This is a genomic window from Lysinibacillus alkalisoli (assembly GCF_014643595.1).
GTDB lineage: Bacteria > Bacillota > Bacilli > Bacillales_A > Planococcaceae > Metalysinibacillus > Metalysinibacillus alkalisoli.
The window spans coordinates 1-57,340 of record NZ_BMJT01000006.1; the positions used below are offsets into that span (position 1 = coordinate 1).

At 36.5% G+C, this 57,340-nt stretch carries 65 protein-coding genes and 8 tRNA genes (1 of these 73 cut by a window edge); 14 read left to right on the forward strand and 59 right to left on the reverse strand.

The window, feature by feature from the left end:
* Nucleotides 1-67: 67 nt before the first annotated feature.
* The 22 genes from IEW44_RS09605 to acpS form a co-directional block, all read right to left on the reverse strand.
* Nucleotides 68-138: transfer RNA gene (locus IEW44_RS09605), tRNA-Gly, on the reverse strand.
* A 23-nt stretch (nt 139-161) separates the two neighbouring features.
* Nucleotides 162-238, reverse strand: a tRNA-Arg gene (locus IEW44_RS09610).
* A gap of 31 nt (nt 239-269) precedes the next feature.
* Nucleotides 270-352, reverse strand: a tRNA-Leu gene (locus IEW44_RS09615).
* A 28-nt stretch (nt 353-380) separates the two neighbouring features.
* Nucleotides 381-456 (reverse strand) — tRNA-Lys (locus tag IEW44_RS09620).
* A gap of 10 nt (nt 457-466) precedes the next feature.
* Nucleotides 467-539, reverse strand: a tRNA-Gln gene (locus tag IEW44_RS09625).
* A gap of 4 nt (nt 540-543) precedes the next feature.
* Nucleotides 544-619, reverse strand: a tRNA-Asp gene (locus IEW44_RS09630).
* A gap of 20 nt (nt 620-639) precedes the next feature.
* Nucleotides 640-714: transfer RNA gene (locus IEW44_RS09635), tRNA-Glu, on the reverse strand.
* Nucleotides 715-789: transfer RNA gene (locus tag IEW44_RS09640), tRNA-Asn, on the reverse strand.
* A 69-nt stretch (nt 790-858) separates the two neighbouring features.
* On the reverse strand, nt 859-1,299 hold the full coding sequence (locus IEW44_RS09645) for a SprT family protein (RefSeq protein WP_188614841.1): 441 nt from the start codon (nt 1,297-1,299) through the stop codon (nt 859-861).
* Nucleotides 1,300-1,361: 62 nt separating this feature from the next.
* Nucleotides 1,362-3,506 (reverse strand): Tex family protein, encoded by a 2,145-nt coding sequence (locus IEW44_RS09650; protein WP_188614842.1) that lies wholly within the window; start codon nt 3,504-3,506, stop codon nt 1,362-1,364.
* Nucleotides 3,507-3,565: 59 nt separating this feature from the next.
* Entirely contained in the window at nt 3,566-4,147 is a 582-nt protein-coding gene (locus IEW44_RS09655) for a PP2C family serine/threonine-protein phosphatase (protein ID WP_188614843.1), read from the reverse strand.
* Nucleotides 4,144-4,932, reverse strand: a complete 789-nt coding sequence (sigB, locus tag IEW44_RS09660; RefSeq protein ID WP_188614844.1) for an RNA polymerase sigma factor SigB — start codon at nt 4,930-4,932, stop codon at nt 4,144-4,146. Before sigB ends, IEW44_RS09655 begins: the two co-directional genes overlap by 4 nt.
* Nucleotides 4,907-5,380, reverse strand: coding sequence for an anti-sigma B factor RsbW (rsbW, locus tag IEW44_RS09665; protein ID WP_188614845.1), 474 nt, complete (start codon nt 5,378-5,380; stop codon nt 4,907-4,909). The genes sigB and rsbW overlap by 26 nt, the downstream gene beginning before the upstream one ends.
* On the reverse strand, nt 5,380-5,712 hold the full coding sequence (locus IEW44_RS09670) for an STAS domain-containing protein (RefSeq protein WP_188614846.1): 333 nt from the start codon (nt 5,710-5,712) through the stop codon (nt 5,380-5,382). The genes rsbW and IEW44_RS09670 overlap by 1 nt, the downstream gene beginning before the upstream one ends.
* A gap of 65 nt (nt 5,713-5,777) precedes the next feature.
* Nucleotides 5,778-6,773, reverse strand: a complete 996-nt coding sequence (locus IEW44_RS09675) for a PP2C family protein-serine/threonine phosphatase (protein ID WP_188614847.1) — start codon at nt 6,771-6,773, stop codon at nt 5,778-5,780.
* Nucleotides 6,774-6,785: 12 nt separating this feature from the next.
* Nucleotides 6,786-7,187 carry an anti-sigma regulatory factor gene (locus IEW44_RS09680; RefSeq protein WP_188614848.1) on the reverse strand — a complete coding sequence of 134 codons (402 nt, stop codon included), beginning with the start codon at nt 7,185-7,187 and terminating at the stop codon, nt 6,786-6,788.
* A gap of 3 nt (nt 7,188-7,190) precedes the next feature.
* A complete protein-coding gene (locus IEW44_RS09685; RefSeq protein WP_188614849.1) occupies nt 7,191-7,553 on the reverse strand; it encodes an STAS domain-containing protein in 363 nt (120 codons plus the stop codon).
* The gene (locus IEW44_RS09690; RefSeq protein ID WP_229704215.1) at nt 7,550-8,368 is read right to left on the reverse strand and encodes an STAS domain-containing protein; all 819 of its coding nucleotides are present in this window, start codon (nt 8,366-8,368) and stop codon (nt 7,550-7,552) included. Before IEW44_RS09690 ends, IEW44_RS09685 begins: the two co-directional genes overlap by 4 nt.
* Nucleotides 8,369-8,501: 133 nt before the next feature.
* Nucleotides 8,502-8,852, reverse strand: coding sequence for a type II toxin-antitoxin system PemK/MazF family toxin (locus tag IEW44_RS09695; protein WP_188614850.1), 351 nt, complete (start codon nt 8,850-8,852; stop codon nt 8,502-8,504).
* A gap of 4 nt (nt 8,853-8,856) precedes the next feature.
* Nucleotides 8,857-9,072: a hypothetical protein gene (locus tag IEW44_RS09700; RefSeq protein WP_188614851.1), complete on the reverse strand. Its 216-nt coding sequence runs from the start codon at nt 9,070-9,072 to the stop codon at nt 8,857-8,859.
* 141 nt (nt 9,073-9,213) lie between these two features.
* Complete coding sequence (gene alr / locus IEW44_RS09705; RefSeq protein ID WP_188614852.1) at nt 9,214-10,323, reverse strand: alanine racemase; 1,110 nt, start codon at nt 10,321-10,323, stop codon at nt 9,214-9,216.
* A gap of 143 nt (nt 10,324-10,466) precedes the next feature.
* Nucleotides 10,467-10,820: a holo-ACP synthase gene (gene acpS / locus IEW44_RS09710; RefSeq protein WP_188614853.1), complete on the reverse strand. Its 354-nt coding sequence runs from the start codon at nt 10,818-10,820 to the stop codon at nt 10,467-10,469.
* A gap of 65 nt (nt 10,821-10,885) precedes the next feature.
* On the opposite strand from acpS, the gene IEW44_RS09715 reads away from it, so the two are divergent.
* Nucleotides 10,886-11,494 (forward strand): rhomboid family intramembrane serine protease, encoded by a 609-nt coding sequence (locus IEW44_RS09715; RefSeq protein WP_188614854.1) that lies wholly within the window; start codon nt 10,886-10,888, stop codon nt 11,492-11,494.
* Between the two features lie 83 nt (nt 11,495-11,577).
* Here IEW44_RS09715 and IEW44_RS09720 read toward each other — a convergent pair whose 3' ends face one another.
* The 8 genes from IEW44_RS09720 to IEW44_RS09755 form a co-directional block, all read right to left on the reverse strand.
* Nucleotides 11,578-13,080 (reverse strand): PH domain-containing protein, encoded by a 1,503-nt coding sequence (locus IEW44_RS09720; RefSeq protein ID WP_188614855.1) that lies wholly within the window; start codon nt 13,078-13,080, stop codon nt 11,578-11,580.
* Nucleotides 13,073-13,552, reverse strand: coding sequence for a PH domain-containing protein (locus IEW44_RS09725; protein ID WP_188614856.1), 480 nt, complete (start codon nt 13,550-13,552; stop codon nt 13,073-13,075). Before IEW44_RS09725 ends, IEW44_RS09720 begins: the two co-directional genes overlap by 8 nt.
* 161 nt (nt 13,553-13,713) lie before the next feature.
* On the reverse strand, nt 13,714-15,243 hold the full coding sequence (cshA, locus tag IEW44_RS09730; protein WP_188614857.1) for a degradosome RNA helicase CshA: 1,530 nt from the start codon (nt 15,241-15,243) through the stop codon (nt 13,714-13,716).
* Nucleotides 15,244-15,573: 330 nt separating this feature from the next.
* Nucleotides 15,574-16,266 carry an alpha/beta hydrolase gene (locus tag IEW44_RS09735; RefSeq protein WP_188614858.1) on the reverse strand — a complete coding sequence of 231 codons (693 nt, stop codon included), beginning with the start codon at nt 16,264-16,266 and terminating at the stop codon, nt 15,574-15,576.
* A 49-nt stretch (nt 16,267-16,315) separates the two neighbouring features.
* Nucleotides 16,316-17,665: a UDP-N-acetylmuramoyl-tripeptide--D-alanyl-D-alanine ligase gene (locus IEW44_RS09740; RefSeq protein ID WP_188614859.1), complete on the reverse strand. Its 1,350-nt coding sequence runs from the start codon at nt 17,663-17,665 to the stop codon at nt 16,316-16,318.
* Nucleotides 17,666-17,674: 9 nt separating this feature from the next.
* Nucleotides 17,675-18,748: a D-alanine--D-alanine ligase gene (locus IEW44_RS09745; protein ID WP_188614860.1), complete on the reverse strand. Its 1,074-nt coding sequence runs from the start codon at nt 18,746-18,748 to the stop codon at nt 17,675-17,677.
* Between the two features lie 133 nt (nt 18,749-18,881).
* Nucleotides 18,882-19,622, reverse strand: coding sequence for a hypothetical protein (locus tag IEW44_RS09750; RefSeq protein WP_188614861.1), 741 nt, complete (start codon nt 19,620-19,622; stop codon nt 18,882-18,884).
* 137 nt (nt 19,623-19,759) lie between these two features.
* Complete coding sequence (locus IEW44_RS09755; RefSeq protein WP_268236371.1) at nt 19,760-19,897, reverse strand: Lmo0850 family protein; 138 nt, start codon at nt 19,895-19,897, stop codon at nt 19,760-19,762.
* Nucleotides 19,898-20,144: 247 nt separating this feature from the next.
* On the opposite strand from IEW44_RS09755, the gene IEW44_RS09760 reads away from it, so the two are divergent.
* From IEW44_RS09760 to cls, 3 genes are all read left to right on the forward strand, one after another.
* Nucleotides 20,145-20,447, forward strand: a complete 303-nt coding sequence (locus IEW44_RS09760) for a metal-sensitive transcriptional regulator (protein ID WP_188614862.1) — start codon at nt 20,145-20,147, stop codon at nt 20,445-20,447.
* 61 nt (nt 20,448-20,508) lie between these two features.
* Nucleotides 20,509-21,678, forward strand: coding sequence for an MFS transporter (locus tag IEW44_RS09765; protein WP_188614863.1), 1,170 nt, complete (start codon nt 20,509-20,511; stop codon nt 21,676-21,678).
* A 101-nt stretch (nt 21,679-21,779) separates the two neighbouring features.
* Nucleotides 21,780-23,234, forward strand: coding sequence for a cardiolipin synthase (gene cls / locus IEW44_RS09770; protein WP_188614864.1), 1,455 nt, complete (start codon nt 21,780-21,782; stop codon nt 23,232-23,234).
* Nucleotides 23,235-23,280: 46 nt separating this feature from the next.
* Here cls and IEW44_RS09775 read toward each other — a convergent pair whose 3' ends face one another.
* From IEW44_RS09775 to IEW44_RS09790, 4 genes are all read right to left on the reverse strand, one after another.
* On the reverse strand, nt 23,281-24,072 hold the full coding sequence (locus IEW44_RS09775) for a M15 family metallopeptidase (protein ID WP_188614865.1): 792 nt from the start codon (nt 24,070-24,072) through the stop codon (nt 23,281-23,283).
* A gap of 6 nt (nt 24,073-24,078) precedes the next feature.
* On the reverse strand, nt 24,079-24,327 hold the full coding sequence (locus IEW44_RS09780; protein ID WP_188614866.1) for a hypothetical protein: 249 nt from the start codon (nt 24,325-24,327) through the stop codon (nt 24,079-24,081).
* Between the two features lie 44 nt (nt 24,328-24,371).
* On the reverse strand, nt 24,372-25,127 hold the full coding sequence (gene yidC / locus IEW44_RS09785) for a membrane protein insertase YidC (RefSeq protein WP_188614867.1): 756 nt from the start codon (nt 25,125-25,127) through the stop codon (nt 24,372-24,374).
* A 109-nt stretch (nt 25,128-25,236) separates the two neighbouring features.
* Nucleotides 25,237-26,031, reverse strand: a complete 795-nt coding sequence (locus IEW44_RS09790) for a helix-turn-helix transcriptional regulator (RefSeq protein ID WP_188614868.1) — start codon at nt 26,029-26,031, stop codon at nt 25,237-25,239.
* Nucleotides 26,032-26,526: 495 nt separating this feature from the next.
* Between IEW44_RS09790 and IEW44_RS09795 the strand changes: the two genes are divergently transcribed.
* The 3 genes from IEW44_RS09795 to IEW44_RS09805 all read left to right on the forward strand — a co-directional run bounded on the left by IEW44_RS09795 (nt 26,527) and on the right by IEW44_RS09805 (nt 30,260).
* Nucleotides 26,527-27,177, forward strand: a complete 651-nt coding sequence (locus IEW44_RS09795; RefSeq protein WP_188614869.1) for a LytTR family DNA-binding domain-containing protein — start codon at nt 26,527-26,529, stop codon at nt 27,175-27,177.
* A 305-nt stretch (nt 27,178-27,482) separates the two neighbouring features.
* On the forward strand, nt 27,483-28,991 hold the full coding sequence (gene scpC / locus IEW44_RS09800; protein WP_188614870.1) for a succinyl-CoA:acetate CoA-transferase ScpC: 1,509 nt from the start codon (nt 27,483-27,485) through the stop codon (nt 28,989-28,991).
* A gap of 126 nt (nt 28,992-29,117) precedes the next feature.
* Nucleotides 29,118-30,260 carry an MFS transporter gene (locus IEW44_RS09805; protein ID WP_188615060.1) on the forward strand — a complete coding sequence of 381 codons (1,143 nt, stop codon included), beginning with the start codon at nt 29,118-29,120 and terminating at the stop codon, nt 30,258-30,260.
* Between the two features lie 26 nt (nt 30,261-30,286).
* On the opposite strand, the gene IEW44_RS09810 is transcribed toward IEW44_RS09805, so the two are convergent.
* The 10 genes from IEW44_RS09810 to murB form a co-directional block, all read right to left on the reverse strand.
* Nucleotides 30,287-31,153, reverse strand: coding sequence for a YbyB family protein (locus IEW44_RS09810; RefSeq protein WP_188614871.1), 867 nt, complete (start codon nt 31,151-31,153; stop codon nt 30,287-30,289).
* A gap of 101 nt (nt 31,154-31,254) precedes the next feature.
* Nucleotides 31,255-31,533, reverse strand: coding sequence for a GNAT family N-acetyltransferase (locus IEW44_RS09815; protein ID WP_188614872.1), 279 nt, complete (start codon nt 31,531-31,533; stop codon nt 31,255-31,257).
* A gap of 38 nt (nt 31,534-31,571) precedes the next feature.
* Nucleotides 31,572-32,465: a DUF1002 domain-containing protein gene (locus IEW44_RS09820; RefSeq protein WP_188614873.1), complete on the reverse strand. Its 894-nt coding sequence runs from the start codon at nt 32,463-32,465 to the stop codon at nt 31,572-31,574.
* Between the two features lie 79 nt (nt 32,466-32,544).
* A complete protein-coding gene (locus IEW44_RS09825) occupies nt 32,545-33,399 on the reverse strand; it encodes a CvfB family protein (RefSeq protein ID WP_188614874.1) in 855 nt (284 codons plus the stop codon).
* 10 nt (nt 33,400-33,409) lie between these two features.
* Nucleotides 33,410-33,826, reverse strand: a complete 417-nt coding sequence (mntR, locus tag IEW44_RS09830; protein ID WP_188614875.1) for a transcriptional regulator MntR — start codon at nt 33,824-33,826, stop codon at nt 33,410-33,412.
* A gap of 179 nt (nt 33,827-34,005) precedes the next feature.
* Entirely contained in the window at nt 34,006-34,287 is a 282-nt protein-coding gene (locus IEW44_RS09835; protein WP_188614876.1) for a late competence development ComFB family protein, read from the reverse strand.
* 118 nt (nt 34,288-34,405) lie between these two features.
* Complete coding sequence (locus IEW44_RS09840) at nt 34,406-36,523, reverse strand: heavy metal translocating P-type ATPase (protein ID WP_308421641.1); 2,118 nt, start codon at nt 36,521-36,523, stop codon at nt 34,406-34,408.
* On the reverse strand, nt 36,513-36,875 hold the full coding sequence (locus IEW44_RS09845; RefSeq protein WP_188614878.1) for an ArsR/SmtB family transcription factor: 363 nt from the start codon (nt 36,873-36,875) through the stop codon (nt 36,513-36,515). Before IEW44_RS09845 ends, IEW44_RS09840 begins: the two co-directional genes overlap by 11 nt.
* 114 nt (nt 36,876-36,989) lie before the next feature.
* On the reverse strand, nt 36,990-37,757 hold the full coding sequence (locus IEW44_RS09850; RefSeq protein ID WP_188614879.1) for an exodeoxyribonuclease III: 768 nt from the start codon (nt 37,755-37,757) through the stop codon (nt 36,990-36,992).
* A 62-nt stretch (nt 37,758-37,819) separates the two neighbouring features.
* Nucleotides 37,820-38,734, reverse strand: a complete 915-nt coding sequence (murB, locus tag IEW44_RS09855) for a UDP-N-acetylmuramate dehydrogenase (RefSeq protein WP_188614880.1) — start codon at nt 38,732-38,734, stop codon at nt 37,820-37,822.
* Nucleotides 38,735-38,905: 171 nt separating this feature from the next.
* Here murB and IEW44_RS09860 point away from each other — a divergent pair, with 171 nt between their 5' ends.
* On the forward strand, nt 38,906-39,358 hold the full coding sequence (locus tag IEW44_RS09860) for a GNAT family N-acetyltransferase (protein WP_188614881.1): 453 nt from the start codon (nt 38,906-38,908) through the stop codon (nt 39,356-39,358).
* Nucleotides 39,359-39,429: 71 nt separating this feature from the next.
* Here IEW44_RS09860 and IEW44_RS09865 read toward each other — a convergent pair whose 3' ends face one another.
* The 10 genes from IEW44_RS09865 to IEW44_RS09910 all read right to left on the reverse strand — a co-directional run bounded on the left by IEW44_RS09865 (nt 39,430) and on the right by IEW44_RS09910 (nt 48,308).
* Nucleotides 39,430-40,596, reverse strand: a complete 1,167-nt coding sequence (locus IEW44_RS09865) for a C40 family peptidase (protein WP_229704216.1) — start codon at nt 40,594-40,596, stop codon at nt 39,430-39,432.
* 286 nt (nt 40,597-40,882) lie between these two features.
* Nucleotides 40,883-42,877, reverse strand: coding sequence for an ABC1 kinase family protein (locus IEW44_RS09870; protein WP_188614883.1), 1,995 nt, complete (start codon nt 42,875-42,877; stop codon nt 40,883-40,885).
* A 175-nt stretch (nt 42,878-43,052) separates the two neighbouring features.
* A complete protein-coding gene (locus IEW44_RS09875) occupies nt 43,053-43,985 on the reverse strand; it encodes a c-type cytochrome (RefSeq protein ID WP_188614884.1) in 933 nt (310 codons plus the stop codon).
* A 78-nt stretch (nt 43,986-44,063) separates the two neighbouring features.
* Nucleotides 44,064-44,711: a peroxiredoxin family protein gene (locus tag IEW44_RS09880; RefSeq protein WP_188614885.1), complete on the reverse strand. Its 648-nt coding sequence runs from the start codon at nt 44,709-44,711 to the stop codon at nt 44,064-44,066.
* Nucleotides 44,712-44,799: 88 nt separating this feature from the next.
* Nucleotides 44,800-45,501, reverse strand: a complete 702-nt coding sequence (locus IEW44_RS09885) for a DsbA family oxidoreductase (RefSeq protein ID WP_188614886.1) — start codon at nt 45,499-45,501, stop codon at nt 44,800-44,802.
* 58 nt (nt 45,502-45,559) lie between these two features.
* Nucleotides 45,560-45,862 carry a rhodanese-like domain-containing protein gene (locus IEW44_RS09890; protein WP_188614887.1) on the reverse strand — a complete coding sequence of 101 codons (303 nt, stop codon included), beginning with the start codon at nt 45,860-45,862 and terminating at the stop codon, nt 45,560-45,562.
* Nucleotides 45,863-45,937: 75 nt separating this feature from the next.
* Nucleotides 45,938-46,198 (reverse strand): metal-sensitive transcriptional regulator, encoded by a 261-nt coding sequence (locus IEW44_RS09895; protein ID WP_188614888.1) that lies wholly within the window; start codon nt 46,196-46,198, stop codon nt 45,938-45,940.
* Nucleotides 46,199-46,271: 73 nt separating this feature from the next.
* Nucleotides 46,272-47,291: a beta-carotene 15,15'-monooxygenase gene (locus tag IEW44_RS09900; protein ID WP_188614889.1), complete on the reverse strand. Its 1,020-nt coding sequence runs from the start codon at nt 47,289-47,291 to the stop codon at nt 46,272-46,274.
* 4 nt (nt 47,292-47,295) lie between these two features.
* Nucleotides 47,296-47,844, reverse strand: coding sequence for a hypothetical protein (locus IEW44_RS09905; protein WP_188614890.1), 549 nt, complete (start codon nt 47,842-47,844; stop codon nt 47,296-47,298).
* The gene (locus IEW44_RS09910; protein ID WP_188614891.1) at nt 47,832-48,308 is read right to left on the reverse strand and encodes a hypothetical protein; all 477 of its coding nucleotides are present in this window, start codon (nt 48,306-48,308) and stop codon (nt 47,832-47,834) included. The genes IEW44_RS09905 and IEW44_RS09910 overlap by 13 nt, the downstream gene beginning before the upstream one ends.
* A gap of 224 nt (nt 48,309-48,532) precedes the next feature.
* Between IEW44_RS09910 and IEW44_RS09915 the strand changes: the two genes are divergently transcribed.
* The 4 genes from IEW44_RS09915 (at nt 48,533) to IEW44_RS09930 (ending at nt 51,488) form a co-directional block, all read left to right on the forward strand.
* A complete protein-coding gene (locus IEW44_RS09915) occupies nt 48,533-48,868 on the forward strand; it encodes a DUF3969 family protein (RefSeq protein WP_188614892.1) in 336 nt (111 codons plus the stop codon).
* A gap of 18 nt (nt 48,869-48,886) precedes the next feature.
* Nucleotides 48,887-49,810, forward strand: a complete 924-nt coding sequence (locus IEW44_RS09920) for a LytTR family transcriptional regulator DNA-binding domain-containing protein (protein ID WP_188614893.1) — start codon at nt 48,887-48,889, stop codon at nt 49,808-49,810.
* Nucleotides 49,811-49,938: 128 nt separating this feature from the next.
* The gene (locus IEW44_RS09925; protein ID WP_188614894.1) at nt 49,939-50,787 is read left to right on the forward strand and encodes an ABC transporter ATP-binding protein; all 849 of its coding nucleotides are present in this window, start codon (nt 49,939-49,941) and stop codon (nt 50,785-50,787) included.
* Nucleotides 50,784-51,488, forward strand: coding sequence for an ABC transporter permease (locus tag IEW44_RS09930; protein WP_188614895.1), 705 nt, complete (start codon nt 50,784-50,786; stop codon nt 51,486-51,488). The genes IEW44_RS09925 and IEW44_RS09930 overlap by 4 nt, the downstream gene beginning before the upstream one ends.
* A 53-nt stretch (nt 51,489-51,541) precedes the next feature.
* Here IEW44_RS09930 and IEW44_RS09935 read toward each other — a convergent pair whose 3' ends face one another.
* The 4 genes from IEW44_RS09935 to IEW44_RS09950 form a co-directional block, all read right to left on the reverse strand.
* The gene (locus IEW44_RS09935) at nt 51,542-52,795 is read right to left on the reverse strand and encodes a carbon-nitrogen hydrolase family protein (RefSeq protein WP_188614896.1); all 1,254 of its coding nucleotides are present in this window, start codon (nt 52,793-52,795) and stop codon (nt 51,542-51,544) included.
* 109 nt (nt 52,796-52,904) lie between these two features.
* Nucleotides 52,905-55,118 carry a sensor histidine kinase gene (locus tag IEW44_RS09940; RefSeq protein ID WP_188614897.1) on the reverse strand — a complete coding sequence of 738 codons (2,214 nt, stop codon included), beginning with the start codon at nt 55,116-55,118 and terminating at the stop codon, nt 52,905-52,907.
* Nucleotides 55,119-55,127: 9 nt separating this feature from the next.
* Nucleotides 55,128-55,283, reverse strand: a complete 156-nt coding sequence (locus tag IEW44_RS09945) for a hypothetical protein (RefSeq protein ID WP_188614898.1) — start codon at nt 55,281-55,283, stop codon at nt 55,128-55,130.
* Complete coding sequence (locus IEW44_RS09950) at nt 55,261-55,953, reverse strand: response regulator transcription factor (RefSeq protein ID WP_188614899.1); 693 nt, start codon at nt 55,951-55,953, stop codon at nt 55,261-55,263. The genes IEW44_RS09945 and IEW44_RS09950 overlap by 23 nt, the downstream gene beginning before the upstream one ends.
* Before the next feature lie 119 nt (nt 55,954-56,072).
* Between IEW44_RS09950 and IEW44_RS09955 the strand changes: the two genes are divergently transcribed.
* Together IEW44_RS09955 and IEW44_RS09960 are read left to right on the forward strand one after the other, a co-directional pair.
* The gene (locus IEW44_RS09955; RefSeq protein WP_188614900.1) at nt 56,073-56,303 is read left to right on the forward strand and encodes a MerR family transcriptional regulator; all 231 of its coding nucleotides are present in this window, start codon (nt 56,073-56,075) and stop codon (nt 56,301-56,303) included.
* Between the two features lie 48 nt (nt 56,304-56,351).
* Nucleotides 56,352-56,966 carry a hypothetical protein gene (locus IEW44_RS09960; protein ID WP_188614901.1) on the forward strand — a complete coding sequence of 205 codons (615 nt, stop codon included), beginning with the start codon at nt 56,352-56,354 and terminating at the stop codon, nt 56,964-56,966.
* A gap of 38 nt (nt 56,967-57,004) precedes the next feature.
* Here IEW44_RS09960 and IEW44_RS09965 read toward each other — a convergent pair whose 3' ends face one another.
* Nucleotides 57,005-57,340 carry the end of a homoserine dehydrogenase gene (locus tag IEW44_RS09965; RefSeq protein ID WP_188614902.1) on the reverse strand. The gene runs 651 nt beyond the window's last position, so 336 of the gene's 987 nt are visible here — the last part of the coding sequence; its start codon lies beyond the right edge, outside the window; its stop codon occupies nt 57,005-57,007.

The window sequence follows — 57,340 nt, forward strand, 5'->3', positions numbered from 1 at the left end:
TTGTTTCATTTTCATGAAACGTTTTATTGATTAACGTTTTGCTTGTTCAGTTTTCAAAGGTCATATAAGCGGGTGATGAGAATCGAACTCACATCATCAGCTTGGAAGGCTGAGGTTTTACCACTAAACTACACCCGCATAGTTATAGCTTATTATATTAATGGCGCGCCCGAGAGGAGTCGAACCCCTAACCTTCTGATCCGTAGTCAGACACTCTATCCAATTGAGCTACGGGCGCTTATCTATATTATTACCAAGATTTTATTCGATGCGGCCGAGAGGACTTGAACCTCCACAGGGTTTCCCCCACTAGGCCCTCAACCTAGCGCGTCTGCCATTCCGCCACGACCGCTTTGTAGTGGCGTTACATTAATAAAAACTGGTGAGCCATGCAGGATTCGAACCTGCGACCCTCTGATTAAAAGTCAGATGCTCTACCAACTGAGCTAATGGCTCTAAAGTTAAACTGGGGTACTAGGATTCGAACCTAGGGAATGACGGAATCAAAATCCGCTGCCTTACCGCTTGGCTATACCCCAAAAATGGCGGTCCCGACCGGGATCGAACCGGCGATCTCCTGCGTGACAGGCAGGCATGTTAACCGCTACACCACGGGACCTTGTGTTAATTTAATTTAAATGGTGACCCCTACGGGATTCGAACCCGTGTTACCGCCGTGAAAGGGCGGTGTCTTAACCGCTTGACCAAGGGGCCTGGCTCCGAAGGTAGGGCTCGAACCTACGACCGATCGGTTAACAGCCGATTGCTCTACCACTGAGCTACTTCGGAATATTGTGTCGCATCTGTTGTCGACTTTTACTATTATAGACGGCTCTTTCAATTTGGTCAACACTTTTTCTACATTTTTTTATAAATCTCGCCAGAACACTTGCTACATCTATATTTATTAACATTTATATTTTGTTTTCGATAATATAACTGAGCACAATCCTTACATATATATTCATAATATTTGTCCTTTGTTTTTAATGTCTGGCAATATCTTGGTGCAGCTACTTCCTGCAACAGTTGTTTGAAATCTCTATCTCGATGTTGATATCCTTTCCCCTCAAGATGCAAATGATAATGACATAATTCATGTTTAATAACACCGATTAATTCATTTTGATCGTATTGTTGGAAAACTTGAGGGTTAATTTCAATATTGTGCGTTTGCAATAAGTATCTTCCACCTGTTGTTCTAAGCCTTTTGTTAAACGTAGCTGTATGCAGAAATGGTTTAGCAAAAAATTGTTGAGATATTTTACATACCAAATATTGTAACTCTTGATCTGTCATTCGTTACACTCGACTCCTTTCAATAAAAGAAGAGTGTCAAAAGTTGGACACTCTTTACTTCTCTATTGTTCTAACATGGTTAAAGCGACTCTCCCCTTATGCAGATCAATACTATCCACCCACACAGTCACAATATCACCAACCGTTACTACATCTAGTGGATGCTTTACTCTTGATTTCTTCATTTTAGAAATATGAACTAAGCCATCTTGTTTTAAACCAATATCAATAAATGCTCCAAAATCAACAACATTACGGACAGTACCTTCTAACTTCATACCTATTTGTAAATCGTTAATTTGTAAGACAGTTGTTTTCAACAATGGTTGTGGAAACTCATCTCTTGGATCGCGCATGGGTTGTTGCAAAATAGTTATAATATCTTTTAATGTGATGACACCTATCCCTAACTTTTCACTCATGACTTCAAGATTTAAATCCTGTAATACTGATAACTGACTAGCACCAATAGCTGCTTTCGTTAATCCCACTTCTTGTAAGAGCGCCTCTGCAACAGCATAACTCTCAGGATGTATACCTGTCGCATCTAAAGGATTTTTTGCCTTAGGTACACGCAAGAACCCAATCGCTTGTTCATATGTTTTTGCACCTAGCCTTGGTACCTTTTTTAAAGCGGCACGTGAAAGGTAACGGCCATCCTCAGCTCGCTGTTTAACAATGTTTTCTGCAACCGTTTTTGATAGTCCTGAAACATACTGTAATAAGGAGGCTGAGGCTGTATTCACATCTACGCCTACTTGGTTAACTGCGGTCTCTACAATAAAAGTCAATGACTCTGTTAACTTCTTTTGAGATACATCATGTTGATACTGCCCCACACCTACAGCTTTAGGTTCAATTTTTACAAGCTCTGATAAAGGGTCTTGTAACCTTCTAGCAATCGATACAGCACTTCTTTCTTCTACTTGTAAATCAGGAAACTCCTCACGTGCTACTGGAGATGCTGAATATACTGAAGCACCCGCTTCATTGACAATCACATAGGAAACATGACGCTCTAAATCCTTTATCGTATCTGCAATAAACTGCTCCGTTTCACGTGAAGCTGTACCATTACCTATTGCAATAACTTCGATCGGATACTGTTTTAATAATTGTTGAACAATATTTGTTGCATCTTCTTTTTTAGATTTAGGTGGGTGAGGATATATCACGTCTATTACAAGCAATTGCCCTAACTCATTAACAACTGCTAACTTACAACCTGTACGAAATGCAGGGTCTACACCTAGAACCATTTTATTTTGAAGTGGTGGTTGTAATAATAAACTACGCAGATTCTCTGAAAATATATGAATAGCTTGTGCTTCTGCTATTTCTGTTAGTTCATTTCTTAACTCTCTTTCTATAGAAGGAAAAATTAATCGTTTATACGCATCTTCAATCGCTAGTTTTACTTGTGGCACACTATGTTTCCCACCTTTTACAGGCAATGTGTTACGCCATATAATAGCTAATACTTGTTCGTAAGGCATTGTAATCGTTACCTTTAAAATCTCTTCTTTTTCTCCACGATTAATCGCTAATATACGATGTGGTACAATGTGGCGAATTGGCTCCTCATAATCGTAATACATTTCAAAGACTTGTTTTTCGTCTTTTATTTTATCTTTCTCTTTAGTGGTAATCCATCCTTTTTTACGCCCTATCTCTCGCACTTCTTCTCGTATTTTAGCATTGTCAGAGACGATCTCAGCAATAATATCGCGAGCGCCTTCTACCGCTTCTTCTATTGTTATCGTATGGTCTTTTACAGTTTGATAGTACAGCGTTTCCATAGAATCCTCTGTGAAGTCTAATATGCGATTAGCCAGTGGTAATAAGCCCTTTTCTTTAGCTATTGTCGCTTTAGTACGTCGTTTTTGTTTAAATGGACGGTACAAATCTTCAACACGTTGTAATTTAGTAGCAGCACCAATTTCTGTAATAAGCGCTGGTGTTAGCTTACCTTGTTCCTCAATTAAGCGTGTCACTTCCTCTTTTCTTGCATGTAATTGATTTTGATAATGATATAAATCTTCAATCGCTTTAATTTGAACTTCATCTAAAGAACCTGTTGCCTCTTTGCGGTAACGGGCAATGAATGGCACAGTATTGCCATCCTCTAATAATTCAATTACAGCTTTTACTCGTTGTGGCTTTTGATTAATCTCTTTTGCAATCACTTGAATAATTTGCTCGTTCATCTTGCCCACTACCTTTCTCTATTCATTCGTATTTTTCAACAAAAAAAGCTCACCCATTCTCAAGGTAAGCTTATCGCAACACCTGTTGCATCGTCACTAAAATCTATAGACTCTTTAATTATTTCAATAATTTGCTTTGGTGTACTATAATTCACTAATAGTTTTTTAGGGCTTTTCACTGCAATACCATCCGTATGGATAAATAATCGCGCATTACGTTGATACATCATTCGCTCTACTACTGCAGTTAAAGTACCTCTCCCTGATAAAAAACCCGCTTGTGGAATAGGATAAATTAATTTTTGATTGGTGAATAAATAAAACTGAATATTACCAACCGAACTGTATTCAATGATTCTTTGTGTAATATATATTTTTGCAATGGCAATGGCAGCACCTCTTTTACCATAAAGCGCTCTATGACATCGCAGCATCAATTGTTCTACACTTTCATGAGCATATGCTTTTAAAATGGGGGTCATAATGATAGCCGACTGATGCGCACCTTCTCCACTACCTAGCCCATCAATTAAGCCACAAATTAAAAAGTCTTTATGATACCCAATGTAATAAGCATCGCCAATGATTGTATTATGTTCTTTCGCTGTATGATGTACTGCTACTTCTACCTTTGACATCATGTAGAGACGCCGCCCTCCACCATAATAACATCTTGCAATTTTTTAATCGCTTTACGTTGTAAACGCGATACATGCATTTGTGAAATACCTAAACGTTCGCCTGCTTCTTTTTGACTCAGTTGCTCTAAATAGGTTAACTGTATAATTTGTTTCTCACGTTCTGTCAGCACGGACATTGCATCTGCTACAATCATACGCTTATTCGTTTTCTCATATTCTTCGTCATCACGACCAATGACATCAAATAATGTAATAGAACTTCCATCTGAGTCAGATTCAATAGAGTGATCCATAGAAAGCGCTTGATAACTGCGCCCCATTTCCATTGCTTCTAGCACTTCTTCTTCACTTACTTCTAATCGTTCAGCAATCTCATAGATGTGTGGTGAACGTTGCAATTCTGTCGTTAATGCCTCTACAGTAGCTTTAATACGTGGACCTAGTTCTTTAATGCGTCTTGGCACATGCACATCCCAAGTTTTATCACGTAAAAAGCGCTTAATTTCTCCTACAATTGTAGGGACTGCAAATGCTTCGAAAGCGCGTCCAAAGTCAACATCAAAACGTCTAATTGCGCCAAGTAAACCGAGCATGCCTACTTGTTTCATATCTTCAAAGTTTGAGCGATTGCCCGAATACTTACGTGCAATCGAATCCACAAGATATTCATAGTTTAATACAAGTTTTGTTTGTGCTTCTTGGTCCTCTGTCTCCTGGTATTGCTTAATCCAAGCAAATACCTGTTCCTTAGAAGCCCTTTTATTGCGTTGTGATTCTTTCGGCACCCTCGTCCACCTGCTCTCTAGTGACATGTTTTGTCATGAACACTGTGACACCACTCTCATTATTGGCTAATAAAACTTCATCCATTAAAGCATCCATTAAATATAAGCCAAGGCCGCCTTCACGCAAGTTTTCAATTGAACTTTCATTATGATAAGGGCCCACTGTTGATTTCACACGTTCGTATTCAAAGCTTGAACCATAATCTGATATCATCAGTTCAATTTTACCCTCATAGAGCGCGCAACCTACGACTACCTCACCATCTTCATCATAAGCATGATGTACCACATTGGTTACAGCTTCACTAACAGCAATTTTCAAGTCTTCGATTTCGTCATATGAAAAACCGAGACGGCTCGCTAAACTCGAAACAGATAACCTTATAACACTTACGTATTGTGGCTTTGCTGGGAATTTCATCTCGATATAATCAAAGTTTTTTGTCATCAGCTTAACTCCACCTTTTTATCTGTATCAATGTCCATTAAATCACTTAGTCCTGTAATTTCAAATAATCGCTTAATTCTCTCTGATAAACCGACTAAACGTACATGTGCAGTCTCTCTCGTTGCTCTTTTATAAAACGCTACAAATACACCTAACCCTGTGCTATCAATATAGGTGACCTCTGATAAATCAATCGCTATATTTGCCTTTTCCTCGATCTCTATAGCGTCTAATTTATCGCGAAGTTTCGGTGCTGTGTAAGCATCAATTTCTCCTTTAACTAATACATGTAATATTTCTTTTTCTTCTTTAAAATTTATTGTGATTTCCATTGTCTTACCCCCTAGTTGTAAAATTGCATACTTCTGTCGAAATTCATTACCCGTTTTTCAACATTTTAAACCTTTTTAATGACAACGACTGAAAAATCATCTTTTAACTCAAATTCTTGCATTTCTTCTAATTCGCTATACAAATATTCACAAATTGATTGCGCAGGTAGCCCTTTCACATCATGAATGAGTGAAGCAACAACTTGTCGTTCATCAACTGTATCATCTCTTCTAAATTCTGTAACGCCATCTGTCACAATGACAATAATGTCACCATCTTCTAATAACACTTCACTTCGTTTATATTTAGTTGTTGGGACAATGCCTAATAACATACCTTTAGCTTCTAGATCATAAAACTTATTTTCTTCAGCACGATAGAGGAAGGCGGGTTCATGACCAGCTGACGCATAATAAAAGAGCCCCCACTCTCTTAAATAACAACCATAAAACATAGAGATAAACATACTATCATCAACATTACGTTCTACAATCCGATTTAATACACCTAAAACATGTTCAGGATCATGTGCATATTCTTCCATAGACTCAAGCCCAAACTTAACCATAGACATACATAATGCGGCAGGTACACCTTTACCTACAACATCAGTAACCGCCACACTAATATACTTTTTATCATCAATAAAATGCACATAATCACCATTTACATTTTTTAATGGCTTTGATAGCATGCCAATGTCTATAGTCATGTCAGATGGAATAGGTGTTTTTAACATGGTTTTTTGCACATTCGCTGCAATATTCATCTCCATTTGGATCTCTGCTTGTTTTTGCAATAAACTTTGATGTTCTCTCATCGCCATGCCATAATGAACCATCATTTCAATTAAAAAATCATAAGCTAAACGTAACTCATCAAATTGTGCTGGATAAATTGTCTCTACTGCATCTTTGTGTAAACTTACCACATCTTCAGGAGAGATATTCCGCCTAATTAATTGGCGTACAAAATTTTGCCCAATGTATAAAGTACGCTCACTTTGTTCTTTTACGTAGTCTGCTAATATTTTATGATATTCGCGCTCCAAATCCTCCATGCCATGCACTTCCTAACGTAACCATTTCGTAATTGTAATCGTCGTCCCTTTGTTAATTTCAGACTGAATTTCCATACTATCCATTAACCGTTTCACACCTGGCAATCCAGCACCTAATCCACCTGAGGTTGAATAACCATCCTCTAATACTTTTCGAACATCTTCAATACCAGGGCCTTTATCTTTAGCGATGATTTTAATGCCTTTTTTATCGCCTTCTTCGATCCATTCAATATGGATATTACCAAAACGAGCATACAAATAAATATTACGTGCTAGTTCACTAATTGCAGTTGTAATCCTTGCTTGGTCAACTGTTCCAAATCCAATTTCCTTCGCTTTATTACGACCAAGTTGTCTAGCTGCCACAATGTCCCATTCGGTAACAATTTCTACTGACGACTTTTTCTGCATACACTAGACCCCCAATTCTTTTTGGAGCTGTTCCAAACCTTTTTCCAGATTGAGCGCTGTTGATACAGAATTTAAATGAATGCCTAACTCGACTAAAGTAATCGCTACTGAAGGTTGTAAACCTGTCATAACTACTTTGGCTCCCATTAATGTCGCCATATTAATCGCATCACCAATTACTTTTGCAATGTATGAATCCATAAAATCAACAAAGGTTAAATCTAAGACAATTCCTTTTGCTTCTGTCTCATAAAGTTTACTCAGCAAATCCTCTTGAAACATCATAGCCATTTGGTCATCTAATTCCCACTGGATAGATACAATTAGGCAATCATATAATTTTAAAATAGGTACTTTTAAACTCATGTGTCTGCCACCTCTACAATTTTTCGATTTATCGCATTTAACGCCTTTGCTACCCCTCTTTGCAATGTGCTCTCTGTCTCAAAATCTTGCATTTGAATACCTAAATTTACGATAGTTTGAGCAATCTCTGGTCTAATCCCTACTAAAATCGCTCGAGCTCCAACTAATCGCAGTGCTTCAACCGCTTGCATTAAATAATGCGCTACCATTGTATCTACTACAGGTATAGCTGTAATATCAATTAATACAATTTCACTTTGTGTCTCTACAGTACCCTGCAATAGATTTTCAATAATAAATTTAGCGCGTTCTGTATCAATTGTTCCCACAAGTGGCATCACGCATATTTTATCAAATATTGGAATTAAAGGTACAGTTAATTCTTTTAATGCTAATTTTTGTGTTTCTACAGTTGTTTCCCACGATTCAACATGTAGTGTTACAAAACGATTGCGTAATGGAATAATTATTTTTTGTAATGCCACTAAATCTTTTACTTCAGCGGCTATTGCATTTGAATCCGTTTCATTGAGTAACTCATATAAACTAATACCTATTGCATCAAAAATATCCACTACATCTGTGATGGGCCATGCTAAACGTCGACCACTGTTAAAAAAGACTGATAATCGTTGATGTTGCTCTAATTTATTATCAATTTGTAATAAATCAAGTATCTCGCTCACAACAATATGTAATTGTTGATCCATTTCGATTTCAGTTCCAGCACCATCCACTGCTTGAATATTTTTATACGTATAATCTATGATTTTTTCACGATTTTCATGAATAAATTGATAAAATTCGTTACTCACGTCATTCCAACCCCTTCATTTTAAAACTCTTATTACTATCATACGCTGAAATAGCAATTTTAGGTACTAAAAAAGCATTGGATCGAAGCTTTTCTCCATCCAATGCTACTACCCTAAGCCTGATTATGTATACTTATAATTCTACAAGCCCTAAACTAATCATAAGTGCCGCATCTACTTTGCGCATTAGCGGCTTATCTAAACGAGTAATTTTATCAATTAATCTTGATTTATCAATAGTACGAATCTGCTCTAGCAAAATAACCGAGTCACGCTCAAATCCATATTCCTCTGCATTGATTTCAACATGTGTCGGAAATTTTGCTTTTGCAATCTTCGCTGTAACAGCCGCAACAATCACTGTTGGGCTAAACCGATTGCCAATATCATTTTGTAAAATGAGTACTGGTCTCGTACCGCCCTGCTCAGAGCCTACAACTGGTGATAAATCTGCAAAATAAACATCACCACGTTTTATATTCAAATTGTTACCCTCCGCTCACGGCGCGTTCAACAATACTTTCTGCTTCGTATTCTACAGCAATACTTTCAGTTGCTAATAAGAGATTTATAGAAGACATCTCCACGTAACCTTGAACCATGACATCATACAAAGAAGAAGGTGCTGCTTGGTGAAACTCACTTTTGTTAATGCCTTGCTTTGGTGCTGTTTTGGTTAGACACTCAAATAGTTTTGCGGACATAAAAACTTACCTCCTATTCTATTTATCTCTCTGTCTCTCTAATGAATAAGTACATTTTACCATTCTGTAGAAAGAATTAAAAGACTTTAATAGTAAAGAAATCACTTCTTGAGGTAGATATTATGTCGCTTCTTTAAGTTTCTAAAAAACTCTTGGGATACGTGTGGATAACATACATGGTATTTCATAATTTATGGTTTTTAGTCTTTTGGCCCATTCATCTACTGTGATGCACTGACCACCGTCTTGACCAATCAACGTAACTTTCTTACCTAAAGGATATGCCTGGTCCAGCTTAATCATACATTGATCCATACATATTCTTCCGATAATAGGAAATCTTTTGCCATCTATGAGCACTTCTTGACCTGTTAGGCCTCTCAACAAACCATCAGCATAACCAATAGGCAATGTACCAACCCAAGTTGGTTCTTTAGTCGTATACACTGCGCCATAACCGATACCTTCTCCAGCTGGCAATTGTTTGACATGCACAAGTTCGGTTGAAAGTGACAAAGCTTGATGTAATGTAAAAGGATGATGTTGTGCTACATAATTGGATGCAGCTAAACCATACAAAGATATACCATAACGTACAGCATCATAATGTAGATTGGCCTCTTTCACCATAGCAACAGCTGTATTCGCCAAATGGATAAATGGTGGTTGTATCGAAAAAGATTGCATTAACGTTTTGAATCGTTGCACTTGTTTATCAAAATACGTTTGATCTTCTTCATCCGCAGTAGCAAAATGAGTGAATGCGCCTGTAATTTTGACTTGCTCTAGTTGTAAAAGTAAGCGCTCTACTTCCTTTACATCATCTACAGTATGCAGCCCAATCCTTCCCATACCTGTATCTAATTTTACGTGTACATGTAATGTCTCTGTTAACGAATGACGACACAATTGTTCTGTCCACGCTAATGAAGGCACAGTTAACGTAATATGATGTTTAGCAGCATACGCCGCAAAACTAACAGGCACTACACCCATAACTAAAATGGGGATGTGGGTAAAATGCGCTCTCATATGAATTGCTTCTTCTGGCGTAGCGACGGCTAGCATGCATGCCCCTTCTTGAATCGCTACTTTTGCGGTCTCAATATCACCATGACCATATGCATTAGCTTTCACTACTGCGATGATATTTACATGTTTAGCTAAATGTCTTTGTAGATTACGAATATTTTGTTGAATCGCCTGTAAATTTATTTTGATTTTAGTTGGTCTGTAATTCAGTATTTCCATAATGTCGATATACCCTCTTCACTCTAAATTAAACGTTCACTCCTAGTTGAAATACCCATCAAAACAGAACCAATTTTCAAAAACTATACTATTTATATCGGCATTATGTTTTGTTTTTACATAAAAATCTTGGATTTTTACGCTTATACTAGGATAATTACCTGTGCCGCTGCACATGTTTGTGTATGTGTAATAGAAACAAAACCATTCACCTTATTCTGTTTAAAATACAAAATAGGTGCTCCTTTTTCATCATTTAAAATCTCAATATCCTGAAATTCACAATCTTGACCAATTCCTGTTCCTCTTGCTTTAGAAAAAGCTTCCTTCGCAGCAAAACGCCCTGCCAAGAACTCTGTTTTTCGAGTATGTGATAACAGCTCATAACGCGTATACTCTCGATCAGATAAAATGCGTTTTGCAAACCTTTCTGTGCGTTGAGCCGCTTTTTTGATACGATGTAAATCAACCATATCTAGACCAATTCCTTTAATCATAAAGATCTCCTTTGTATTGTTAGCTTTGCGCAGTGTATAATGTGAACATGATTTGAGGTGATAATATGTTTAGAAGAACTGAAAATTTCAAAGAATATACTACAAAGTATCCTATAGTGACAACTTTGATTGCTATTAATTTAATATTATATTTAACACGATTTATCCCCACTTATGGCGATTATATTTTATTAAATGGTATGCAATCTAACTATATGGTAGCTCAAGGCGAATATTGGCGACTCATTACCGCTATGTTCTTTCATGCAGACTTCATGCATATTTTAATGAACATGTTTTGGCTATTTGTTTTTGGTCCTGAATTAGAGATTTTAATGGGTAAACTACGTTTCTTCACCATTTATTTTGCCTCGGGACTAATAGGTAATGTACTAACGTATGTAATTTATGATGTAAATCATAACAGTTTAGGTGCAAGCGGCGCTATTTTCGGAATTATGGGGGCTTATGCTGCTTTAATCTACTATACGCGTAAAACCATGCCACAACTGCGTCAACTTATTTTACCATTAATTTTAGTTAGTGTAGTGATGACATTTATCCAACCTAACATTAATGTTGTTGCGCATTTAGGAGGATTATTCGGTGGTTTTGTCATTGGGCTCTTTTACCTACATCCTAAACGCATCATGAAATGGCAAAACCGTAGCTAACTAATTTTAACGTACTTTACGTCATTGATGCAAAAAAAAGCGTAATTTGATAGGCATTTTGCCACAAATTACGCTTTTATTTATTATTTTATCTTCTCGCTATCATACCATTCTAATATATGTTCGACATCGGCTTGGTCAAGGGCACGTATACTAGCCTTTGCACCAGATGCGCCAGACATAACACTTAAATGAATCCCCATAACATCGTTCTTCTTTTGAAAATAGCTTTGACGGCTACTTAATGACTGAATACGATGTTTTTGTACAAAAAATGTCACTCGACTAATCCCTCTATAACGCAAGGTTAATTGCTTGTCATTAATGCAGTAGGCTGCTGTGCGATGTTGCCAAACGCCTAATCCCATTGTGAATGGAATCAATAATAATGTTAATAAACCCCACGGATAAAGGAAATAGGATGCTACTGCAATAATAGGTACAATATAAAAGAAATCAATGCGGTAATAATAAGGCAATGCCTTTTTAGGTGCTGGTACGTAATTTTGCTGCCATTCATAATCTGGGAATAAGTGTGTAATATGCTGTTCAATTGCATGCATTTTAATCAATGGAAACATAACAACAGATTCTTTATTATTGTCATTATTACTACCCGCACTCTCTAAATGAACCGTTGCATAACCAAACATTTGGCGAAATGGGTTTTCCACTATTTTAATTGCCTGTACACGATTTAATGGAATCGTTAGACGTTTTTTTTCAATTAAGCCTCTTGTAATGATCATTTTTTCTTCTTGTATCACAATTTTAAAGTCGTAATACTTTAAGAAGGTTAATATGAGTGAAGCTACCCACCCTAAAATAAAGAGTACAAAAATCGTCAATAATATGATGAGTACACCGTATTTTGCAATCGCGGCAAGCTCTCCATAAATTTTTTCATAAGGAATAACATCTGAGGCTTGTGATAATAGCGCTAACAAACCTGAAATAATAATACCTATGCCTCCAGATGTTGAAGCGAGTACAAATAAGTCTTTTAATGACATTTTATACATAGCTTCAGTGACAATCTCTGGCACTGGCTCCGTTACAGTATCTTCTTCTATTGAGGTTTCCTCATTGGTTACTGGTTTTGCCTTTGCCTTCCTCATTTCAATCTCAATCTGGTCAGCTGCTTCTCTCGTTAAAGCTGTAAATTCCACTTCAGGTTTGCCATCTGTACTTCCTGCTGTCTCCACTTGTACTTTCACCAAACCAAAAATGCGATGAAAAATCCCTTCATGATAGTTTAATGTTTGAATGCGTTCAAAAGAGATATATCTTTTCTTTTTAACAAACAAGCCATATTTAACTCTTAACTCACCATCTTCAAACCAATAAAAGAAAGTCCACCATTTAATGACACCTGCTAACAATGTAAATATAATAATAACGCCCCAAATCCCTGCTGTAAAAATCGTACTCCAAAAATTAGGACTATTAAAATTCAAAGTAAATTTGCCAAAATTAATAAAAAAGACAACGATAATTGGGATTAAAAAAGTCTTTAAAATACTTAGAGCACTAATCGCAACTGTAGCAAATGGAAGCTTTTTATATGTGATAGTAGGATTAGACATCTTCTTCCGCCACCCTTGCTAAGTCAGAAATACGCGCGCGAAGTTCATCTGCCTCATTCATTGCGAGTGCTGGAATCGTATGAATGGTTGCTGCTGTAGAAATATAAATATTACTTAAATCGTATTTCTTTAAAATGGGACCTTGCGTCGTATCTACATGCTGTACGCGTACCATAGGTATAATGGTTCTCTTAACAATAAACAAGCCATGCTTTACTTCAATCTCTTGCTCTCTTACTTCGTAGCGCCAACGTTCCCATCGTACTTTCGGAAAAATAATGACAGAGAAAATTAAACTTAATAGCGTTAATGTAATACCAATGGCATGAATCCATTGTGGCCAATCATTGCGAATAGTTAAGTAGCTTACTACACAAGCAACTGCTAATATACCTAACATTTCAAAAATGCCGTACAAACGCCACACCGTTAAACCTTTCCTTGATATTTTATGTTTTGGGTCCAGTCTCATCTTACTTGACACTTCCTTTCTTTGTCATATACGTATCATCTATGAAAATGTTTCATTAATATTATTGTACATGATTTTTTCGGCTACCCGCTGAGACTTTACAAAGATTTTATCTAAAAAAAGACACCACTGCATGAGTGATGTCTTTATCATAATTGATATTAGCTTTCGCGGCGACGTGGACGACGATTACCTTCGCGGCGTTCACCGTTGCCACTATTACTGCGAGATGATTGGCTACTGCTTCTGCGGTTACCACCATCACGACGACTATTACCACCGCGACCACCGTCACGACGGTTATTACTGCGGCCGCCACCATCACGGCGATAGCCACCACCTTGACGGTTACCACCACCTGAACGACGCATTGGTAATGGACGCTCTTCTGTGATGTTTACTGGTGTGTCATCTGGCTCTTTTGTTAAAGCACGCAATGCTGCTGCTACTACATCTAACGCTTCATTATCTTCAAGTAACTCAGAAGCTAATGTGCGATAGTCATCTAAATTATTTTTCGTTACAATGTCAGCTAACGTTTCCATAGCAATACGTTGTTGGCCAACTAATGCTTCTGAAGACGAAGGTGGACGTAATGGTGTCATACGTTTTTTCGTTGTTTCTTCAACGATACGTAAGTAACCCATTTCACGTGGTGTAACAAAAGTTACAGCCAAACCTGATTTCCCTGCACGACCTGTACGGCCAATACGGTGTACATATGACTCTGGGTCTTGTGGGATATCGAAGTTATATACATGTGTAACACCTGAAATATCTAAACCACGTGCTGCCACATCTGTAGCTACTAAAATATCAATTTTATTTTCTTTGAATTGACGTAATACAGAGATACGTTTTGCTTGGCTTAAATCACCATGAATACCTTCTGCAAGGTAACCACGAATTGATAACGCTTGTGCTAATTCATCAACACGACGTTTTGTACGACCAAAAATGATAGCCAATTCTGGTTGATGTACATTTAATAGACGTGATAAAATATCAAATTTTTCGCGTTCTTGTGACTTAACAAAATATTGATCAATGTTTTCTACAGTCATTTCTTTTGACTTAATTTTAACTACTTCTGGCTCCTTCATAAACTCTTCTGCGATTTTACGAATCGGACCTGGCATTGTAGCTGAGAATAATAATGTTTGGCGCTCTGCTGGCACATGTTCTAAAATAGCATTAATATCATCGATAAAGCCCATGTTTAACATTTCGTCAGCTTCGTCTAATACTAATGTTTGTACATCACCTAGTTTAAGCGTACGACGGTTGATATGGTCGATAATACGACCAGGCGTACCAACGATGATTTGTGGTTTATTTTTTAACGCACGAATTTGGCGACCGATATCTTGACCACCATAAACGGATAATAATTTTACACGTTTATCATAACCTAGCTTGTATAACTCCTCTGATACTTGAATCGCTAACTCACGAGTTGGCGCAATAATCAAAGCTTGGATTGCTGGGTTTTTCGGGTCGATTTTCTCGATTAGAGGTATACCAAAAGCTGCTGTTTTACCTGTACCTGTTTGTGCTTGTCCGATAATATCGCGACCTTCTAAGCCAAAGCGGATGGTTCCTTCTTGGATTGGTGTTGCTTCTTCAAATCCCATACGCTTTAATGAGCGTAATGTAGATTCACTTACGTTTAATTCTGAAAAATTTGTCAAACTATTCCTTCTCCTTTATCCTAAAAAGTTGACAAATGGTTACATTTTCAGATGAATGATGGCAAAATCGAGCCTATTAAATTGGAACGTTTCCGTCATTAATTCTATGTCCTTACTTTTACAGTAAAGTATTTGCTTCATGAAAGGGAAAGCCCGGTCTTTGCCGAGCGGTTGTATTCTATCAGGAATATAACCGTTATGTTCAAAAAAAAGCACCCTTCAATAAAAGTTTGAAGAGCCTTCGCACAAAATGTATCCATTGCTTAACCTAGTCTAACACGCTACAGAGTTAGACGCAATGGTTTAGCACCATTCTCAATAATCAGATTTTTATGATAGCTGGATAAACTGTAACACATCTTGAAACCATTCATCACGATCTTTACTAAAACAAATATGGTGTAAACCTCCAGTAGAATAATAAATTTCTTTCTCCTGACTGTGAATCGCCTGTTTAATGTATTGTGCGGTTTGATAAGGTACCATACCATCCTTCATACCTTGAATAATAATAGTTGGAGCTGTTACACGTGCTAGATAAGGTGTCGTTTGTTGTACTAACTTCATAAACTGTATCGTATCAGGTAAACGCACTTTTCCCCATTTGAAGGCATAACGTTGGTAAATTTCATTTTCTTGTAATTGTTGATAATAATACGACTTCCCCATCTCATTCACTTGTAGAAGTAACGCTTTAGGTGCAAGGTATCTCATAGCTGGGCTAAGCAATACTAATTTAGCGATAGGATAACGAGCAGCCAGATGTAACGCAATAACGCCACCCATTGAAAAACCTACCACAATGACTTGCTCTACTTTACGTGCTAAAACACGATAGGCATTCTCGGCAGCTTTTAACCAGTGGCTTGCTTTTGTATGTTGTAAAGTTAATACTTCGCCATGCCCAGGCAGCGTTGGCATAACAAAATATGCCTCTAAATGTGCGGCTAAATACTGCTGCAACGGCGCAATTTCATATGTCCCACCAGAAAAACCATGTATGCATAACACACCTATCTTCATCACATAACCTCCAAAAAAAGCTGCTACCCTTTAAGGTCGCAGCTTTATATTATTGACACGCTGTAATTATTTGTTCTAGTTGCATACCTCTTGAACCTTTAATTAATACTAATGTATCTGCATCTGCATATTGCTTAACTATAGCTGTCAAATCAGCAAGATGCTCGGCACGGTAAATGAGACGCTCTGTTGTGAACTCGTTTTGCAATGCTGTATAAAGTGCTTGCATACGTGGTCCATATAACAAGACATATTCAAAGTCTGTAGCTTTAATATCATTTGCTAAATTAGCATGGAAAGCTAACTCCTCATCACCTAACTCAAGCATGTCTGCTAGAACCAACCATTTTTTAGGTCTAATTGTCGTTTTCTTCATAAATTGAATAGCTGCTTTTACCGAACTAGGTGCTGCATTATAAGCATCATTAATAAATTGAACATCATTCGCACCCTGCACTAACTGCATACGCATATCTGTTAAGACAACAGACTGTAGAGCCGCTTTAATTTGCTCGCTTGTTAATCCAAGCTGATGGGCTACTAACATAGCACTTAAAGTATTTTTCACTTGGTGTTCTCCTAATACGGAAATGAAAAATTCCCCTTCAATCCTACCTGTTGTTGTAAATGTGCTACCTGTTGCAGAGGAGATAATGGTATTTACACATAAGTCGTTATTTGCATTATGGCCAAAAGCATATGCTTTAGTTGTCACTAGCTCACGTAGTAACGGTTCATCACCATCGTAAAATAACACGCCATCATTTGCTAATCCTTCTACAATTTCATACTTAGCTTTGGCAATACCTGCTCGCGATCCTAAATCTTGCATATGCGCTTCGCCAATATTTGTAATAATCGCCATGTGTGGACGTGCTAATGTTGTTAAAAATTCGATTTCGCCAAAGCCACTCATCCCCATTTCTAATACTGCAACCTCAGTATCTTCATCGAGATTTAATAGGGTAATAGGTAACCCTAATTGGTTATTAAAATTACCTTGTGTTTTTTGCACTTTAAAAAAGGGTGTTAATAAACTTGCTACAATATCTTTAGTAGATGTTTTACCATTAGAGCCTGTAATACCTATAAACTTAGCCATATGGCCATCGCGGTATTTACGCGCTAATTGTTGTAATGCCGTTTCTGTATCGTCTACCAAAATATGTGGGATATGTGGTGGTGGATTAGGCTCACTGCGTTGCCAAAGTATGGCTGATGCACCAGCGTCAACCGCTTGTTGTACAAATTGATGCCCGTTCACACGTTCACCTTTAAACGGGATAAATAAATCACCTTGCTTTACAACACGTGTATCAATAGCTACACCTGTTACCTCAGCTTCACCTACTGCTTCTTCGCTTAACCACTGCGCTAATTGCTGTAAATTTCGTTTCATTTATATAACCTACTTTAATTTGAATTGTAATTGTTGTTTTTCTTCATGGCGATGAATGGCAAGTTGAATTAATTCATCAATTAAATCTGGATACGGTAAACCTGTTTCTTGCCATAATAAAGGATACATGCTCATTGGTGTGAAGCCAGGTAATGTATTCACTTCGTTAATATAAATACGCTCATCTGCTGTGACAAAGAAGTCAGCACGGATTAGTCCACTACCATCTACTGCTTTAAATGCTTCAATAGCATATGTTTGTAGTTGGGCATATGCCGTTTCTGACAGTTCTGCTGGAATAACTAATTCTGTTTTATTGTCATGGTATTTAGATTCATAATCATAAAAATCTGTTGTTGACTTAATCTCTCCAGGTACTGAAACTTTAGGCTCATCATTCCCTAACACAGCTAATTCAATCTCGCGCGCAACTACACCTTGTTCAATGACAATTTTACGGTCATACATAAGTGCTGTTTTAACACCTGCTATTAATTCTTCTTGTGTGGTCACTTTACTAATCCCTACACTTGAACCTAAATTGGCCGGTTTTACATACATTGGGTAGCCTAATCTTTGTTCACACTTTTCAATAATAGTGGCTTGCTCTTGCTCCCATTGAATGCGAATAAACGCCTCATACGGCAATTGTGGTAATCCTGCATGTGCAAAAAGTTGTTTCATTATATGTTTGTCCATAGACGCTGAGGATGATAACACACCATTGCCTACATATGGCATATTTAATACTTCAAAGAAACCTTGAATTGTACCATCTTCACCATTTGTACCATGGATAAGTGGTAAAATAACATCAAAATGACGGCGTTCTCCTTGTTCATTCACCAAAAATGGCAACACATCGTCTGCCTTTGTATCATCACCTTTAAACAGTAACGCCTCAATCGATGTTGGTGCGGATAATAAACGCTCACCACATCGCCATTCACCATTTTTTGTGATAAAAATAGGGTAGACTTCATAGTTTGTATAATTAATTGCACCTGTCACTGCTAAAGCAGTGGATAATGACACTTCATGTTCTGCTGACTTACCACCATAGACAACGCCTAATTTTTTCATAAAAAAAGCCTCCAAATGATTAAATTGAATATTTTTATAATGATTATCCTAAAGAAAACTCACCGTTATAACAAATGAGCGGTGAGTTATAGTATTTATAATAAGCTTATTTATTTTATCGTTTTATAAGCGCTTACGCAATTGGGATTATCTCATCTTGTCTCTCTTTTAAAATTAACTTTAAATCATCCCATATCTCATCTGGAAAATGATAATGTGACAAATTGCGCACTTCAATTTCGTAATTCGATTTTTCTGCACGTGTGAGTGAAAACAAAGCACCTTCTTTAGCAAATGAGCGATATGCTTTTAAAAATTCTGGCGTAATGGCAGGTATTTGACCTTTAGTTTTACGTCTGAAAAAGCTTGAGGTACTTTCTTTTTCTTTAATTAATTGATTGAATACATTCGCTGTTAACACTTCTGAATCGCTTAACTTGCGGAAATAAATTTTCGTCATTTTCTCTTCACCAGACGAACAATACACATAACGATTTTGTAATTTAGTGGAGAAAGGTGATTGCACAGGTTCCCTTTTATGACTTAAATACAATAGCTCGGCCTGTTCTTTTGGTGTGAGTTGATTTAACTGACGCTCATTAACAAAGTCAATCCAACATAACTCTGCTGTATTATTTGCCTTTTTTAAAAAATGGGGCAGTTCTTCTGTACTGACATAATCTAATTGGGTATGACGGTTAAATAAGCCATCTGTGTAACTGTGTTTTAATAATAAGACGTTTTGAATGGGGTCCACGGCAGACAAAAATTGTTGTAATTTCAAACCACTAAATACAACAAATTGGTCAACCTCATTCATGTGTATATAAATATGATATAAAAAATCGTCCATCGTCTTTTGCTTCTTTGACATCCCGTGCCCCCCTCGCCTCTGTATTATTTCAGTATAAGACGAATTGGATTTTTTTTAAACCAAATAACTCCCTATATTTAATAAAAACCACAAAAAAGTCAGTTAACAGGATGTTAACTGACTTTTTTATCCGAGAATTAAGCTTGAACTTGTGGCATTTGCAATGGCGGCAACACTTTAAGTAATTCCAATCTAGACTTTGTAACCGTTGCTTTTACACCTAGCTTAGACAAATTCGAAACAATTTTCTTTAAATCTACTTCTTTTTTTGTCATTACTTCCACCTCAATCTTTCCTCAGTTATTTATTATAACGCGTCATCCAAAAAAAAGTTTCACTGATAATCTAGAGTTGTCTGACAGGTTTTATATATTCACATCATAGCATGCTTTTTCGTAAAAAAATCTTTCAATTATGTTACAACCGTAAACTTCTTGTAAAAGCCACTATTACCGCTACTTTACAACCTATGACCTACGTGTTAGCGTTGATTTATAAATTGTATGAGAGAAGGTGTTCGCAATGAGCGAATCAACTGAACACTGTCGTAAAAGTCATCATTCCGAGGCAACTAAGAAAAATTTAACGACACGTTTAAATCGAGTTGAAGGACAAATACGAGGCATTAAAAATATGATTGAAAATGATGTTTATTGTGATGATGTCATTACCCAACTTGCAGCTAGTCAAGCCGCATTAAACAGCGTGGCACGTATTTTACTAGATGGACATATGAAAACATGCGTTAAAGAACGTTTATTAGAGGGTGATGACGAAGTATTAGATGAGTTAGTTACGACGATACAAAAGCTGATGCGTAAGTAATCGTTGCCTGTTTTAACAATGAGTTGAGGGGAATAGATAATAAAAGAGGGAAGGCGTTTTTATGAAAAAAGCAATTATCTTATTACTTTCTGTGCAATTTTTTGTTTATTTAGGTTTTGGGATTATTATACCTGTTTTGCCAGAAGTGATTGTGCAACATGGTTGGGCTGAAATGCATGTGGGTGGCTTATTGACTGTGTATGCACTAGCTAGCTTTTTCACCGCTCCTTTATGGGGCAGTTTGTCAGACCGCATAGGGCGTAAACCTTTAATTTTAACAGGGTTGATTGGCTTTAGTTTAAGCTTTATCATCTTTGCTTTATTTGTCGACTATTTACCAATACTTTATTTATCACGCATTGTTGGCGGTTTATTTTCGGGCGCTTTATATACAGCAGTAACAGGCTTTATCGGCGACTTATCAAGTGATGAGGAGCGCAACAAATATATGGGCTTTATGGGGATGTCGATTGGTTTAGGCTTTATTTTTGGACCAGCTATTGGTGGCATTCTTGGCGATATTAGCATTGCTACACCGTTCATAACGTCTGCTATTTTAACTGCGTTACTTTGTGTTTATGCATACTTTGTTTTAGAAGAGCCAACAAAACGCAAGCCAAACGATAAAACACGCAGTATTATTCCAAAAGGGGCTAATGTCTTATTACAGCACCGCGTACGTTACTTATTTATCTTTTCATTTCTTGTCACGTTTATGTTAGCTGGCGTGGAATCAACGTTCCAATTATTCCAAATGGATCGCATTGATATTACAACAAAACAAATCGGCTCTTTATTTATGTTTAGCGGTTTTGTAGATGCGGCTATTCAAGGTGGCGTTGTACGACGTATTAAAGATGGTACAGAAACTACTTGGCTAATTGGCGCTCAAATTATTACAGCTATTGGTATGATTTTGTTTACGTTAACGAACAGTTTGGTGTTTGCTGGTGTGGCATTATGTGTATTCACTGCTGGTAATGCATTAGCACGTACTTGTGTTGTATCTTTATCCTCTAAAGAATCTGGTGGGCGTTATGGTACAGCAGCTGGATTAACTTATTCTATGGACAATTTAGGACGCATTTTAGGACCTTTGTTCTTCACTTGGGTTTTCACACAACAAGCCAATTTAGGCTTTTATATTTCGAGTGCGATCGCTATTTTATCCATTGGTTTAATCGTTATTTTCACAGCCTCTAAAAAATCGTTACGTCATCAAGAAATTTAGTCACATAAAACGGAGATTATCGAGCTCAAAATGGCATTATCTTGCGTTTTACAGTATGGTAGAAAGCAGGACAATAGAATAAAAGAGAGAGGATTAAACATATGAATTTTTCGTGGGATATTAGTTTCTTACTGGCTGTGTCATTATTCATTAATATTTTCCTTGCGATTACTGTAATTTTTTTAGAACGTAAAGACCCTACGTCCACTTGGGCTTGGTTATTAGTATTATTTTTTCTCCCTGTAGTTGGCTTCTTATTGTATTTATTATTTGGACGTCAATTACGAAAAAAACATTTATTCCGCTGGGATGGACAAAAATACATTGGCATTCAAAAGCTTGTAAATTATCAAAAGGATGCCATTCATGACGATACGTTTGAATTTAGAATGCGTAATTTTGAAAATTATAAAGACTTAATTTACATGCATCTCAGCAATAATGATGCTGTATTAACACAAGATAATGCCATTCGTATTTTTGATGATGGCCATGAAAAATTTGACCAACTTATCAAAGATATTGAACATGCAAAAGAGCATATCCACATTCAATACTATATTTTTCGTCTTGACAATCTAGGAAAACGCATTGTAGATGCGCTCTTAGTAAAAGCAAAGCAAGGAGTTAAAGTACGTATTTTATACGATGAGATGGGATCAAGAGGGGTGAAAAAGCATCATTTCAAAGAGCTATTGCAAGCAGGTGGTGAGGTTGAGATTTTCTTCCCCTCTATTTTACCCCTCATTAACCCCCGCTTAAATTTTAGAAACCATAGAAAACTCGTTATTGTTGATGGGCGAATTGGTTATATCGGCGGCTTTAATGTCGGTGATGAATACTTAGGATTAAAGAAAAAGTTTGGCTATTGGCGCGACACACATTTGCGCATTGAAGGTAGCGCTGTACACCCTTTGCAATCACGATTTTTACTGGACTGGAACCAAGCCGCATCCAATAAAACAAAGTACTCAGATTCTTATTTCCCTGTCATTCCGAAAAAGGGCGATGCTGGTGTGCAAATTGTATCGAGTGGGCCTGATGAAGACTGGGAACAAATTAAAGATGGTTATGTCAAATTAATTGGTAAAGCGCGAAAATACGTTTACATCCAGACCCCTTACTTTATTCCCGATGCTAGCTTTTTAGATGCGGTGAAAATTGCTTCACTATCTGGGATTGATGTACGTATTATGATTCCAAATAAGCCTGACCATATTTTTGTTTACTGGGCAACTTATTCTTATGTTGGACAGTTGTTAGATGCTGGTGCGCGGATTTATATTTATGAAAAAGGTTTTATTCACGCCAAAATGATTGTGATTGATGATGAAGCTTCAACTGTAGGTACAGCTAATATTGATATGCGTAGCTTTAAATTAAATTTTGAAGTCAATGCTTTTATTTACGACCATGCCATTTCGCATGAGTTAGCAGAGATTTTTGAAAAAGATATGTTAGATTCTACTGAATTAACACCTGAGTTATACCAAAACCGTTCTAACATGATTAAATTTAAAGAATCGATCTCACGTTTAGTATCTCCCATTTTATAATAAACTAAAAAGCGGTTAAGACATCACATTGTCCCAACCGCTTTTTTTATTCAATACCTAAATATTCTTCAAGTGTACTTTGTTTCGTGAAAATTTCGCTTGCAATTGTTGTACCCACATATCGAAAATGCCATGATTCGTACATATAACCCGTCACATCCTCTTTGCCTTTGGGATAACGCATAATAAAACCGTACTCATGTGCATGGTCTCTTAACCACTGACCTGCTGGTGTTTCACCAAATGCCTCTGTTAGCCATACATCCTCTCTACCAACCTCACCGATATCATATACTAAACCCGTTTGATGCTCTGAATAACCTGGTCTTGCGCTGTATCTGTCTGCTGCATCTTTTCCATCGCGTTTTACATAATTATCATAGAGTGTAGTCTGATATTCGTAACTGCGGTAACCACTAAAAGCTTGCAATGTAAACCCTGCTTTTTTAGCATTATTGAGCATTTCATTTAACATTTTTTTAGCTTCTGGGTCTTCACCAGGCGCAAATGTTGAAGGAAGTGGATATTTTTTGCTAGCAATTAAAACGCCTTTAATATAACTGGGCTCTTGTGGAATAGCTTGCCCCTCAATATAGCCATTATCCGTTTTTTCAGCCGTATCTTCTTTTGTTAATGGTGCTGGTTCGGGCTTCGGATCAGGATTCGTGGCAATTTCTTTAGCTAATTGTTCATTTTTCCGTTCATGTTCTTTGACGTTTTCTTGTTTTGACCATACTGTCCACACAACACTACCGATTAATAGGACTGAAACAAGTCCACCAACTAGATATAGCCAATACCTATTTATGCGTTTTTCTTTCTTCCTTGATCTTTGCATTTCCATCTACCCTTTCACAATAACTACTATTACCATAACGGTTGCTAGAGCAAAAAAGATCGCGAGATACCTCATAATTTTTGATTCTTTTACTAATCCTTGTTCTTTAAAACTATATGCCCGAAAAGCATTAGATAAAGTAAACATAATGGTCAATGCTAGTACAGCATAATTAAATTGTTCCTGAATAATAAAATAAAGCGATGATACACTGGCTGCTACAACTAATATGGTCGTAATGACTTTAGCATTCAATCCTGTTCCTCCTATAAAAAATCGAGGCTTAAACGCCTCGATTACTATGCTTCTTCAGCATGTTCTGAATAAAATTTACGTCCAATATACGTTTGGATCACGAGTAATAAGCCACTCACAGACCAATATACGGGTAATGCTGCCATAGCATTTAACGAGATGAACGTAATCATAATTGGTGATAAATAAATAAAAAACTTCATTTGTTTTTGCTGTTGCTCAGGCATTGTCCATAACGACACACGTGCCTGCACTAAATAAACAACGCCTGCAATAGCCGCCATAATGTAGTCTTGTGAGCCAAGGTTAAACCATAAAAAAGCATGTGATTTAACATCTGGTGAATATAAAATAGCAAAATAAAGTCCCATAATAATTGGCATCTGGATCAGTAGCGGGAGACAGCCCATATTTAAAGGATTGATACCATATTCACGATAAATCCCCATTAATTCTTGTTGATACTTCATTTGTTCCTCTTTTGTCTCTGCCTCTTTCATTTTCTTTTGGGCTTCATCAATTTTAGGTTTAGCTGCATCCATTTTATTTTTCATGCGGCTTTGTTGACGATAATTCTTCAACATAAAAGGCATTAAAATTAAGCGTATACCAATCGTAATCACAATAATCGCTAATCCGTAGTTACCTGCTAATAAGTTTGTTCCTAAATATTCTAGTATAAAGTCCATTGGTTTAACAAATACACTATAGAAAAAACCTTCTTTATTCTCTACAGCTTGACACCCCGACAAGACTGTCACAAGCAATAATAGGAGGGACGCTAATTTGATATTTTTCATTTTTTCACCCTCTACATTCTTCTAATTAACTAGAAATTATACACGATAATAGTTATGCACACAAAATATAAAAAATGCTAATGAAGCATAAGAGCCCCATTAGCATTTTTTATTTATATAACGACTCTTGTTGCATGCTTAGTTCAAAACGATAAAAAGGATGGCTGCTATCATCGCGGAAGTGCTTTGGTGTTACATCGGTATATTTTTTGAAAATACGTGTGAAGTAACTTTGATTACAGAAATGGAATTGATTCGAAATAGAAGTGATGCTTTTCGTGGTGTGTCTTAAATAATATTGCGCTTCTTCCACTCGTCGAATATTTAAATATTCAACTAATGTAATCCCTACATGTTCTCTAAAAATACGAGACAAATGACTCGTACTAATATGGAATCGCTTAGCAATATTTTCAACTGTTAAATCACTTTCAAGTTCATCATTTATGTACATAATTACTTTATTTACCGTTTGATGACGGAAATTAGGTTGCTTACGATCTGCGATAAAATACACGTAAAATTCGACAAGTTCATCAGCAAATTGCAAGAAACTCGCTTCACTCATGCGTTCAATAATACTTGAACAAGCACGATTAAAAGCAAATGCTTTTTTAGCTGGAACTTGATTTTCTAGTAATCTACGCGCTACGATAGAAGATACAATCGTAAAATATGTGCTCATGCCTTTGATTGCTTCTTTGCCAAAACAGTTGGTTAATACACTGATGACTTCGGCAAATGTTGTTTTCGCTTTCTCTGTTTCTAAGTTAAAAACTTCATGGATTAGTCTTGCTTCTAACTCAAAGAAATGATCGACATCTTGGCAATGATTCAGTTCATCAACTTCTTGAAAGTATACTTTCGAAATTGATTCTGCAATAGAATGTTGGTTTAGTTGCATAATTCTCCTCATCTTTCTGAAAAATATTTGTTCATATTTTTGACCAGAATAGAGTGACTTTGTGATAGCTCATGACACAATCTCTATAAAAATGATAAGCCACCCTTGTCTACACGCGACTTTGACAACCATTACTTACTTTTTATGCCTTACATTTACTAAACTTTGCAAATTCAAGATATAAAAATCGTATCATGGTTATTAAGATATAAGCAATGTATTTTTCTTGTAGATAGTCCAAACGACATAGTTTATTTCTAATATAGTTCGAAATAAATAGCTATTATGCTACCATTCTAACATAAATTGTATTTTTTTAAGTAGTTGTTTTTTTGCAAAAATGGACATTTTGTAACATTTTCGATATTTTTTATATATAATCATAAAATTCTCTTACTTACTACACAATCTTCTCTATTTCATTTAGTTGTATTTGTAGTAAAATAGATAATAATCATTTTAAAATTACACAGAACATTTGATGAGGTGTTTAAATTGGATCCAAAACAAATTGAAGAAATCATGGACGTCATAAAAGAGTTTTTCCCTGAAAATACGTCAATCGCTATTTCTAATGCTGACGAATACGTCTATTATCAACCAAGCAAGAAAGTTGACTTAAAAATCAAACCAGGTGACCCAGTAAAAGAAGGTTCAGCTGCTTTTAAAGCAATGAACTATGGTCAAAAAGTTAGCTCATATATTGAGCCAGATGTATTTGGTGTTTCTTATTTCGGCATGAGTATCCCTCTTATTGACGAAGGAGAAACTAAAGGTGCTATTACAGCCATCTTCCCACAAAAGCCATCTCCATTCTTAACAAATTACATCACAGTTAAAATTGATGATTGCTGGTACCCTATCAAGCATAATCAAGTGATTTATCTCGAGACACAATTACGCAAAACATTTGTTAAAACAATGAATCGTGAAGGTTTCCATCGCTTAAATTTAAGTGACTTAGAGCTATTTTTAGCGCCAGATTCTTTCATTCGTTGCCATCGCTCCTACATTGTTAACATTGATTACATCGAAGAAATTCAACCAGACTCTCACTCAACATTCCTATTAATTATGAAAGATGGTACACGCATTCCAGTTAGCCAACGTTACGCTAGCTATTTCCGTCGTTCTTTAGGTTTCTAATCTTCAGTAAAACAAAGTCGAAAATCCTTTTTTCGACTTTGTTTTTTATACATATCTCATTCGCTTTAATCACCCTATTTCGCTATCTACTTCAAGACTAAATATCAATCGAAACAACCTTTAAACGCTCGTTTTTACTTTTTTTAAACGCTTTCATGTTATAATTGGGGTAAATGTGACAATTTGGTGATAGTATTGTTGAAAGAACGCTGCATAGTTAGTTCGATTAATATACAGAAAATTTAAAAATTTTCTGTCAATTAATACACATTCATAAACAAAAACTTTTAGGGGAGGATTTTTTAATGAATGCAACTTTACAAAATCGTTTAGGTGTTAAAGAGCTTGAATCTAAAGTCGTTTCAGCTACAGAAGCTGCCAAATTAATTACAAATGGCGCTGTGGTTGGGATGAGTGGCTTTACGCGTGCTGGGGACGCAAAAGTTGTACCTATGGCTTTAGTTGAACGTGCTAAAAATGAAGATTTTAAAATTGATGTATACACAGGCGCATCTTTAGGGCCTGAGGTAGACAAATTTTTAGCAGAAGCTGGTGCTATTCGCAAGCGTGGACCATTCCAAGGAGACGCTGGTATCCGTAACATGATTAATGCTGGGGATATCATGTACGTTGATGCACACCTTTCTCACAATGCTGAGTTAGTGCGTCAAGGCATTATCGGTCCAATCGAATACTTAATCGTTGAAGCAGTAGCGATTACTGAAGACGGCTTAATTATTCCAACAAACTCTGTTGGTAACTCACCAATTTTTGCTCAATATGCTGAAAACATTATTATTGAGTTGAACGTTTCACACCCAGAAGCACTGATTGGTATTCATGATATTTATGTACCAAAAGAGCAAGGTAGTGAGCGTGAACCAATTCCAATGACAGATGCGTCTCAACGTCTTGGTGAAATTGGTATTCGTGTCGATTTAGACAAAATTAAAGCGATTGTCATTTCTGAAGAGCCAGATGCACCTTCTTTAATTGTGCCACCAGATGAAGAAACACAAACAATGGCCAATATCTTACTTGATTTCTTCCGCGATGAAATCAAAGCAGGTCGTTTAACAAAGCAGCTAATGCCTTTACAATCCGGTGTTGGTTCTGTAGCAAACGCTGTGCTTGATGGCTTTGCTGACTCTGAATTTGAAGACTTAGTTGTAGCTTCTGAAGTTTTACAAGATGCTGTATTTAACTTGATTGATGCAGGTAAAGTGAAGTTTGCTGCTGCAACATCTATTACTTTAACAGAAGAATTACAGAAAAAAGTCTATGGTAACTTAGAAGCTTATGCAGATAAAATTTGCTTACGTCCACAAGAAATCTCTAACCATCCTGAATTAATTCGTCGTCTAGGTTTAATTTCGATCAATACAGCATTAGAGTTAGACATTTATGGTAATGTAAACTCTACTCATGTATCAGGTACACGTATGATGAATGGTATCGGTGGTTCAGGTGACTTTGCACGTAATGCACGCTTGGGCATCTTCGTAACAAAATCATATGCTAAAGGTGGCGCAATTTCGTCAATCGTACCAATGGTTTCTCATGTAGACCATACAGAGCATGATGTTGATGTCATTGTGACAGAGCAAGGGATCGCTGACTTACGTGGCTTAGCTCCAAAAGAGCGTGTTGGCTTAATCATTGAAAACTGTGCTCACCCAGACTTTAAAGAACAGTTATGGGATTACTATAACCGCGCATTTGAAGCAACTGGTGGTCATCAAACGCCTCACTTACTAGAAGAAGCGTTATCATGGCATGTGAACTTAGCTAAAAATAAAACAATGAAATTATAATATGAAAAGGGATGACGCTATATAAACGTCATCTCTTTTTTTGAGTAAACTAACTTAGCCACTCCGTTTTTTATCGTGTATAATAGAGCTGATGTATGAGGGGAATACATGAAATACGGAGGAACTATGAAATATTTTATTTATGCGATTATTTTCTTTTCGTTTTTTGATTTATTTACCCAACTGCCTGTTATGAGTACATTTGCTGACTCTTTAGGTTCAACAGCTTTCTTAACAGGATTAGCTGTAGGTATGTATTCATTATCAAATACTATAGGGAACATTATTTCCGGCTTTTTGACCGATCGAAAAGGGCCTTTCGTTATACTAGTCGTTGGGTTACTTACGACTGGCGCTGCATTACTTTTATATAATTTTGCAGACAACATTTATATTTTACTAGCTATTCGTTTTATACATGGCTTAGTTGCAGGCTTCATTGTACCTGCTGCTTTTACGTACTTAGCAAATGGTTCTGCACAAGATAAACGTGGAAAAAACAGTGCCCTATCTGGAGCTTTTGTTGGTGTAGCCGCAATTGTTGGGCCTGCATTTAGTGGCATATTAGCAAAGAAAACAAGTGTACCTTTTGTATTTTCTATTACAGCTGTCGCTATGCTTATTCTAGGCTTTATCGCTTATTTCACCTTGCGTAAATGGCAACTGCATAAAAAAGTGGCACAAAAAAAGGGCTATGCGCCCATACGAGCCTTCTTCACAAATAGCGGCACACTCGCTGCGTTTTTAGGTGCATTCTTTTTAATGTTTTCTCAAGGTGTTATCGCTTATCTATTACCATTACAAGCACAAACACTTGGTTACGACTCACGCTTATCTGGTACATTATTAAGCACATTTGGCATTGTGGCTGTACTCGTTTTTATTTTACCAACAAATCGCATCTTTGACCGAGTAGCACCATCCAAAACATTTGCGATGGGGATTGGTTTGATGGGCATTAGCCAAATAATGATTGGACAAGCGGATGGGCAAGGTATACTCTATACTGCTATGGTCGTTTATGGGGTTGGCTTTGCTTTTTTATTTCCATCACTCAATTCTTTATTAATTGATGCTACAACGCCTGATGTACGAGGAAAAGCATACGGTTACTTTTATGCATTTTTCTCTATTGGTGTAGTAGCAGGGTCGTTTGTACTGGGCGCATTAGATTTAAGTCTTACAGGTGGCTTTTCGCTTACAGGTATTATTTTATTAGGTGTTGCCATCAGTGCGCTCTTTATTAAAACTCAACATCAAACCACATAAAAAAACGCTCTAATTAGAGCGTTTTTTTATTCTTTTTTATCGTCCGACTCTTGTACTTTATCGTCTTGTTTTTCATTATAATATTGTACGGTTGTTTGAGCACCTTCACTCACCATCTCATTTTCTTCAATCTTTAAATCAGAAGAACCTGCTGCTGCTTTAGCCGTATCTTGCAATGATTCCGCTTCTGCTTCTTTTTGGTTTGATAAATTTTCTTTTTGTGTATTAGCAAAGTCTGTCACTTTTTCCTTTGCCATCCCAACCATATCTAATACTTTATCTCGATTTTCTTTTTTACGTAAGTAGCCTGCTGCCCCTGCAATAAGACCTGCAACGACTACACCTTTACCTTTAAATTTTGCCATGTTAGTGTTGCCCCTTTCTCTTTTCTTGGATAACTCACTATTCCCTGTAGAAAGAGCATTCAAACCTTCATTGCTTAAATCTTCTGTCAATGGTGAATACAACATATCTCGATGTGGCAAACATTCATACGTATAAGTCTCTGATACAGGGACAAAACCAAATGAATGATAAAAGTCTGTCAAATAATCTTGCGCTTGAATAAAGATCGGAGGATTTCCCCACTCCGTATAAATTGTATGCATAATGGTTTTCATCATCTTTTTACCTAAACCAGTACCCCTTGTTTCAGGCGCTGTAATAATGCGACCAAAAGAAGCTTCTTCAAATATCTCACCTGGTGGCAACATACGTGCATAAGCTAATAACTTATTATCAACCATATGCATCAAATGTAATGCTTGTTGGTCGTGGTCATCTAAGTCCTCATAGTAGGTTTCTTGTTCAACGACAAATACATTAATACGTAATTGTAGTATTTTATAAAGTTCATCTTTTGTTAATTCATCATACGTCTTAATTGTAAACATCTTCTAACCTCCCTCTCCTCCTAGTTTAACATGATTCATTTAAAATACTGTAAAAAAAAAGCCCAACCTTATTACATTTCGTAACAAGGTTGGGGCTCGCATTATGCTTTAACGTCGTTGTACGTGTCTCTTTTAAATGCTGTAACTACGTAGGAACAAATCGCTTCCATTTTGTAATTATGTTTGCGTGCATAGTCTGCAGCTGTATCTAATAATTGTTTAGCTACACCTTGACCACGCAACGCGTCAGACACAAATGTATGGTCCATCTTCATTATGTTACCATCTTGTACCCAAGAGATTTCAGCAATCACTTTGCCTTCTTGTTCGTTAATAAAAGCAAATTGATTAGCGCCCTTATCTTGTAATGTGAATTCCATCATTCTCACCCCCACTTTTAGTGTAGCATAGGAATGGCTTATTTAAACCAAGAAGCTATTGTATCCACAATATTTTGGAAGAATGCTTTCACTTTACCCCAAAAACCATCTTCAGATGTTAAACTATCAATTTTGTCGCCAATGGATTGGCTTAAATCGTTTAATTGGTCTGTCCATTTGCTAAAGTCAATATTTAACCCACGAATTTTATCCATAAGGTCAATTAGCATTTGACGATCTTGCTCACTTAAATTAATTTCTAATTTGCTTAATTGATCATTAACAATTTGTTCTACCTCTTCACGTGATGTTGGTGTATTTTCAGCAATTTGTTTCTTTATTTCTGTTAATAATTCCGCTACTTTTTCATCACTGACGTCTGAGCCTTGTGCAATCGTAGTAGCTACATTTAACTCATCATTAGCCACATCTGTGCGCTCTGTGTCTAATGTCTCCCCTGAACGTTCCTCATAAGCTTTATAAATCCCTGCTAGTGCTGAGTGTCCAGTCACTGGTTTAGGCGCTGCTACCTCAACTAATGCATCTTCAATACCTGCTGTTAACATAGCATTAGCATAAATATCACTTGTAATCTCAGTAATATTTTTAGGTGTCACAATATCAATGACTAAACCTTCACCTTGATTTTTCAATGTAATTTTAGCGGATGAAAACATTTGTGCGTTTGGATTACTATTTGAAATATAGCGGTTTAAATCGCTGCCTGCTACTGTAATTTCTTCTACAGTATCATCATCTGCGATATTTAATGATTTCTTCACTTCTTGTTTCTCTGCTTCACTTAAGTTTGCACCATATACTACAATTGGTACACCTAAACGTTCATCAATGACTTTAGCAGCCAAGGCATTTGGTACGATGGCTACCAATAATGCAAATACAGTAATAAAAGCTACTATTTTCTGTTTCATTTTATGACCTCCCTAGTCATTATTTATATACGAAAAAAGAGCAAGTAGGTTCCCCTAACTCACTCTTCATTATGACGACCTATAATTTTTCTGTCCAGCCTTCACTTTGTTTAATTTTTCCTGCCTTCATTAATTTGCCCAATGCACGTTTAAAAGCAGCCTTACTCATTTTAAACATATCTTTGATTTCCTCTGGTGATGATTTGTCGCCAAAAGGCATTTTACCGCCTACCTGCTCTAAATAATCTAGGATTTGTTGTGAATCATCGTCAATACGTTCATGCTTGCGTGGCAATAAGGAACCATTTAATGAATGATCGTCTTTTGTATCAATTACGCGAATAATCACTTCTTGACCGAGACGAGGCTCTTGTTTCATTTCACTATTGTGTACAAAAATACGATATGGCACATCTACACCTAATAAAAATGCGCCCACTGGTAATAAACGATATGGTCTCGCTTTAATATTTTGGTTAAACAATTCTTCAAAAGCACCTTCATAACGTTCAGACACTTTTTCTTCCGTTGCTAAGCGGCCATATAAATGCCCTGCCTTATCTACACGTAATGTTACGTATAAATGGTCTCCTGCTTGTGGCCACAGCTCTTCAAGTGCGGGGAGGTCTTCTGCTGGTACTAATACTTCACGTGAAGTACCAATATCAATATAGGCACCTTCTTTTGCTACTTTATACACACGCGCCCAGTCATAGTCTCCTTCTAGAATTGTAGGTATTGCGGTTGTAGCAGCTAACTCACCACGTCTATCATGGAATAAGAAAACTTCTACCTGATCGCCAATCGCTACTTCTTCTTGGATTTCAGACATGTTTATTGGGATTTCAATCTCACCGTTTGTTAATAGCCATTTCGAATTTTCTTCGGCTAATACAGTTAGTTTAACAACTGTACCTGCTTGTAATTTATTCATCATTATATCCTCACTCTTCTCGTAAGCGAATTTGTTCTAATTTTTCTTGGATTGTTACATCTTCTTCCATAAGTTGTACTAAATCTGCAATGCGATCTATAGAGTGCCAACTTAAATGATGTTCAATTCCTTCCACCTCATCGTAGATTAATGTTTCATTAACCCCTATCAACTCTAAGAAACGCTCTAATAACTCATGTCGTTGCACTAAACGTTTACCTAGTTTTTTACCTTTAGGTGTCAAAGTTAAGCCACGATATTTTTCATAGTTCAAATAGCCATCTTTATCTAATTTTTGAACCATTTTCGTTACAGAAGAAGGAAGTACAGATAATGCTTCGGCTATGTCGGATACTCGAGCATATCCTTTATTATCAATTAGTAAGTAAATTTGTTCGATATGATCCTCCATGCTTGGTGTCGGCACTTCGTATCCCTCTCTTTCATTTAGTCGTACTTAATAGTTTACTACATTATGAAAAAAAAAGTGAGTAACAGTATGCAATTCTCAATAAAGATGACGAAAAAGAAGCATTTATGACATTCAAAAAGAGCAGCTCATTTGGCTGCTCTTATATTAGGTTGTTTTCTCTAGATGTTAGATGATTATTGATGGTTAGGTTTTTGACCAATCGTGTGAATGGCATGAATGATTGTACGATTCATACGTTCTACTTGGTCTTCGGTGTTTAATTTTGCAAAAGCCTCGTTACGATCAGCCTCATTCGTTACATAATAACTTGGTAACTCATTTAAAACCGCTGCGATAATCTTTGTTTCACAGTGTTCACAATGACAAAATGTTTGGTATTCTACGCCTCTTAAATAAAACCCAACTAAACCTGTTATAATTTCCTCTGTTACATTCACCAACATTGTAGTTGCCATATCCTACTTTCGCCTCATTTGTACATATTATCGTATCTGAACCAATGATAGCGAGTTTTTTTACAAATATCAATGAAACATGCATAATATATTTTTTTATGCGAATAAAATTACTACATTATGACTTTTGTGTCCTCATTAGACGTAGTGAATTTAGAACTACTAATAAAGTCGCACCCATGTCTGCAAAAATCGCAATCCACAAAGTTAGCCAACCAGGAATGACAAGCAGGAGTGCTATAGCCTTCAAACCTAGGGCAAAAGCAATGTTTTGCTTAATGATATTCAGTGTCTTTTTACTCAGACCAATAGTGTATGGTAATTTAGTTAAATCATCCCCCATTAAAGCGACATCTGCTGTCTCTAATGCGGCATCCGTACCAGCGCCACCCATAGCAATACCAACTGAAGCTGTTGCTAATGCAGGAGCATCATTGATGCCATCACCAACCATCGCTACTTTGCCATATTGTGCACGTAAATCCTTCATTGCACTTAATTTATCTTCTGGTAATAACCCTGCTCTCACATCCGTCATACCTAACTCAGCTGCAATAGCTTTTGCTGTTGGCTCTGCATCACCTGTCAACATTACGGTATGCTCTACATGTTGTTTACGTAAACGCTCAAAGACGCCTTTACTTTCTTCTCGTACTTGGTCAGCAATTCCTACAATCCCTAACATTTTCTCATCCGTACAGGCTGCAATCACAGAATGACCAAGCTCTTGCATTTCTTTGGCTTGTGCCTGTACTGTTGCATCTAGCTTAACTAAACTAGCAATCCATTTTAAGCTACCTACATATACGGTCTCACCATTTACTGTGCCATATGCACCTTTACCTGTTACAGATTGGAAATCTTGAGGTTCAATGATGTCTACTTTTTCTGCTAAAGCTTTTGTTAAGATAGCACGTGCTAATGGATGTTGTGAAGGTTTTTCCACCGCTGCAATTTTATATAATACATCGCGTTGATCTTCAGTAGGTGCTACCACTAGCTTTGTTACCTCTGGTGTACCTTTTGTTAATGTCCCTGTTTTATCGAATGCTACAGCTTTAATATGACCAAGCTCTTCTAAATATACGCCACCTTTAATTAACACTCCTTGGCGTGCTGCATTACCAATCGCTGTCACAATCGCTACTGGTGTTGAAATAACAAGGGCACAAGGACAGCCTACAACTAATGTAGCCAAACCTTGATAAATCCACGTTTGCCAATCCCCTGTTATCACACCTGGAAGGACTGCTACAAGTAAAGCAATTAGCATAATAACAGGTGTATAATATTTTGCAAATCGGTCAACAAATTTTTGTGAAGGCGCTTTTTCTGCCTGTGCTTCTTCTACTAAATGAATAATTTTTGCAATAGTAGTATCCTCAACACGTTTTGTAACGCGGACTTCCATCGCACCTTCTTCATTTAATGTCCCTGCAAAAACCTCGTCCCCTACTACTTTATTTACTGGTACAGACTCGCCCGTAATTGCGGCTTGGTTAACAGTCGATAAACCCGTTATAACAACGCCATCCATCGCAATTTTTTGCCCAGGTTTTACGATTAGAATATCATCAATTTGAATATCTTCCGTATTTAATTCCATTTCGTGATAATGGTCGCCATCTGCACGCTTCACTAATGCTACTGGTGGTGCAATATCCATCAAACCTTCAATAGATTGACGTGCCTTATTCATAGAATATGCCTCTAATGCCTCACTAACGGCGAATAGGAATACAACAACTGCGCCTTCTTTCCACTCACCAATAATCGCAGCACCAATAACCGCAATGGTCATTAATGTTTTCATATCAAAGTCAAAGCGGATAATATTTTTAAAACCTACTCTAAAAATATCAATGCCACCAATCACAATAGCCGCAATAAATATACTCATTGGTATACGAGAATCGGCACCTAACTGTGCATCTGCTGTATAGCCTGCCACGATAAACACTAATGAGATAAACGCTAAAATATTTTCTTTACGTTGATAAAAAGGTACAGACTTAGGTTTTGTTCTTTCTTTTGCAGACGTTACTTTGATTCCGTCAAATGCTCCTGCTTCTTCTAACTGGTCAATGCTTGCATCGCCCACAACAGTTATTTTAGAAGCACCAAAATTCAACTGAACATCTTCTACACTATCGATTTGTCGCACATTTTTTTCAAATTTAGCCGCACAACTTGCGCAAGATAAATTATGTAAGCGATATTCTTGTTTAGTTGTCATTATCTTCACCTTCAATCGAATGTTCATAAGCAATCGTTACAATTTGATACACATGGTCATCTGCTAAAGAGTAAAACATTTGCTTTCCCTTACGCTCTGCTTTAGCCAGATGATGTTCTTTTAAATAACGTAGATGATGTGAGGCTGTAGCTACAGACGAGCCAATAATTTCTGCTACATCACACACACAAAGTTCTTCTTCTACTGTTAAAGCATATGCAATTTTTAAGCGTGTTTCATCTGATAATGCCTTTAAAAAGACAGCAACACCACTTAAATCAGGAATCTTCTTTTGTACACTCTCTACTTTTGTAAGGTTTGCCTTTGTTACTTCACAACAGGTATTTGTCATGACATTCACCTCATTCAAATGATTATTTGATTATACTATAACATCTATTCCCTATTCATTCAAACATTCGTTTGAATGTGTAATCTTTACGATTTACAAAAAAAACACGAAAAATCAAATTGATTTTTCGCGTTCTACTATTAAATAAATGGGGCAATGGTCACTGCCTAATACCATATCATGCATTTCTGCTTCTTTAATATGTGCTTGTAATGATGCAGAAACGATAAAATAATCGATGCGCCACCCTATATTTCGCTCTCTGACCTTGTTCATATAAGACCACCAGCTGTAACGGTCTGTGGCTTGTGGATATTTATGACGAAAAGTATCGATAAATCCTGCGGCTAATAATTGAGACATTTTATCACGTTCTTCTACCGTACAGCCTGAATTACCTTCATTAGACTTGGCATTTTTCAAATCTAATGCTGTATGTGCTACATTTAAGTCCCCGCAATAAACAACGGGTTTCTTTTGCTGTAATACAATTAAATATTCTCTTAGTTCTTCCTCCCACTGTAAACGATAGGCTAGTCTCGCTAAATCGCGTTGTGCGTTAGGTGTGTATACATTCACAAAATAAAAATCTTCATACTCCAATGTGATAATACGTCCTTCTCGCTCTGTTTCATGATCGCCTACTCCATAGTGAACATGTAAAGGTTGCTTTTTTGTAAATACTGCTGTGCCTGAATAACCTTTTTTCTCTGCATAATTCCAATATTGATAATAACCTGGCAAATCTAATTCCACTTGCCCTGCCTGACATTTTGTCTCTTGTATCGCAAAAATATCAGCATCTTGAGCATAAAAATAATCTAAAAAACCTTTTTTTACACATGCTCGAATGCCATTAACATTCCATGATATATATTTCATCAGATAAAACCTCCTAAAAAAAGCCACACTGAAAGACATCCTCTCAGTGTAGCTTTCTACTATTATTTATCATCACCAACTATTTTTACTTCACGCTCTAAATCAATACCAAACTTCTCTTTGACAACGCGTTGTACCATCTCAATAGTTTGGATGTAATCCGTTGCTGTTGCAGCACCCTTATTAATAATAAAGCCAGCATGCTTTGTCGATACTTCGGCATCACCTACACCTTTGCCTTGCAAACCGCTATCTTGAATTAATTTACCCGCAAAGTTCCCAGGGGGACGTTTAAACACGCTACCTGCCGATGGAAATTCTAGCGGTTGTTTAGATTCTCTTTGATGTGTAAGGTCTGCAATTTTTGTATCAATTTCTTGCTGATTGCCTCGTGCTAGTTGGAAGGTTGATGATAAAACGTAATAACCTTCTTTCGCAATAATGCTCGTGCGGTAACCAAGGGCTAGTTGCTCTTTAGATAGTGTTAAGCGCTCGCCTTGAGGTGTCAATACTGTGGATTCAATAATAACATCGTTAATCTCTCCACCATAAGCACCTGCATTCATTGCCATTGCTCCTCCAATTGAGCCTGGAATACCACAAGCAAACTCAAGCCCTGTTAGTGACTGGGCTGCCGCTTGTTTAGAGACTTCTTTAATTAAGGCTCCTGCTTGGGCATAAACACGCTCATCTGTAATGGTAATCTCATCTAATTCGGAAAATGTAACAACAATCCCCCTCATACCACCATCACGTACTACCATATTAGACCCATTGCCTAGCATTAATAAAGGTACTTGATGTTCATACGCATAACGCACAACTAATTGTGCTTGTTGCTCTGTTTTTGGTAAAGCAAAAATGTCTGCATTACCCCCTAATTTTGTCATTGTATATAAATGAAGAGGTTCATTAACTTTGATTTGTTCATGTCCGATTAAATTTTGTAAATCTGCAATCCATTGTAGTTTTGTCATCCCGACCTGTTCCCTTCTAAATGTTAAATCCAAAAATCATCTTCTCTAGTTTACCGAGTTTTTTCGAGAAAGTAAATTACGCGTATCATGTTGCCACTATTTCCTATTACTTCCCTCTTTTTTGACACTATTCCGCCATTAAATCGTTATAACAGCTAAGGAGGTAGATTGATGATTATTAAAACACTCACTCATGATCATGAACAAGATTTGTCTACTATTTTACAACTATGGAATGCCAATGCGATCGAAATGGCTAGCGAGGCTTTAACACATCAAGATATACAAGCTATTCAAACGCAACTTCTCACATTAATGAAAAGTCCTTATGCTAATGTTATTGTAGCCAAAAAGAATAATGTCGTTATTGGCTATGCTACTATGACAATCCATCATGATTTGGCAGAAGATTTTTATTATGGGTTAGTAAATGAATTATTTGTCATAGCAACTAATAGACGTAGTGGCGTCGCTAGTCATTTAATCACTGCAAGTAAAGAGTGGTTTGTCACTAAAAACATCGAAGCTGTTCAAATTTATGTTGCACTTGATAATCCAAAAGCTGTTGAAGCATTTAAAGCTAATGGCTTTACGCCTGAATTTACATTATTAATGAATGATTGACCCCTAACACAATATAAAAAGTGGTAAAGGAAATTAACGATCTCCCTTACCACTTTTTTTTATCACTTATATTACGGACGACCATAACCTACAAGGTAATTTAACCATGTGCCGCTAATTGGCTCTACTGTTACACCACTATCTTGTGAGTTAATCATCATGCCGCCACCTAAATAAATACCTACGTGTTGAATACCTGAACCATAACTAAAGAATACTAAATCTCCCGCTTGGGCTTGGTCAGCTGCCACACGTGTTGTCGCTAAATATTGTTGTGCAGCTGTACGCGGTAAAGAAATACCTGCTTTTGCGTATGAGTATTGTGTTAAACCTGAACAGTCAAAGCTTGTTGCAGGGCTAGCACCACCCCAATTATATGGCATGCCGATATATTTATGCGCTTCAGCAATAGCACCACTCACACCACTTGCCACTGGTTTTGATGTTGCTGGCGGCTCTACTGTAGGTGTTGTCGCTGCTTTAGCTTGAGCAGCGGGTTGTTGTACAGCATTTGGTTGTACAGCTGCTTGTTGAGCTGCAAATTCTTGTTCTTGTAATGCGCGTAATTCGGCTGCTTTACGCTCTGCCTCTTGGCGTTCACGTTCTAAACGTTCTTCTTCTTGTTTAGTCGCAATTTGTTCTTTTAATTTTAATGATTTCGCTTCATTTTCTGCTTTTTTAACTTCAATTTCGCCTTCTTGTTTTTGTAAAGCACGGAATTGTTCTTGTAATTCTGCTTGTTTATCAGCTAATACTTTTTTCTGTTTCTTTAATGCTTCGTTATCTGCTTTTTGTTCTTCAATTAATTGCTCATCCGCATCTAATAACGTTTTAACAGCTGTTACGCGATCTAATAAATCTGAAATACTTGATGCGCTAAATACAGCATCAAAATATACGTTCATATTTGAATCATTTGCTTGGTATGCAGCCATACGTTCACCTAATAATTCACTGCGTTTCTCAATACGCTTAGTTGTTGCTTCGATGTCAGCATCAACTTTTTTAATATCTGCTGCTACCTGTTCAAAAACTTTTACTTTTGCATCTAATTCTTCTTGTAATTTATTTAATTCACTTGCTAAGGCTTTTACCTCAGCATCGATTTTTTCTTTTTCTGCAATCATTTCTTGAGATGTTTCTTCTGCGCTTGCTTCTAATGGAGCGACTGCACTAAAAGTTAAACCCCCTGCTAATGCTAATGTTAACCAAGTGCGTTTTGTATACTTTGATACCACTATTAATCCATTCCTTTCATAACTTGTGTTCATCTATATACCGTGTCTATTGTTTTATACCTACGTTGTCATCTTGCCTTATTCATTCTAGCACTTTTTATTTAGCAAGCACATCATACGCTTTAGTTTTTAATCTAAAGGTAATAGCTGAAATATCTTTGTAATATTTCAGCGTCTAGAAAACACGCTACAATACTACTTTTATATAATAAATCTAACCTTTCACATTTTAGACACAAATAAAAAAAGCTAAAGATATTACATTTGTAACATCTCTAACTTTTTATTACTTTTTCGTATCTCGTAAAGCTTGTATCGACAATCGCACAAGTAAAATAGCACATAAAAACAAGCCTAGATACGCTGTTGTGTTTAAATACACCGCATATGGTTTATGAATAAATTGAGAAATGGCTAGTAAAGCTACTGAGATAATGCCAAAAGTTATGCCAACTAATAGCAATACTAACTTGGAAAAAAGCTGTGTAATGAAGCGAGCGTTATGTTCATCTGAAAAAATATCATGGTGTAATATAATTTTACCGCTTTCTACACGCTGTATTAATTGGTCCAATCGTCGTGGCATTTTGCGGATAGTAGGTAGTATTTGCGCTAATTCTTCTTCGATTTTTTCTTTAGTAGCCAATGGTTCTTTTAAAGGTTTTAAAAAGACTTCCTTCATATAACTTGCAGAAAATTCCTTTGCTTCTGTGAAAATATCAAAGTCCTCATCGATTACGCGCAACGTCCCGTCTAATGTCACAAAAGAACGCAAGGCAAGTGCTACTGACGAGTAAAATACCAATTCAAAATCTCTTACTACTTTAAAAAGTGAGTACACTAATTCCTCGGTCGGAATACGGTCAACATAAGAAACTCGCAACAATAATTGGTCGATAGCCTGCTCCATACGCGCTCGGTCGGTTGGGTCGTTCTCTTCGACTAACAATGTTAATCCATCATATACAATACTGGCATCCATATGTTGAATCCCCATTAAAAACAATTTTAAGCCCTCTTGTTGTGTAACACCTAAACGTCCAACGGCACCGAAATCAATTAACACAGGCTTACCTGTTTGTTCATCAATAAAAATATTTCCTGGATGTGGGTCTGCATGAAAAATGCCTGCATGTAACATTTGTTCAAAGAAAGAAAACAAAACCGTTTGGGCAAAGGCATGGCGGTCGATATTCATGCGTCTAAAGTGGAAATCAGCAATAGCTACACTTTCTCCTTCAATATACTCCATCACGATAATATCATCATCGCTATATTGTTCGTAAATTTTAGGAATACGAATGGCATACTGACTCGTTGCTAATGCTTGTTTTACTTGCATTGTATTGCGAACTTCGATATCAAAGTGAATTTCTTCTGCTAGCCCTTCCGCAAAACTAATCGCTAATTCTTTAAATCCTAAATTAGCTGCCCATGCAGACTTACTGGCAAACCAACTCGCAAACTCTACAAGTATTGTGACATCATTCATCATTATCTCTTTTACTTCAGGGCGTAATAGCTTTACGACGACTTGCTCCTTTGTTGTACGTAATGTTGCCCTATGTACTTGACCGATAGATGCAGAGGCAATGGGCTTTGTATGAAAATCAGCAAATACTTGATCTACATCTTCACTTAGTGAGTGCTGTAAAATTTTATGAACCGTCTCCTCTGGTAGAGGTGGCACACTTTGTTGTAGTTTTGACAGCTCTTCAATAAATATTGGTGAGAATAATTCTTTACGTGTCGATAGTACTTGGCCAAATTTAATAAAGATACCACCACATTCTTCTAATGTTTTACGTAGTGCGATGGCTAACTCTCGTTCATTTTCACGTTGTCTAGCATATTTAATTGTTTGCACAACACCATTGGTCACAGCTACTCTTAATACTTGACGTAATCGCTTTTGCTGTTTCCAGTATAAGCGCAATCTCGTCCAGAATGAACGTTGCCCTCTAGCATCATCTACAGCAATTCCAATTGGATCAAATAATTCAAAAATCAAATACAATAACATGGAGGTGAGCAGCATGCTGCCAATCCAAACTAATGTACTCACTTCAAGGAACACATTGAAAAGACTGCCTTTTAAAATATCAGTATATTGCAAATAAGAGAACCAATACACCGTTGATGTTAAGATAATACTTATCGAAACGGACAAAATTCGCTTTGTAAAAGTAAGGGTCGTTCCAATTAAACGCCCTGTTACAAAATAAATAAAGACACCTGCTATGATTACTTCAATACCAAACTTAATGTATAAATCAAGCATACTCTGCACCTCTCTTTCCTCTGTATTATACAAATAATTATAGGCTATCACCTAATCAATACCCTTAAAAGAATGAGATGTAGCTTACTTTTATTCTCCTGTTAAAAATAAAACACCCCCATATCCGTTAGTCGCTGTAATAACGACTACACGGTGGAGATGTTTTATTTACACTTTATTTTGCTTTGGAAACGACTTCTTCCCAATTAATTGTACCGTCTTTTACTTGTTGACGTTTTTCTTTATCCATAATATCTTTCGGACGTTCGATACCAGGGAAATCTTTGTCATGGTTTTTCCACTCTGGGCGATCTTGCGATAAAATAAATGCTGCTAGATCGGCTGCATCTTGATCAGTGAGTGAACCTTCATTACCTACTGGCATATTTTGTTGTACATAACCTGCCATTTTACTTAAACGTGATAAACCTGCTCCGTCATTAAATGAATCTGGCCCCCATAAGGCAGGGCCTGTATTAGCTCCTGTACCTGAACCATCTGCTGCGTGACACGCGATACATGATTTTTGATATAATTCTTCCCCAGCTGATACGTTAGGGACTGGCACTTCATCCATAGTGTTCTTCATTGCCCAGTCACGATCCGCTCCAACAGGTACACCTTCAGAAATATAAGTGAAGTAAGCAACCATCGCTTTCATTTCTTCACTATCTATTTCAAATTTCTTACCATTCATACTGCGTACCATACAACCATTGATACGATCTTCAATTGTTAAAATATTACCCGCTCTTGGCATATATTGTGGGTAATCTGCTGTTACACCTACTAAAGAAGAAGACTCTCTATCGTAACCAGCACCAGCATGACAGCTTGTACAAGATAAATTATTGCCTACAAAATCTGCTGCTACTGTGTTTGTTTCATTGACTAATTCATGTCCATAAAGAATCGCTTCTTTCATTGGACCATCTGGTACTTCCTCAATACTCGGCGGATCATATGGCACAGTGGTTGTCGATGCGCCTACAGCCGATGTTGCTGGTGCAGCACTTTCACTATTTAACATTTTATCTCCATAAACTGCACCAATTATCATAGCACCTATTAGTGCAATACCCGTCGCAACTCCTGCAAATACTTTCATAGTATACCCCTCCTTGTATGGTTATCTTCATACTAAAGGATAAGAGAATGTGACGCTGTGATTTTTCTCACACTTCCTTCACTTTTTTACAGGAGAATCAATTTCATCAATTAATTCTGTTAAAATATCATCTGTAACAGGACCTGTTATTTGATGTTCAATAATGCCTTCTTCATTCAAGATAAATGTCGTTGGGATTGTCATAATACTATATTGAGGTGCAATATCCCCTTTTTCATCTAATAATACAGGGAAGTTCATACCATATTCTTTAACAAAACTTTGAATGCTATCAATGCCATCATCTTGGAATGTTAAATTAACTGCGACAATTTCTGTATTTTGTTCTGCTGCTTTTTCATTTTTATATTTTACTAAGTGTGGTACTTCTGCTTTACATGGTGGACACCATGATGCCCAGAAATTCAACACAACTTTTTGTCCCTTATAAGAGGCGAGGTCCACTTTTTGACCAGACAAGTTAGAAGCTGAGAATGCTGGTGCTGGTATTGCGTCGGGCTCTTTAGGTACCATTTCGTCTGATGAGTCCATTCCTTGGCGCTCTTGTTTCTTCTCTGTTGCTTCACGTTCTTTTTTCATTTTCTCTTGTTCTGCTTCTAAGGCTTTGCGTTCTTGTGCTTGGTCATATGCCGAATACCCTGTGTAACCAATAGCTATCATGACAAGTAACACAAGTAACCACTGTATTCCTTTTTTATTTTTCAACATGTACCCTCCTAAGTATTCACTTTCTCATCATTTTGCCATAGAAAAAGTCATGAAGCAAAATCTCTGTTTCATGACTCCTTGTTTTTTATGAGCAATTACCATCTATATCGCAGCTTGTACCTTGTGCTGTAATTGTGAATTCTTTTTGTTTTTCTACATAGTTAGCTGTTTGATGTAAGGTGCGGATAAACACTTCATCTGGCTCAGCCCCTTTAATACCATAACGATTTTCAAATACAAAAAAAGGGACACTATTAACACCTATTTGCATGGCTGCATAACGGTCTTCGTCTAACGCCTGCATATAATCTTGTGAATGATATACTTGCTTTGCCTGTAAAACATCTAAACCAACTTCATCAACAATTGCTAAAACTTGTGCCTCATCGTTCAAGTCCAACCCCTCTGTAAAGTAGCCTTGTATCAAACGATCAAACAATACAATATCTTTATCATATGCCGCCGCCCATTTTACGATGCGATGAGCAGTTTCTGTATTAGCCGTTGTCATTTTTTCAAATTGATAAGTCAAACCGACTTCTTGTGCACGATATTGTATGCTATCCATCACTTCATTCATCTTTGTCACATCGCCATTAAACTTATCTTTTAGTGCCTGTAAATAACGCGGGGCATGCTCTTTAGGCGTCTCTGGATGAAGTTGATACGCACGATAGATCAATTCCACCTCTTCTTCGTAACCTGCTTCTTTAATTGCTCGTTTTAATTGTGTTTTTCCGATATAACAAAATGGACAAACAAAATCTGTAAATATTTCTATTTTCATTTCCCTTACCTCCTATACTAGATAGGGTATATTATTTTGTAAAAAAAGGGCGGAAACCCTAATAAATTAGTTCTCCGCGCCAATCTAAAATACCACCAATCATATTATATGCCTCAATATCAAATTGCCTTAAATACATTGTAGCATTCGCACTACGTGCCCCGCTCCGACAAATCATTATCATTTTTTTGTTTTGTTCTTGTAATGATTCTACTGCTTGTGGGACCTCACCCAATGGAATGTGTAAGCTATTTTCAATATGTCCAGCAGCTACCTCATCTGCTTCTCGCACATCAATGAGTAAAATATCCTCTTTCGCTTCAATGGCTTGTAATACCTCATCCGTTGTCATTTCATACATGATATAGTCTCCTTACATCTGTGCTAAGCACGAATTATGTAAATACTATATCACTTTATCGTTTTTAACACACGGTCAATGGCTCTTTACAATTAAATTTACAGCATCTTGCACAGCCTCATCCATTTTACCTGTGTCACCTTTGGCATCTTGCACACAGTCTAATAAATTAGTACTCACAATAACACCAATAGTACGATCCACTGCGGAACGCACTGCTGATAATTGCGTAACAACATCTTTGCATGATTGCTCATCTTCCATCATGCGTAATATCCCACGTAATTGACCTTCAATACGCTTAATACGATTTTGCGCTTTACTATCATAACTCATGTTCGTTCCTCCGTTTCTATCGTGACTTTATCCCATCATAATACCCCCGTATGTAATCGTCAAAAAAAACGCCTCATATTTGAGACGTTTCAATCCATGTTTTAACGCTAGCGTAATCATCACATCGAAAAGCAATTTTTTTATACTTTTTTTTGCGACCATACATCGTATAAACAATGACTGGTTCTTTTACATGGATAATCGCTTGTGGCGCACGCGGTTCAAAGTCTAAAACCGCAAAGTTAGCAATATCTTTCGCTAACTTACCCTCTGGCACATCCTCTTGTAAAGCTTGAATATTAGCTAACGGAATCGCTACGCGTTGCATTAAACCAAGTGACATATATAATGTACGATTTTGTACAGTGATCCCTTCTGTCCGAATTGCTTGGATATGCGCTACTATGAAAATGACACCATATATATTAACGAATAACAAAACATACGCCAACACTGCACTCTTCTCGTGTAAGAGCCAGTGAAACCCTATAGACTCTAACACAATCCCATGGATGAGCATAATCATCATCGCTAAATAACTTGTTTTTTGATGGATGGTTACTGTACGCAAAGCGGGCGCTCTCTTCCACCCCATAATAGCATAGTAAAACATTAATCCTTCATAACAAATCATTTGAATAATGGGTTGCTTTTTCACATGACGCTCACTCTCTTCAACAAAGGCAAATAACAAAGGCGATGATGAACGTTTAGTCGCTTGTATGATTTTAGGCAAGTAAAATAGTAAAACAATGATAAGTAATAATTCCATTAAAAAAAGTACAGCTTCCATACCTAATCCTACCCATGTTATAGCTTGATATGGCGCTAAATAAGGCGCAGGTATTGTAATACGTGCGATAATTGCGCCTAATGCAATGAGTAGAATAGCTTTCTTTAATGTGAATGATTTACGATAGGCCATCCAGAGCAGTGGTGCTACTATCATTAAATCAATTAAAGACCCTATTACCACGGCTTGCGTGTTAGCATTTACTTCGATTAACGCTAATTGATAAATGGCAATATTAGAGAGTACAACGATTAAAAAAAGACATAACCATATCGTGTGTCTTTGCTTCACTATGGCCATATTGTCATCCCTCCATTAATTTATAATAAATCTCGTCCTCGTCTTTCTCTGTAATTGTACCGATGATTAATCCCTTACCTTTGTTTGAAAATGTAATAAAGTGAGGCTGTGTATACGCGCTTAACTTGGGAAAACTTTGCGTGCGTTTATCTCGAATAACAGGGTAATAAATAATATGTTTGCGTTGTGTTGCTACAAAGAAAAAGTCCTCTACAGCGAAACGATAATTACTCGCTAAAAATTGTTGCAGCTCTCGGTCATCTTGAATAACCACTCTAAAACTAGGTATCGGGGTTTCATAAGTATGTTGTCCTTGTAGTTTACGGACAGAACCAACATCCCCTAACCATTCGATTTGGTGCTGTGAAATAATTTCACTGCGCATTTCATCATACGCTTCAAAGGTGATATATAAGGGATAGTCAAAATACGCTTTTGTCACATGATAAAATAACTGTGAAGCCAGCATTTCATCTGATGTCACTTTAGCTAATGTATATTCTCCAATGACTAAACAACGTAATTGTTCTTCAGTTGCTTTTATGATTTCCATAATGTGCTCCTCGTAAAGCAATATAATGAACGATATGCATAAGCTTCTTCAAAAGCTCTTTGGTATATTTGTTCTTTCTCTAAAATATCTTGTGTAGTTAATTCTGTTAACATCGTGGCTAATTCATACCAAATCGCTAATGGTGATGGTTGCCCATAATGCAACCAAACTTTCTTTAATTGCTGTACAGCTTGCTCCCAACCATCATCTTGTTGAATATCTTTAATTTGACCATCAATATAGCTGGCTAATTGTGCGAAGGGAGATGGTTCAGGCATACACTTACTATAGGAATCAAAAGCCTTTTGAATAAGCTCTGTACATGCTGAAGATGTATAACTCGCGATTGCATATAATTCTACTGCTTGTTTTCCATTATTAATTTCAACTAACGCCCAATCAATATAATCTTGTGCTGTCACAATTTTATGATTAATTTTAAACCACAACATCTTATAATCCATGGATGCCACATCCTCTCTACACTCTTATTTATACAGTAGCATAAAAAGAATTAGTCACCAAAGTTTTTTCGGATAATACGATGAATTGATTGTACATTTCATAGAATTTATTCTTTATACTAGGTCAATTGTACGTATTATACAAAATTACAGGTATATACTTAGCTATAGACGTTCTCAAACATTCTTAAACCTCGTATAATGCTTGTAGAAAGGATGACATGATGTATACAATTCAAATGACAACAGAGCAACAACTACAGCTAGAACGTGCACTTATGATTCACATATTAGGTGTGATTTCAGCCTTAGAGTCACACACCATTACATATCAAGAAGCTGACAGTCTTTGGTTCTCTAGTGATGTCGTAACTACATTAAAGAGAAAAGCGATTAAACATGATGTAATACACATTTTGCAGCAAGCACGTGAACTTAAACATTTATATGATCTGTTACCACATGCCGTACCTAAACATCTTAATGATTTACGCCATCAAGTGAATCAGTGGTTGTTAAAGCATGAAAAACATGAAATTACAGAAAATATCTGGCATTAATTAGGAGGAGGCACTTTTATGAGTCTAGTATTACAAAAATATACCGCAGATGGCAGCATACTGTTACCAACTATCACATTACCTACACATGAGCAACAGATTATTGGCATTCATGCTGATGTAAAACGTGTGGCTTACTTTACCACACACTTCGCCAACCATGCAGATACTTTTGTATTACAACGTACACCTTATCTCTATCGTTTCTTGCGTGTGAAGGAGTATTTTTCCTTCTTAATACCATTGTACGATTCTCCCCTAACGTCAGCACAACTCATAAAAATGATGCAAGTCACTCACTTGGCTAATCAAAAGTTAAACACACTCACCTATAGTGAGAAAAAGGTAGTACAAAGTGCCTTACTGTTTTTAACACAAGAAAATTATTTACTAATCGAAGAGCCTTTTCAAAATATCGATGAAGCTAATAGCTCTCTTTTACAAAATATTTTTCATAAAGTCGCACAAAATAAAGATACAATGCTATTATCTAGTAATTTTCATGAAGTGGTGTCAGGTGCAGACGTACTTTATAAGCTGAATGAGCGTGGTTTACACCATATCGAAACCGAAAATGAAGTTACGCCACACTCCGAAACAGACATTAAATTTGAAAAAATCCCGACACGTCATGAAGAAAAAATTATGCTTTTTAATCCTCCAGAAATTGACTATATTGAAAGTTTAGATGGCCAAGTCTATGTGTATGTAAATGGCGATGCTTTCCAGTGTTCTCTTACACTGCAACAACTTGAACAACGTTTACTTCCTTTTGGTTTTTTCCGTTGTCATCGTTCTTATATTGTTAATTTACAAAAGGTACGAGAAATCATTACATGGACTCGCAATAGTTATAGTTTAGTTTTAACAAGTGACACTACCAATCAAGTACCACTATCTAAAAAAAGATTAACAACATTGAAATCTATGTTGGGCATTTAATTTCCTGGGAAATTAAATGCTTTTTTTATGCCACTCACATAAAAATAACTGCCATTCATCCAAGTTTCATAGCGTACATTAAGTATTTATTTTATGCTAAAGCTACGAAATTCAAGGAGGCATTTAAAATGAATCATATTATTGAAGTACAAAATGTTTCAAAAACATTTCAACAACATACGGTTATAGACAAACTATCTTTTCATGTTAAACAAGGCGAAATTTTTGGTTTTTTAGGCCCTAGTGGCTCTGGTAAAACAACTACCATTAAAATGTTAACTGCACAACTTGCCAACTCTAAAGGTCATATTCAATTGTTTAATGAAGATGTATCTGAGTTAAAAAAATCAAAAAAGCGTGGTCAATTCGGTGTCTTAACAGATAATAGTGGGCTTTATAAAAATTTAACAATAGAAGAAAATTTACAACTTTATTGCGGGCTTTATGACATTAATAAAAGTGAAATTGACTATGCTTTATCCTTTGTTAATTTAACTGAGCATAGAAAAAAGAAAGTAAAAGAATTATCAAAAGGAATGACTCAACGTGTCACTTTAGCGCGCACCATTTTACACAAACCAAAGCTATTATTTTTAGATGAACCTACATCCGCACTTGACCCTGTTAATGCAAAACATATTCATGATGGTTTACTCGCATTAAATCAAGCAGGCACTACTATTTTCTTAACTACTCATAATATGCAAGAAGCTAATGATTTATGTGATCGCGTAGCGTTTCTGAATCAGGGTAAAATACAATTACTAGGTGAGCCAGAGCAATTGAAACGAAAATATAGCGATCAAACGATTCACGTGACACTTCTCAACGGAGAGTCGCATATTTTAAAGCAAACAGCAGCAGATGGTCAACAACTTGCTCAGTGGTTTGCTACCCAGCAAATTGATAAAATCGCGCACCATGAACTAAGTCTAGGTGACATATTTAGAACTGTAACAGGAGGCAACTTATTATGAATCTTTCATTAAAACGCATTAACAGTATTTTTCAAAAAGACTTGAAGGAATTTTCTCGTAACTATGCGATATCTAGTATGTTACTGATGCCACTAGTATTTGCCTTTATTTATGGTCGATTAGGTACAGAAGATGGTGTATCTTTAATGATACATTTACTCGTTGTTAACTTAACGTTTGGTATGTGTACCGCTTATATTCAATGTTGCTTACTAGCTGAAGAAAAAGAGCATCACACATTACGTGGCTTAATGCTTTCCCCTGCTTCGATTTTAGATATTTTACTAGGGAAAAGTTTATTAACGTTTATTTCATCAGCTATTATTTTAACATTGTCTTTAAAAATCACGCATTTCAACCCAGAGCAATTATGGCTTGCGATTGTTGTTTTCACTTTAAATATTATTTTTTATATTGGTGTTGGCACATTATTTAGTTTAGTTACCAACTCCATTGTAGGAGCATCATTTGCTTCTTTACCTGTCATGCTCATTGCTGTAGCTGGTTCATCAGTTGTGCCATTTGCAGACAAACATATCATCTTTAAGCTGATTACCTATTTACCAGGAGGGCAATTATATTACTTATTAGATGCGCCAAGTCAAGCGGTCTTAATCAAGGGTCTTATGATTACGATTGCATGGGTAGTAGTTGTCTGGGCCATTACAGCACTACTTTATAATAAGCAGCTGACAAAATAAAAAAAAGGCTACTTTCACTTGTCACTTTAATATGACAAAAAAGTAGCCCATTTTTATTGTGTGTTGTAGTCTTTATGCAAAGCAATATACGCTTGTTTATATTTATAAGGAATGCCTAGTTTGCGATTAGTGCGTTGGAATACACTATCTATACCATGCATAAAAGCCAAATCAAAGCCAACGATCGCGTTTTCTGGTTTAAATAATTGTATATTTTTATAGCGTGTTGTTTTTGCGCCAAGAAATAAATTCTTTGTAATTAAAATCGCTGCGATTCTATTTTCAATTACACGTAATTTTAATAGAGCGATTGCTTCTTCTTCGTTTACTTCCTTGTTTACAAAATACACGATTACTTGATGTTCATTGATTTGTGATGGTTGGTCATATACGTAAATTCGTTTTTTTAAGCTATCATATGTCGCGAAATGAATATGTATATGCTCGCCATTTTTCTCAACGATAAATGAATTGTCATATTCTTGGACTTTTGTTAATGTGGTTTTTAAACGTTTGCGCCTAGAGTCAAAGTACACATCTGCTTTTTCATCTTTTCCAAATGTAAATTGCTCATAACGTTTTGTACTATAAAAAACATCCGTCGCTTCTGGAATATACTCTAAACAACTCATATCAAAAAGATGGCAAGCGTCCTCATGATCGTAACTATCCCCTGTCATATATTCTGGTATAATACGCACACCTTTACGATAGGCAATGATATCAGATGTTTGTGTTTGATTAGGGTCATGTCCCATCGTGCAAAGAATAAGCGCATCTGTTTCATAAGAGCGCCCTTTTAATATATTATGCCATTTAGACATGCGTACATTACCCTCTGTCAAATGGATTAATAAATCCATACCCTCTTGCTCTAATCGATTAACGACTAATGGGAAAAATAAGTCATGACTAATAATCGACTGAATACGGTGTCCTTGTAAATAAATCGGATCATAAATATCTGCGCGTATTGCCATATCATAATCAAACGCTATTTTTGCAGCTGTAGAATGCTTTAAAAATGCTGTTTGTGTCGTTTCATTCAATTGTGGCTTGGGATTATAATAAAAAGCCCATTCTGAACCATCAGCTAATGACACTCCACTCATCACAGCAACTTGTAATCGTTCTGCCATTTTCTTCATGAATTTCATCGCAGCGTTGCGTGTCGCAGATTGGTAAAAGCTTTCTGGAAAAACAACTAAATCGACTTCTTGTTGAATCAAAATACGTTCAATTTTAGCAATTAATGAGCGCAATGTAAACTTAGCATCGTACACTGGCTGAACCATTAATATTTTCATGCGAAAGCACCTCCTATCAAGCAAACAAAAAAGTTTATTACAATAATAAAGAGTAGAGATTTCTCTCTACTCTTTATTGTATCAATATTTGTTATTTTGTGGTGTAAATTTACTGTGTTTTTTCAAGTTGTACAGCAACTTTAAATAAATCACCATCTACACTAATCGACATTGTACCACCGTGCATATCAACAATAGATTGTGCAATGGCTAAACCTAGCCCTGAACCTTCTGTGTGTCGCGATTTATCTGCCCGTTTAAATCGTTCAAATAATTCATCCACATTGTCACCAATTTCATACTTGGCAATATTTTTAATGAGCAATTCAATTTGTTTACGTTCATTTACTTGTAATGTCACGTAAACTCTCGTATGTGGTAAAGCATATTTACCAACATTAATTAATAAATTATCAAGTAAGCGCCACATTTTTTGACCATCGACAACACTATATAGCGACTCATTTGGCAACGTAAGTCGTAAATCTAAGTTTTTATCACGCAAGTCTTCCTCATGCTCACCTACTACTTGTTGCACTAATTCTGTAAAATCAATGCGTTGTTTATTCAATTCAACATTTCCACTGGCCATTTTTGATACTTCAAACAAATCCTCGATTAACACTTTCAAACGCTCGGATTTTTTATCTAACACATCGACATACTTACGGCGTTCTTCAGGTGTGAGGTTTTCGTTTTTTAGTAAATCTGTATACGTAATAATAGATGTCAATGGTGTACGTAAATCGTGACTGACATTTGTAATGAGCTCTGTCTTTAACCTTTCACTTTTTGCTTGCTCAGTCATCGATTGCTGTACACCTGCACGCAAGTGATTAAGGTTGGAAGCATGATGGCTAAATACAGATTTACCTTTTACTTTAATAGGACGATTTAATGTGCCTTTAGATAACGACTCCGTATCCTTCATAATACGATTTAAATACGCCATTCTTGCTAAATACACTAAGCCACAAAAACTACCTATTAAAAAACATACTAAAAAAATAAACACTTCGATTTGTGCACCCATAAAGAAAATGAGAACTAATGATGCCCCACCTACAAAGGTGGCAGATAATAAAATAATAGTTTGTATAAAGATCGTACGGTTCAACAGTAAGTCTTTACTTATACGTAACAAACTCATTGTGTAGCTCTCTTGCAATAAGGTTTGTAAGTTACCTGCTTGCCTTACCCTTGTGTAAATAGCATTCGTAAAGAGCAAGGCTAAATATACTACTCCCAACCAAATGATATAAGGCAATAAGAAACCTAATTCGAAAATAATCGTATACGTTTGGTATTGCAGGCTCTCCGCTAAAAATACGGCAAACACAAGCACAGTTATATAACTCAACAAGGTGAGCATTACAATCAAATCAATAGACATGGACGTAATGTAATGAGCATCTCGTAAAAAGTCGCTGCGTTCCGTTTTTAGTATCACTAAAATAAGGCTCGCTACAATGCCACTCAATACAATGCCATAATACATCCACTTGTTTTTTTGTTCGAGTTCATACTCCTGATAAGCTGCACTTGCTTTATACAGTGCCTTATCTACAATCACTTGTCCTTTATACTTGTAAGTTACATTACTTACAGGATTTTTACGGTCATCTTGGTTTAAGTTTGGCCAGTAATTATAAGGTTCATTATAAAAAATATGCAGTAATTTTTCATCATATGTTTGAGTATATAAGGGCGCTATTTTGTCATTAGAGGCATGGTATTCTTTTTTAAATAAGGCATCTGCCTTACTATTCCCTTTCACTTTATCTTCACCAGATTCAATCTCGGTGAGGTGATAGCTAATAAAGGGGTATTGCTCTTGCAACTCTTTTCGCTTATCCTCTAACTGGGCAAAATAACTATCTACCATTTTTTCTTTTTCTAATGTAATTTTGTCTATCACATACGCATCATCTTCAAAATTACGTTTAATATCCGCAATCTTTTTATCTCGCTCTTCGATTACTTGACGTTCGCGTTCTGTGTTTTCGTTATTTTGTGCCTCCACAATGGCTTCTTCATATTGCTGCATAATATTCGATATTTGGCTTTCTTTATCTCCAAAACGATAGCGATACTCATTAATTTCTGTTTCCGATACTTTAATCGCTTTTAATACTTCACTTTTACGTGGTGGATTAATGAGTGTCGGTCCTGCTTCTTCTAAAAAATAAGCCAGTGCCTTCTCATAAGGTGTATCAAACGTTTGTTTACGTAAATTTTCATTGCGAACGACCACAATAATAGCTGTCATAATCACCCATGTTGCTAATAAGAAGATGAGAATTTGCCTTTTCTTTTGATTCATAGGCGCCTCCTAACTAAATTTGCGTAATAATGCAAACACTTCACCCAAGTTGGCATGAATAAATTGCACAGTATGCGACATAAACAATACAATACCAACCACTGCCGCACAGAAACCTAAAAAAGTAATAATGCGTTCGATATTATCTCTCCATTTTATAGCCAATTCCCCACACAACCTTTAAGTATCGCGGATTTTTCGGGTCCGCTTCTATTTTTTCTCGGATTTTTCGTATATGTACCGCTACAATGTTTTCCGCATTATAAGCTTCTTCATTCCATACACGTTCATAAATTTCTCGTGTTGAAAAAACACGACCTGCATTGCGCATTAATAACTCTGTTATTTTATATTCAATTGGTGTAAGCTTTACTGCATCACCATCTAAGAAAACTTCTTTGCCTGCATCATCTAGCACTAAACCTTCAATTGCTATCGCTTCACTTTCTTTCTCATATGTACCGAGTTGCACATAACGGCGCAATTGTGATTTTACACGTGCTAATAACTCTAAAGGATGAAAAGGCTTTGTCACGTAGTCATCTGCGCCTACAGACAATCCATGAATCTTATCGCTGTCCTCTGCTTTTGCACTCAACATAATAATAGGGATATTACGCAGCTCTCGTATTTTAAAGGTTGCTGTAATCCCGTCCATATTAGGCATCATAATATCTAAAATAATGAGATGTACCTCATTATTTTCTAGGAGCTGTAAAGCCTCTTGGCCATCTGAAGCTTTTAACACTGCATAGCCTTCATTTTTTAGGTAAATCTCAATACCATCACGAATATCTTGGTCATCATCTGTTACTAAAACCGTTAATTTCGTCATGATATTCACCTCACTCTCATTCATATTGTAGAAGATAATTCTTAATATCTATTGCATTCAATTATGAAGATTTTCTTAAGAACGCTATACTAATGTATAGCAGAAAGGACGTGTACATTTTGTATAAAACAGCTAATGAAATCGCAATTGAATTAAATATGCCCATACAGCAAGTGTTACGTTACATTTATGAAGGACGCATTAAAGCTGTGCATGACGGGGAACAATATTTAATTAATAGTGCACAGTTTGATACGTATCATGAGCAAATTGAACGTATTAAAGAAGAAATTGACATATGGAAAAGCACGCCAATACCTGAAGATATTGATGTTAAAGATGAAGATTAATGAAACGTTTTATTGATTTGAACGTAACACTAATATGGAGGTGATGACGTGCTAATTTCTTATCAATGGCACATTTTTATCACATTAGAAATCATTTCTGTGCTATCTGCTTTACTGTTTATCGTTTTGCGCTATGGCTTTAAAAAACGCGCACTTAGCTCATTTTTTTTACTCTTATTTATTTTACCATTGTTATTAGAAGCTTTGCTTGCTTACACCATTTATCAGCAAACTGGCGAAATTACTTCTTTTCATATTGTAGTAGGACTTTTTGTACTATATGCATGTACGTTAGGTGTTAGTGACTTTAAAAAATTAGACCGTAAACTCCGTAAATGGATTGGTGAACGTCGCGGTGAAAACTTGTTAACTGAACGTGACCTTTATTTATTAGCACGCGAAAAAGATAGTCGTTATTTGCAAAAAAAATCGATATTTTACTTTGCTCTCCACACTATTATTTTTAGCCTCTTTATTTTTATAATGTGGGCAAAGTACGGTAACACGCATTTTACTTTTTCCATGCAGTGGTTTAGTGATGCTAAAGCCATCCAACCTTTCACAAGTGAGTTAGCCACAAATATCTTACAAGTTTGGATCGTTGTTTATATTATTGACTCACTCATTAATTTGTCTTACATTTTCTTTCCAAGTAAAAAATAAAAGAACCGAACAATCTTATGACTGTTCGGTTCCTCTTATTAAATGCGCACAACAAAGCCTGCACGTTTACCAATGATTTCAGCATAATCTTCTACCATTACGCTTGCGGTTGGATACATACCTGCCCCTGGGCCTACTAATGATAATGTGCCAATATAATTAGTTTCTAATGCTACTGCATTATTCACATCATCCACAGGATAAAGCGGGTGCTCAGCATCAACTAGCATTGGGCCAACCTTAGCGAAAATTGTACCATCCTCACGCTTTTCTACTTCTGCCACATGACGATAGCGCATGCCTTTTTCTGTAGCCAATTTCACTTGCTCTGCTGAGATACGATCAATACCAATTACCTCAACATCATCCCAATC

What these genes read in the sequence shown, in the direction of transcription:
- IEW44_RS09675 (WP_188614847.1), bottom strand. Translation starts at nt 6,773, where the DNA reads ATGGAGGATTTGGAGCGCGAATATCATAAAATATTAGCAGACTACGTA.
- cls (WP_188614864.1), top strand. Translation starts at nt 21,780, where the DNA reads ATGAATTTTTCGTGGGATATTAGTTTCTTACTGGCTGTGTCATTATTC.
- scpC (WP_188614870.1), top strand. Translation starts at nt 27,483, where the DNA reads ATGAATGCAACTTTACAAAATCGTTTAGGTGTTAAAGAGCTTGAATCT.
- IEW44_RS09735 (WP_188614858.1), bottom strand. Translation starts at nt 16,266, where the DNA reads ATGAAGATAGGTGTGTTATGCATACATGGTTTTTCTGGTGGGACATAT.
- IEW44_RS09905 (WP_188614890.1), bottom strand. Translation starts at nt 47,844, where the DNA reads ATGGAAATCATAAAAGCAACTGAAGAACAATTACGTTGTTTAGTCATT.
- IEW44_RS09655 (WP_188614843.1), bottom strand. Translation starts at nt 4,147, where the DNA reads ATGATGTCAAAGGTAGAAGTAGCAGTACATCATACAGCGAAAGAACAT.
- IEW44_RS09845 (WP_188614878.1), bottom strand. Translation starts at nt 36,875, where the DNA reads ATGACAAATACCTGTTGTGAAGTAACAAAGGCAAACCTTACAAAAGTA.
- IEW44_RS09840 (WP_308421641.1), bottom strand. Translation starts at nt 36,523, where the DNA reads ATGACAACTAAACAAGAATATCGCTTACATAATTTATCTTGCGCAAGT.
- IEW44_RS09805 (WP_188615060.1), top strand. Translation starts at nt 29,118, where the DNA reads ATGAAATATTTTATTTATGCGATTATTTTCTTTTCGTTTTTTGATTTA.
- IEW44_RS09760 (WP_188614862.1), top strand. Translation starts at nt 20,145, where the DNA reads ATGAGCGAATCAACTGAACACTGTCGTAAAAGTCATCATTCCGAGGCA.
- IEW44_RS09860 (WP_188614881.1), top strand. Translation starts at nt 38,906, where the DNA reads ATGATTATTAAAACACTCACTCATGATCATGAACAAGATTTGTCTACT.
- IEW44_RS09950 (WP_188614899.1), bottom strand. Translation starts at nt 55,953, where the DNA reads ATGACGAAATTAACGGTTTTAGTAACAGATGATGACCAAGATATTCGT.
- acpS (WP_188614853.1), bottom strand. Translation starts at nt 10,820, where the DNA reads ATGATTAAAGGAATTGGTCTAGATATGGTTGATTTACATCGTATCAAA.
- IEW44_RS09825 (WP_188614874.1), bottom strand. Translation starts at nt 33,399, where the DNA reads ATGAATAAATTACAAGCAGGTACAGTTGTTAAACTAACTGTATTAGCC.
- IEW44_RS09920 (WP_188614893.1), top strand. Translation starts at nt 48,887, where the DNA reads ATGAGTCTAGTATTACAAAAATATACCGCAGATGGCAGCATACTGTTA.
- alr (WP_188614852.1), bottom strand. Translation starts at nt 10,323, where the DNA reads ATGGAAATACTGAATTACAGACCAACTAAAATCAAAATAAATTTACAG.
- IEW44_RS09915 (WP_188614892.1), top strand. Translation starts at nt 48,533, where the DNA reads ATGTATACAATTCAAATGACAACAGAGCAACAACTACAGCTAGAACGT.
- IEW44_RS09720 (WP_188614855.1), bottom strand. Translation starts at nt 13,080, where the DNA reads ATGTCTAATCCTACTATCACATATAAAAAGCTTCCATTTGCTACAGTT.
- rsbW (WP_188614845.1), bottom strand. Translation starts at nt 5,380, where the DNA reads ATGACAAAAAACTTTGATTATATCGAGATGAAATTCCCAGCAAAGCCA.
- IEW44_RS09810 (WP_188614871.1), bottom strand. Translation starts at nt 31,153, where the DNA reads ATGTTTACAATTAAGACGTATGATGAATTAACAAAAGATGAACTTTAT.
- IEW44_RS09790 (WP_188614868.1), bottom strand. Translation starts at nt 26,031, where the DNA reads ATGCAACTAAACCAACATTCTATTGCAGAATCAATTTCGAAAGTATAC.
- IEW44_RS09700 (WP_188614851.1), bottom strand. Translation starts at nt 9,072, where the DNA reads ATGTCCGCAAAACTATTTGAGTGTCTAACCAAAACAGCACCAAAGCAA.
- IEW44_RS09815 (WP_188614872.1), bottom strand. Translation starts at nt 31,533, where the DNA reads ATGGAATTCACATTACAAGATAAGGGCGCTAATCAATTTGCTTTTATT.
- IEW44_RS09725 (WP_188614856.1), bottom strand. Translation starts at nt 13,552, where the DNA reads ATGAGACTGGACCCAAAACATAAAATATCAAGGAAAGGTTTAACGGTG.
- IEW44_RS09680 (WP_188614848.1), bottom strand. Translation starts at nt 7,187, where the DNA reads ATGCAGAAAAAGTCGTCAGTAGAAATTGTTACCGAATGGGACATTGTG.
- IEW44_RS09775 (WP_188614865.1), bottom strand. Translation starts at nt 24,072, where the DNA reads ATGCAAAGATCAAGGAAGAAAGAAAAACGCATAAATAGGTATTGGCTA.
- IEW44_RS09925 (WP_188614894.1), top strand. Translation starts at nt 49,939, where the DNA reads ATGAATCATATTATTGAAGTACAAAATGTTTCAAAAACATTTCAACAA.
- IEW44_RS09765 (WP_188614863.1), top strand. Translation starts at nt 20,509, where the DNA reads ATGAAAAAAGCAATTATCTTATTACTTTCTGTGCAATTTTTTGTTTAT.
- IEW44_RS09645 (WP_188614841.1), bottom strand. Translation starts at nt 1,299, where the DNA reads ATGACAGATCAAGAGTTACAATATTTGGTATGTAAAATATCTCAACAA.
- IEW44_RS09935 (WP_188614896.1), bottom strand. Translation starts at nt 52,795, where the DNA reads ATGAAAATATTAATGGTTCAGCCAGTGTACGATGCTAAGTTTACATTG.
- IEW44_RS09745 (WP_188614860.1), bottom strand. Translation starts at nt 18,748, where the DNA reads ATGAAAAAATTAGGCGTTGTCTATGGTGGTAAGTCAGCAGAACATGAA.
- IEW44_RS09835 (WP_188614876.1), bottom strand. Translation starts at nt 34,287, where the DNA reads ATGGCAACTACAATGTTGGTGAATGTAACAGAGGAAATTATAACAGGT.
- IEW44_RS09870 (WP_188614883.1), bottom strand. Translation starts at nt 42,877, where the DNA reads ATGCTTGATTTATACATTAAGTTTGGTATTGAAGTAATCATAGCAGGT.
- IEW44_RS09685 (WP_188614849.1), bottom strand. Translation starts at nt 7,553, where the DNA reads ATGAGTTTAAAAGTACCTATTTTAAAATTATATGATTGCCTAATTGTA.
- murB (WP_188614880.1), bottom strand. Translation starts at nt 38,734, where the DNA reads ATGACAAAACTACAATGGATTGCAGATTTACAAAATTTAATCGGACAT.
- yidC (WP_188614867.1), bottom strand. Translation starts at nt 25,127, where the DNA reads ATGAAAAATATCAAATTAGCGTCCCTCCTATTATTGCTTGTGACAGTC.
- IEW44_RS09910 (WP_188614891.1), bottom strand. Translation starts at nt 48,308, where the DNA reads ATGGATTATAAGATGTTGTGGTTTAAAATTAATCATAAAATTGTGACA.
- IEW44_RS09940 (WP_188614897.1), bottom strand. Translation starts at nt 55,118, where the DNA reads ATGAATCAAAAGAAAAGGCAAATTCTCATCTTCTTATTAGCAACATGG.
- IEW44_RS09890 (WP_188614887.1), bottom strand. Translation starts at nt 45,862, where the DNA reads ATGTATGAAATGACAACGGATGAGGTATTACAAGCCATTGAAGCGAAA.
- IEW44_RS09930 (WP_188614895.1), top strand. Translation starts at nt 50,784, where the DNA reads ATGAATCTTTCATTAAAACGCATTAACAGTATTTTTCAAAAAGACTTG.
- IEW44_RS09750 (WP_188614861.1), bottom strand. Translation starts at nt 19,622, where the DNA reads ATGTCAAAGAAGCAAAAGACGATGGACGATTTTTTATATCATATTTAT.
- IEW44_RS09715 (WP_188614854.1), top strand. Translation starts at nt 10,886, where the DNA reads ATGTTTAGAAGAACTGAAAATTTCAAAGAATATACTACAAAGTATCCT.
- IEW44_RS09885 (WP_188614886.1), bottom strand. Translation starts at nt 45,501, where the DNA reads ATGAAAATAGAAATATTTACAGATTTTGTTTGTCCATTTTGTTATATC.
- IEW44_RS09755 (WP_268236371.1), bottom strand. Translation starts at nt 19,897, where the DNA reads ATGACAAAAAAAGAAGTAGATTTAAAGAAAATTGTTTCGAATTTGTCT.
- IEW44_RS09740 (WP_188614859.1), bottom strand. Translation starts at nt 17,665, where the DNA reads ATGAAACGAAATTTACAGCAATTAGCGCAGTGGTTAAGCGAAGAAGCA.
- IEW44_RS09895 (WP_188614888.1), bottom strand. Translation starts at nt 46,198, where the DNA reads ATGAGTTATGATAGTAAAGCGCAAAATCGTATTAAGCGTATTGAAGGT.
- IEW44_RS09670 (WP_188614846.1), bottom strand. Translation starts at nt 5,712, where the DNA reads ATGGAAATCACAATAAATTTTAAAGAAGAAAAAGAAATATTACATGTA.
- IEW44_RS09900 (WP_188614889.1), bottom strand. Translation starts at nt 47,291, where the DNA reads ATGGCCATAGTGAAGCAAAGACACACGATATGGTTATGTCTTTTTTTA.
- IEW44_RS09850 (WP_188614879.1), bottom strand. Translation starts at nt 37,757, where the DNA reads ATGAAATATATATCATGGAATGTTAATGGCATTCGAGCATGTGTAAAA.
- IEW44_RS09650 (WP_188614842.1), bottom strand. Translation starts at nt 3,506, where the DNA reads ATGAACGAGCAAATTATTCAAGTGATTGCAAAAGAGATTAATCAAAAG.
- IEW44_RS09820 (WP_188614873.1), bottom strand. Translation starts at nt 32,465, where the DNA reads ATGAAACAGAAAATAGTAGCTTTTATTACTGTATTTGCATTATTGGTA.
- IEW44_RS09875 (WP_188614884.1), bottom strand. Translation starts at nt 43,985, where the DNA reads ATGAAAGTATTTGCAGGAGTTGCGACGGGTATTGCACTAATAGGTGCT.